Here is a 57,224-nt window from a genome sequence, read left to right as displayed (position 1 = left end):
CGACCTTCGTTTTGCCGGCTCTCTTCGTTGAAGCTTTCATCGACCTTTTCGTTGACTAACCACTTAGACCAGAGCGGGCGCCTCTCCCGGCCGTCTCCGAAGCCCATGGCTCGCCATTCCTCGCGAGGCAGCCTCTCTTCCATAAGATCGAGGAGGCGCGACCGTTCTTGGTATCCAAGTCGCCCTCTTCTTCGTGCTCGTTTTTGCCCTGCGCAGGAGCCTGGGAAAGCTCTTCTCGGTTGCAGCTGGTATAATCGGGAAACGAGTCGCGGGTCGCCGCTGACGCAGGCTGCGGCCATGGCGATTCGGATAGAAGACAGGTCGGGCCATTTGGTGAGGGAAGTCGATTGCTACGGTAGATGAGATGAGGGCTGGCGAGGATTCTGCATCCGCCCGCACGGACCTCTCAGAGGCACTGCGCGAGTCGGAGGCGATGCGGCTCAGCATGGCGAAGGCCCTGAGCGAGTCCGTCGCATATACCGAGATGATGCATAAGACGTCCGAGGCGGTTTGCGCTAGTATGGCGCCGGCCCTCGTGACTTTTGTTGACAGCATCAAGTCCATTACGGCGGGCGTCCGCCTCGACTCCATTCGTGCGGTCCTCGATTCCATCAACTCCAGCGGCTGGCTCTCTTCCTATCGAGCTTCCGAGGTCATGAAGGTTGTTTCCGCCCAGCAAGAACTTCTTGCGGCATGTACGGCCTCGCTCCAGACCCCCGCCATTCGGGACATGGCGGACCGCTTTGCGTCTAAAGACTACTTCGGCGTCTACGAGAGCCTTGCCAGCAGCCTTTCTGGGCTGACCGTCAGGGGTCCCGACATCGCCCTCCTTGGCAATGTCGGCGGGCTTGTCGATTCCCTCGGAGATTTCGGCTACGGCGGCTCGATACCGCGTGGTACCAAGACCTTCGTGAAGAACCTCAGCAAGGTCTCGCTCGAGCGGCTCTCCGTTAGCGAGGATGTCTCGGTCGACATCAGGGGAAAGAGGCTGCTTGCGGCGGACGCCGAGACGGACCCCGGGCCCTGCAATTGCGTCGGCGATGATTCCGGCGTGGTGTCCGCGAGCGTTCGCTCGTTCAACGTCCTGACCTCGTCCCTGTCCTTCCTTGAGGGGCTGACCGAGGTTGACATGATGAAGCTTCAGCAGCTTTGCTCGGATGACCCCGCCTTCGCAAGGGATTGCAAGGCCGGTAGGCTTATCTGGGAGACGGTTCGGGACTGGAGGGATGCGATTTCGTTCGACAGGCCGGTCTATTACCACGCTCGGCTGAAACCCGCAGGGACGGCCTCGTACCTTAAGGACGACATGGTCAAAGCGCCCCGCCTACTTGTGAAAGCGGGAAGGTTTAACGGCCCGCAGAAGGCTTACTACTACTTCTCCGACACAGAGCACGGCGCGATGCAGGAGATTGGGAAGCACGGTTCGGGGGACGAGGCCCAGGTCGCCGAGATAGAGGGCAGGCGCGACGTCCGCCTCATCGACCTTTCCGGCGTGGGCCGCGGGACAAACTACTTCCTGAAGTACCTTCGGTTCCCATTCACCAACACCGACCAGGTCATCCCGCCGGAGTACCTCGTGCCGAACTTCGTCGCCCAATGCTGCCGTCATGCCGGCATCGACGGAATCAAATACTACGGCAGCAAGACGTACAGCAACTACGTGGTTTGGGACGACGGCTTGTTCCGCATCGTCTCCATGCACGTGACTCCCATCGAATGAGGCTGGCATTACAGCTGGATTCGATGTGGTCGGCTTCTTCGATGAGCTCATGTGCGCGCTTGGGGAGATTGCAAGCTACGTCGGCGTGGTCGACCATGGGCGCTAGCCCTCTCTACGGGTAAATGAGCCGATTCTAGCGAACGCATTTTACAATGTGGGGGGACGCCCGATCGGCGGCCCAGACGGGCTTGCTTGCATCGTATCCGACACCGGGGAAATGCATCAACGAGATATCGAATAGCTCATTTCTGACTGTAATGGGAAGATTCGTCGTGTTCGGTTTTCCTTCGTTAAAGGAAGGGCTGTGGAACGGCGTGCGTCGATCCGACTCTTTATAATTGAGTCGATAGAGGGAGGGTGCCGCAGTGAAAGCCTTAGTTTCCATACATCCGAGATTCGCGCGACTCATTCTGTCGGGAGAGAAGAAATGCGAGTACAGGAGAAGGCTGCCGACAAAACCGATATCGGGTATCGTCATCTACGCAACATCTCCCGTTTCGAGGATCATCGGCGAGGCGGGGGTGGAGTCCATGCCCTTTTTGGAAAAGGGGGAGCTCTGGCGGCAGACGTCTTCGTTCGGAGGGATTTCCAAATTCGAGTTCGAGAGTTATTTCTACGGCATGGAGATGGCCGGCGCGTTGCTGTTATCCCATCCGGTTGCGTATGACCATCCATTTCCAATAGAAAAGGTGGGTCTCGTTAGGCCGCCGCAGTCGTTTTGCTATCTGAGTGAGGAAGATGAATAGCTTCGCTTTTTGGTGCCGACCTAACGAGGGCGGCGGAAAAGATCGCGTCGACGGCCAGGGTATCGAGGCGATGGTCAACATAAATCTCTGGATTGCGGATAGCCTGGAGCACGGGAAATCGAGTACAACGGCATTCGATTTCGGCCTGATGCTATCGCCCGCCTGCTCCGATGGTCAGGACGACGGGAAAGCGGGCGATACCGCTCAAGGCGACGAGAAATCCGAAGACCTGAAGGGAGACGTTTCGATTCTCGATTCTATCAAGGGAATATCCCTTTACTGCCCCTTCAAAATAGATAAGAGCTGCTTTTCTGATTTGATGCCGAAGCTGAACAAAGAGACCCTGGGCGCGATATTCAACGATCGGTGCCGCGTTTCCGAAGTCGATTTTACCTCACGCTATGTCGAGGTGAATCTTGCGAACGATGAAAGCAGGGGTCCGTTTCTCCTTTTGTCGTGCGACGTGCTGAAGTTCGAAGAGTGCGACAGCGGCGCGGCAACCGTCATCAATATAGATTTCCCCCATATTGCGAGAGAGGTTGGCGGCGAGTCCCGCAGGGTTTACGTGAGATTTCGCTTATACATCGATCAAAATAGCGGTTTGGCCAAACGGAACGACTCTCGTGACAGGTTGTTTACCAGTGCGTTCAGCCGGGAGGAGGCGATCGATCTCAGGATCAACGACTACCGGACGCTGAGCGATGAGATGAGGGAGAAGGTCGACGGCGTGGACCCGGACGCCTATCCTCTTAAATCCGTCACCGTGCACACCCTCCTCATGGCGCGGACGAGCGTTGCCGTTGAGTCCTTCGAGGACCTTCATGAAAAACGTCTGCTGGAAGGGGATAGCGTGTGGGGAGGCTACCTGCCAGAGGGGCTCTCAGCCTCTGACGTGGTGGCATGGCATTGGAAGAAAAAGATCAACAGGCCAGGGGACGGTTACAAGATGTACCTCAAGCTGAGCTATTCGGTGTGCAATTGGGGTACGATCGCCCTGTATTTACTCTTCCTGACTGCGTTTTCCGTGTTTACCAACGTACTTGCGACCGTGCTCTGCGATTTGACTTGGCTTGGGGCAATCGGAGCTTCTGGCGCCAGCCTCGCGGCGTGCGCCGTTCTCCTCGTTGTGTTCGGTGTGTTCAGAGTTCGGAAACCGCATGGCCGACGTTTTCGGCCCTGACGCAATGGTATTCTATATCTGAAGAGAGAGGAGGGGTCGTCATGGAAAGACTGAAAATCGTTTCCGTCGAGAACAAAACCGAGGTAGGGCGGCTGCACGCAATTTGCCGCGGCAGCTTCAAGCGGTATTATCCGGGGTTTGATGGATGGTATCGTGCGAAGGTCCTCCCGGGCATCGGATCCTCCAGATGGGTGCTGAAGGCCATCTCGGGAGACAGAATGGCCGGCATCTGTATCGTCAAAGACGACGGCGCGGAAAAGAAGATTTGCTCGCTGCGCGTGGACGCCAACCACCGCGGACGGGGAGTAGGGACTGCGCTGATCGCGGCCTCCATCGAGCTCCTTGATGATGAGAGGCCTCTTATAACGGTTCCCCAGGAGGTAATGCCGTCCCTATCTCCCCTGCTTGAGAAATTTGGGTTTGAGGCGATGGCGGAGTATCGGAACCTTTACCGGGAGGGTGCAAGCGAGTTTTTCTATAACGGTACCCTTGCGTCCAGTACCGGCATTGCCGAAACGTTTGATGTGAGGTCGTCTCTTGATCTGGTGTTTCGGTAGTTCCGTCGAATGACAAAACCTAGAAAGATGCAGGCCGTTCATTTCGGGTTACTGCAGGACAGGGGTCCAGAATTTCTGGACCCCTGTCCTGTTTTGGGTTGACCGTGCGATAAGGGGCGCCTTGGCCTTCGCTACACCTGCTGGGAGCAGCGCTTCTGGGTGCCGCACGCCGCTGCTCGGTATCGCATGCATTGTCGTGGCGGTTGTTCTTGCTTTGAGCTAAGCGGGCAACCGATTAAAAGCGGGTTTCATGTTTCCCAAAGCAGGGGTGCACCGGCTAACGCCGGCGCGCCCCTGCTATTGAACGGACAGTTTTAGTTACCAAATATATGACAGCCATAGCGTGCCCCACCTCGTTCGTAGCCTTTACTCGACGGTGCAGAAGCGCGTGCACGAGATCCTGGCATAACGCGCGAGCAGCCGCAACAAGCGCTGCCATTGGGCATGACCACGCTGCTGACCGCGCCCCTTTGTCTAGTCCTGCTGCCCTTCGTTCTGATGGGTCTCTTCGTTGAAGCATTCATCGGCCTTTTCGTTGATTAGCCACTTTAACCAGACAGGGCACTTCCCCCAACTGTCTCCGAAGCCCCTTGTATATCAACTTCATCCGAACACCTCCCACATTCATCCGTACATGTACGGATGAATGTGGGAATCCGATGCCCTGAGGGCCGAATCAGCCGGCCCCGGGAGATTGGAGGACTCCACGTCTGAACCTCCCGCATCCCGTGCGGGCAAGATAAATGCCCGCAACGATTGCCGCTGCGAGCATTCTCCAGGCCGGTCACAAACCGGCAGGCTCCGACTATTTGACGTCACCGTGTAAGTGTAATACAGTAATACATGACTGTAGGACACCATTAAGGAGGTAGACAATGGCAACCATCTCTATCCGAGTCAGTGATGACCTCAAGGCCAAACTCGAGGGATTGGCCCACGAATCGGGTGGCACCATCTCAGGAGTGGTCACCGAAGCCCTCGAATCAATTGTGGGCAGCCCCCGCACTGATTACCCCGAGGAGATGGCCCCGCTGACCATAGCGCCGGTCAACCGCCTCATCCTCCGCGACCAGGAGCTCATCCTTGCCGCCCTCTCGGAGTATGAGGAGGATGCCGCTTACCACAAGCGCAATGCACAGATATTCGAGAAGGGCTACGTGCGCGAGTACCCGGAGGCATTCGCCGTGCTTCGACCGGAGATTCCCAACTCCCGCTGCGAGGAGCTGTACGACATCCTCGACATGTTCGGCGTCCTCAGGGCCTCATACGAGGACCTGCCTGAAGATGAGAAGGCCGAGGTGGACGAGCGCGACATCTCGCCTCAAGGCTTCGACTACAACGACATGGAGGAGGGGCGTCTCGCCGGCTACGTGAAGCACCTCCTTGCGGACAAGCGCTATGAGGAGCTCGCGGAGCCTCTAAGGAAGTATTCGGATGGCGGGAACTCGCATGGTCCCCGCCTCGAGATGTACCGCCGCATGCTTCACTGCTTCAGGCCCCTCTGGCGCAAGCATATGCTCGGCGACCGCTTCCTCGGCCTCGCCGAGATCGAGAAGGTCATCGCTGCGCAGCGCTACGACTCTGGCTACTAAGAGGGAGCAGCCGATGTCTGAAGACATCGGACGAATTCTGTAGTACATCAACGAATACATCAAGGGCTGGAGTGTCCACGGGACGGCCGGGAGCTGCCGAGGGCCTACGGCGTGGAGGACGTGCCGCTCGGCGAGCTCGACCTGACGCCGGGGCTGATAGGGCGCGCGCGCATAGAGGGGCGATGCCCCGCTGTCCTAGCCTGAAGGGGAAAACGGAATAGGCGGGGCGACCGTCCGGCTGAGTCTGGGAAGAGGTGCCGGGCGGAGGGCGGAGCATGGCCACCGGACCCATCGAAAAGCATCTCCACCGTTCCTTCAACTGGGAAAATGCCGCCCCCGAGTCCCGGGAGGGGACTCGGGGGGGGTTCGGCTGGCTACGGAAACGGCCTATCCGATCAATGTGTTCGGCTGAGATCGGAAATCAACCCGTCTCCGAAGCCCATGGCTCGCCATTCCTCGCGAGGCAGCCTCTCTTCCATGAGATCGAGGAGGCGCGACCTCCATGAGGTGGCCGGCGCGATGGTTTCGAGCATGTAGCCGAGTACAGTGAGCGTGCCGAACATCTTGTGGTTGCCGACCTCGTGGGGCTCGTGCCAGGCGGTGTCATCCCTTGGGATCATGGGTTTGGCGCCGAGCGTCTTGTTCCAGAGGCGGCTATGGTGGGCACAGCAGTTCCTCACAGTGTTGAGCGCCACGAGCCAGGATTCGGCCACCTTGGCGCTAACTCCGAGCGTGCCTGCTGTTATCCCACGCGCTCGAGCTTGCCGACGAGTTCTTCTCGGTCTGCCATGAGGCCGCGCGAGATCAGCAGGTCCGCCTGCTCGTCGTAGGTGAGGAATGGCTTCTCGTACTTCATCTCGGCTCCTAGAATTTGAAAAAAGACCCGCCAGTGTGCATGCTAAGCAGGGGCCGGGCGGGTTTACTGGCTTCATCTTAACGTGTCCCCTCGGCATTGGCTATTGAAATACTAGAACGCGTGCCCCAGCTTGTCCGTTAACCAATTGCTCTTGGCTCGGCGACATCGGCATGGCGCTCAAAGGCACCTCAGATCGCTGCCAAAATGCCTATATTTCGGAAGCGCGAGGAAAAATTAGCAATCCCTGAGCACAACCCGATTTTTGTCAACAATACCACGGTTAGAGACTTTGCCAATCTCCCTCGCGTATGGCATCTTCAGATTTTGCCGCATACTACCGGATACAGCCCCTCTCTAATCACCGGCCTGTGGAACGGGCGCATGGCGATTGCCATCCTTTCAATCGGTAAGTAAAATTGAGACATGATTACGCTTGTCGACATATCCGCTGCTGTTTCTCGTGTGCTGTCTCGTTACGACGTCCGCGAGGCATACCTATTTGGCTCCTTCGCCCGTGGCGAGCAAACGCCAGATAGCGATATTGATTTGCGTCTTGTCTGCGGTGAAACAATGACGTTCGGCACGCTATACGAACTCTCCCTTGAGCTCGAAGAAGAGCTCGGGCGAGATGTTGAGATTGTCACCAACCCTCCCGAGCATATGCGCCCTGCATTTCGCAAGAGCATTGAAAAGGATGAGGTGCGTCTCTATGAAGCGGCTAAACGGGACGAGGAGCTCATCGGGGTCATTCTTTCCGATTGCGAAACTCTGGCTAGACGAATCGATTATTTTGATGCCACGGAAAACTCTTTCGTTAGCGATCGGAGCGAGGAAGGTGAGCTTGCTTACGACGCGATCATGAGCCCCGTCTACAGAATCGCCGAGGATGCACTCCATCTTTCCGATGAGATCCAATCGGCTTTTCCGGAGTATCCTTGGAACGATATTGGGGGTTTTCGAAATTTCGTAGCACATGGATACGTAGCACATGGATATCGAGAAGTCGATCGATCCCTTGCATGGAAAGTTATCGTCGATGATATTCCTGAGCTAGAGAAAGCGTTGCGTATCTTCAGACAGCGCCAGAGCTGATGCAGCCTTGGCTGACGCGGCTCCTTTGGTATCCCAAGCGCTGGTGGTCGACGGCTGCACGATCGACGCCCGTACCGAGGGGCCAACCTTATCACGCCGGCGATGGCCTAACTCGCCAAAAAACCTCGATGCAATTGCGTTGCGCGTACCGGCGACGTGTCGCCCGTATAGAATCAAAGCATCCGCCCGCCAGCTATCAATTGGATTGGACGCCACATGGAGATCCCCAACACCCTGTGCAGCAATGTCTACGACTTTGCGTTTTGCCCCGAGCCCTGTTACGACCGCCTGGTAGACCTCGCCGATCCCGAGGACTGGGGTCCCAACAACCGTATCCTTAAGAATTACCTGTCGTTCTCGTTTAGCCGCGCGGTGTTTCTGACCGAACGCGACGTGAACCAGACCGCGCCGTCCAACCTGCCGTTGGTGTTCGACGGCGACCGCTGCCTGTTCAACACCGGCCTGTACACGCGCCGCTACGAGACCATCTACGGCCTGTTTGAGCCCAACACCAGGCCCGACGCGCGGCGGCGCTGGTTTTTGAAGGGCTTCTTTAAGGAAAGCGACCCCATGCTGGTCTCGTTTGAGTACCTGCCGTGCCGTGTGCGCTTTACCGAGGACCCCTCCGAGCTGGTCTTTGACTACCGTCTGCCGATCCGCTCCAACATCGACCACATCCTGGGCGACGAGGAAAACCTCACGCGCATCCCCGCCAGCCTGATGGGGGAGGGCAACTCGCTGCTGCTGCGCCGCGCCTTTGAGGGCGCCGTCGTCGAGGCCGCCCGCCGCGCCGCCGCCAACTACACGCTCGCCGTGCCGCAGTTCTACGGTGGCCGGATTCAACTGCTTCTGCCGCTGTGCCTAACCGGCGACAAGCCCGAGCTGGCGCTGACCATCCAACGCGAGGACGGCTTCTACGCCGCGCGCACCTGTCTCACGCTCGAGATGGCCTACAACAATGCGCGACTCATCTGCCGCCCCGAGACCTCGTGGATCAAGCGATAAAGGCGCGTTGAGCTGCTGGTTTGCTGTTTATTTGGACTGCGCCAGAGCGGCCAACGCCCACTAATTTAAAATCGTGGGCAAAAAGTACTTGGTAAACCACGCGCGGCTATGATAGTATCTCTTTTGCCGAAAGGCGACGGGCGATTGGCTCAGGGGTAGAGCATATCCTTCACACGGATGGGGTCACAAGTTCGAATCTTGTATCGCCCACCATCTAAAGCGCAGGTCAGAGGTGTTAAGCCTCTGGCCTTTTTCTTTTTGACACCAAAGATGGCATCAAAACTGACATCACAATCGAATCCATGTTGTCCGAGACGCCGTTTTTTGAACGCGCTTCACGTGCGCGCTTCATTTACTGACGTTATCTTCCGTTTTTTTGGTCAGCGTTTGGTTTACTTCCGGTACTTACCCGCTGGCCGTCGTCCTGGCCGTAAAGCTCCCCGCGGGCACATGCCGCCGCCTTCCCGTTCGGCCACCGGGACGTCGCGAAAACTTTTTCAAAAATTGTCCTTGCATCGCCGTCCGAGTTCCCGTATAGTACTTCTTCGCACGGGGGCGTAGCTCAGCTGGGAGAGCGCTTGACTGGCAGTCAAGAGGTCAGGGGTTCGATCCCCCTCGTCTCCACCCGAGCATTGAATGAGGCTCCAACGCAAGTTGGGGCCTTTTTTCATATTGGCACACAAGGTCAAAGGCGGCACCATGATCCTCCTGGTCGACAAGATCGTGCGTTGAACGACCGTCGCGTGCATGGTAGTATTTCTCCTCGTGGTGCAAAACTAATGCAAATGGATAGCCGACATTACTATCACAGCCACTAACTACAAGGGCTCTTGGCGCAACGGTTAGCGCAGGGGACTCATAATCCCTGGGTTCTGGGTTCGAATCCCGGAGGGCCCACCAGAATTTCCAGAAGGCCAGGCACTATGTCTGGCCTTCTTTCTTTTATTCTTTCTTTTATATAGCTTACATATCGGTCGATAGAAGGCCGTCCTGCCAGCTTCCGGGCGCCCCGGGTCGGCTGCCGGGACGCCGCGGCGGAAAGTTTTTCCAAAATTGTCCTTGCATCGTGGTCCGAGTTCCCGTATAGTACTTCTTCGCACGGGGGCGTAGCTCAGCAGGGAGAGCGCTTGACTGGCAGTCAAGAGGTCAGGGGTTCGATCCCCCTCGTCTCCACCCGAGCATTGAATGAGGCTCCAACGCAAGTTGGGGCCTTTTTTCATATTGGCACACAAGGTCAAAGGCGGCACCATGATCCTCCTGGTCGACAAGATCGAAAAAAGCTTCGGCGCACGCGTCCTCTTTAGCGGCGCGTCCTTCCAGATCAACCCCGGCGAGCGCTTCGCGCTCGTGGGACCCAACGGCGCCGGCAAAACCACCATGCTCAAAATCATCATGGGCATCGACAGCCCAGACGCCGGCCAGGTCCAGTACGCCAAGGACTGCCAGGTGGGCTACCTAGAGCAGGAAACCAACCTGGAGCAAAAGGACACCACCATTCTCGCCGAGGTCATGGCCGCTGCCAAGGAAATCCGCCGCATGGGCGAGCGCGCCAACGAGCTGCAGGCCCAGATCACCGAGCTCTCCGAACAGGGGAAGGACGTCGACGCACTCCTTAACGAGTATGGCCAGGTCCAGGACCGCTTTGAGCACCTGGGCGGCTACGAGCTCGAGAGCAACGCCCGTAAGATCCTATCCGGTCTGGGCTTTAAGGTCACCGACTTTGAGCGCCCGTGCTCCGAGTTCTCGGGCGGCTGGCAGATGCGCATCGCGCTCGCCAAGCTCTTCCTGCGCCACCCCGACCTGCTGCTTCTGGACGAGCCCACCAACCACTTGGACCTCGAGAGCGTCCAGTGGCTGCGCGGCTTTATTGCCAACTACGACGGCGCCGTCCTCATCGTCAGCCACGACCGCGCCTTCATGGACGCCTGCGTCGACCACGTCGCCGCGCTCGAGAACCGCCGCGTGACCACCTACACCGGCAACTACAGCAGCTACCTCAAGCAGCGCGAGGACAACCTGGAGCAGATGCGCGCCAAGCGCGCCGCCCAGGAGCGCGACATCGCCCACATGCAGGTCTTCGTCGACAAGTTCCGCTACAAGCCCACCAAGGCCGCCCAGGCCCAGGAGCGCATCCGCAAGATCGAGCAGATCAAAAAGGAGCTCGTCATCCTGCCCGAGGGCCACAAGCACATCGACTTTAAGTTCCCCGACCCGCCGCGCTCCGGCGACATGGTCGTGGGCCTCGAGGGCGTCTCCAAGTCATACGGCGATAAGCACATTTACAGCGACATCGACCTCAAGCTCTACCGCGGCGAGCACGTGGCGCTCGTCGGCCCCAACGGCGCCGGCAAGTCCACGCTCATGAAGATCCTCGCCGGCCTGGAGCCACCCACCACCGGCACCCGCGAACTGGGCACCAACGTGGGCGTGGCCTACTACGCCCAGCACGCACTCGAGGGCATGACCGAGTCCAACACAGTCCTGCAAGAGATCGACACCGTCACGCCCAAGTGGACCGTGCCGCAGCAGCGCAGCCTGCTGGGCGCCTTCCTGTTTAGCGACAACGATTCCATCGAGAAACAGGTTCGCGTCCTCTCCGGCGGCGAAAAGGCGCGTCTGGCGCTCGCCAAGATGCTCGTGGCCCCCGAGGCGCTCCTGTGCCTGGACGAGCCCACCAACCACCTGGACATCGACTCGGTGGACATGCTCGAGAACGCCCTGCAAAACTTCCCCGGCACCATCGTGCTAATCAGCCACGACGAGCACCTGGTGCGCGCCGTGGCCAACCGCGTGATCGACATCCGCGACGGCAAGGTCACGGTCTATGACGGCGACTACGACTACTACCTCTACAAGCGCGAGGACCTCGCAGCCCGCGCCGCCGCCGAGGCGGCAGGGGAGAGTGCACCGGCCGCGACCAAGTCCGCCAAGGTCACCGCGGCCCAGCCCGACACCCCCGCCACCGCTTCCAAGCCTGCCGAGGGCAAAAAGACCAAGGAGCAAAAGCGCGCCGAGGCCCAGGCCCGTGCCGCACTCAACAAAAAGCTCAAGGGCGTGCGCAACCAGCTCAAGAAGATCGAGGCAGAGCTGGACAAAAAGCGTGCCCGCTATGACGAGCTTATGGAATTGATGGCGAGCGAAGAGCTTTATGCCGATCAGGATAAGTTCAACGCCGCGCTGGGGGAATATAACGGCCTTAAGCAAGAGCTGCCCAAGCTCGAAGACGAATGGCTGGAGCTTTCCACCCAGATCGAAGAGGAGACCGCGCGTGAACTCTCGTAAGGCCGCTGCCGTGGCGATGAGCATCATCGCCATCGCTTGTCGCATCTGCGGCATCTTTATGAGCGCGATGACCGTGCTGCTGTGCTTTAGCGGCCTCACCGCCAAGCTGCAGATCGTGGGCTTTGTCGTTGAGCTTTCTCGCGCACTGCCGAGCGCCATTGCCGGCTATGGCGTCATCACCTCACCTTTTGGCGGCGTGTTCCGCTTGGATTACGCCATCGTGGCCGTCATCCTGTTTGTGGCCGACTACTTGCTCACGCGCGCCTCGCGCCGCGTCCGCTAGGGGATCGACATGTCCGGCAGCTACCTCATGAACCTACTCGCCAGCGCGGTCGCCGTCATCGTAGGCATCGTTATCCACGAGAGCGCGCACGCAGCCGCGGCCTGGGCGCTTGGCGACAAGACGGCCCGCTCCCGTGGCCGCGTCTCGCTCAACCCGCTCAACCATATCGACCCGTTTGGCACCATCATCCTGCCTCTGCTCATGCTTGCCGCCGGCGGCCCGGTGTTCGCCTTCGCCAAGCCAGTGCCCGTCTACCTCAACAACCTCAAGCACCCCAAGCGCGACGAGGTCCTGGTGAGCGCGGCCGGCCCCGCATCGAATATCGCGCTTGCGTGCCTGGCCGCAGCCCTCATGCACGCAGCGTACGGCAATCTCTACGCCAGCATGTCCTTTGCCGTGGCGTCCCAAATCATGAACTTCGGCGCCACCTTTATCGTGGTCAACTTATCGCTCGCGTTCTTTAACCTCATCCCGATTCCGCCGCTCGATGGCTCATCGATCATCGTGCCCTTCCTCAAGGGCAAGGCACTCGCAAACTACTACCGCCTGCAGCAATACGCCATGCCCATCCTCATCCTGGTGCTGTACCTGCTGCCCATGTGGACCGGCATCGACGTGATCGGCCGCTATTTCGACGTTACCGTGTATCCGCTGGCTGAGCGGCTGCTCAACTTCGCAATCGCCGGCATCTAGGGTAAACTTACAGGTCGACCGTGCAAAACGGTCGTAACATGCACCCAAACCGCGCCGTGAAGGCGCCGTCAAAGGAGGTCGAAGATGTCGTATCGCGTGTCGACGCAGGTCTACAGCGGACCGTTCGACCTGCTGCTGCAGCTGGTAACCCGCCAAAAAGTAGATATCGGCGCCATCTCAATCAGCGAGGTGGCCGAGCAGTACCTAGCAGAGGTCGAGCGCATTGAGGCGCTGGATCTGGACGTGGCGAGCGACTTTTTGCTGGTTGCGGCAACCCTTTTGGACATCAAGGCCGCCTCGCTGGTACCCCAGGAGGCCCCCAGCAAATCCGTCGACGATGACGAGGACGACGAAGACCTCGAGGAACTCAGCGCGCTCGACGGCGATGCCCTGCGCGAGGTCCTGATTCAGCGCCTGATCGCCTACAAGCAGTTTAAGGGCGCGGCGGCGGCCCTTGGCGCGCGCATGCAGGCCGAGAGCCGCATGCATCCGCGCGTGGCCGGCCCCGACCCCGAGTTCCTGGGCCTTATGCCCGACTATCTGGCTGGCATCACGCTGCGCGGCCTCGCCGTCATCTGCGCCGACCTGGACGGCAAGCGCCAGACCTTCCTGCTGGAGGCCGAGCACGTGGCGCCGCATCGCGTGCCGCTCGACCTGACGGTGGCATCGGTCGACCGCTTTACCATGGCGCACCAAACCTGCACCTTCCGCGAGCTGTTGGACGGCGACGCCACCACCGAGCAGCTCGTCGTCACCTTCCTGGCCATGCTCGAGCTCGCCAAGCGCGGATCGCTCACGCTGAGCCAGGACGAGATCTTTGGATCCATTCAAATCAACCGCGTCGAGGGCGCCGAGGCATACGTACCCGGCGAGGGCCCCGAGCTCACCGAATAGGAGCGGCAACCATGTCAACCCTTTCCACGCTAGAGGCAAACAGCCTCAAAGGCGCCCTCGAGGCACTGCTGCTGGTGTCGAGCGACCCCGTCAGCGCACCCGCGCTGGCAGGTGCGCTGGATATCGCCCCGGGCGAGTGCGCGTCGCTTTTGGCCGAGCTCAAGGTTGAGTACGAGGAGGCCAACCGCGGCTTTCAGCTGCGCGAGGTCGCCGGCGGCTGGCGTCTGTTTACTCATCCCGCCTACCACGACGTGGTCGAGGCCTACGTGCTGAGCTGGGACACGCAAAAGCTGTCGCAGGCGGCGCTCGAGACCCTGGCCGTGATCGCCTACCATCAGCCCGTCACGCGAGAGGTGGTCAAGGGCATCCGCGGCGTCAACTCCGACGGCGTCATCGCGTCGCTCGTTGACAAGGGTCTGGTGCGCGAGCTCGGCCGCGACCCCCAGCGCGGACAGGCAATCATCTACGGCACGACCAACGCCTTTTTGGAGAAGTTCGGTCTGCGCTCCACCCGTGACCTGCCCGATCTGGAGCAGTTTGCCCCCGACGAGCAGTCGCGCCAGTTTATCCGCGAGCGCCTGAGCGGCCGCAGCATTCAGTCTACGCTCGAGGAGCAGGCTGAGGACCTGGACGAAGAGCGCGAACTGATCGATACCGATATTGAGGACACCGATGGCGAGGAGCTTCTGCCCACAGGTGTTACCTCGGAGGATATGCATGACGAAAACTAACGAAGCAGGGGAGACGCGCACTTCACGTGCCGCGGGCGCCACAACGCCCGCGGGCGACGCCCAGCCCGTCTACCCGCACACCATGCGCCTGCAGCGCTTTTTGGCGCGCGCGGGCGTGGCGAGCCGCCGCGGATCGGAAGACCTGATGACTGCCGGCCGCGTGACCGTCAACGGCCAGATCGCGACCGAGCTGGGCACCAAGGTCGATGTGGACCGCGACCATATCGAGGTCGACGGCATGCCCGTCAAGCTCAACCAGGGCGCCGTGTACCTGATGCTTTACAAGCCGACCGGCTACCTCACCACCATGAGCGACCCGCAGGAGCGTCCCTGTGTGGCGGACCTGGTTCCCCGCGACCGCTTTCCGGGCCTGTTCCCGGTGGGCCGCCTGGACCGCGACACAACGGGCCTTTTGCTCTTTACCACCGACGGCGACCTATCGCAGGACCTGCTGCACCCCAGCAAGCACGTCTACAAGACCTACCAGGCGCTCGTTGACGGAGACTTGTCCGACCGCGACTTGGAGCCACTCCGTCGTGGCATTGAGCTCGACGACGGCCTGTGTCAGCCGGCAATCTGCCGCGTCATCAACGCGCGCGAGGCCGAGGCCGTAGCTCCGCAAGGTGTCAAGCCCGGTACCACCGCCGTTGAGGTCATCATCCGCGAGGGCCGCAAGAACCAGGTCAAGCGCATGCTGAGCAAGATCCACCACCCCGTGATCCGCCTGCACCGCTGTAACTTTGCCGGTCTGGAGCTCAAGGACGTGGCTAAGGGCTCGTGGCGCGAGCTCACCGACCGCGAGGTGCAGATTCTCAAGGCCGGCGGCATCCCGCCCAAGCAGGCCAGCTCCAAGCGGGGCGCCGCGCCGGCGACCAACACAGCGAGCCGCACGCGTCACCACGGCAGCCACGGTTCCGCGCCCAAGCGCAACACCTACCGCGAGCGCTACACGGGCTAGTCAGTCCGCCACGCCCCAACGCCTGCGTCCCATACCAGTACGTCAACCACCGAAAGGAAGCATTGCATGATCGTCGCCATCGACGGCCCCGCCGGGTCCGGCAAGTCCACCATCGCCAAAGAGATCGCCCGCCAGCTGGGCTTTAACAAGCTCGACACGGGCGCCATGTATCGCGCCGTCACCTTCGCCGCGCTCGACCGCGGCATCGACCTGGATGACGAGGCGGCCATCGACGCCCTCGCCGAGCAGATCGAGATTCGCTTTACCAACGGCACCGGCGAGGACACGCGTCTGACCATCGACGGTAAGGACGCCTCGGCCGCCATCCGCACCCCGCAGGTTGACGCCAACGTGTCCAAGGTCTCGGCCTACCCGGGTGTGCGCGCCGCCATGCTTATCCATCAGCGCCGCGCCGCCGAGGACCGCGACATTGTCGCCGAGGGTCGCGACATCGGCACCGTCGTGTTTCCCAACGCGCAGGTCAAGGTGTTCCTGACCGCCGACCCGCGTGAGCGCGCCCGCCGCCGCGTGCTGCAGCGCCACCAAAACGACGCCCAGCCGCTTACCACCGAGCAGCTCGAGGCCGAGGTCGACGAGACCCTCGACGCCCTCAAGCAGCGCGATAAGCTCGACAGCAGCCGCGAGGTCGCGCCGCTCATTCCCGCCGAGGACGCCGTGCACGTCGACTCCACCGCCCACACCATCGACGAGGTCGTCTCGATCATCGAGGACCTCATCAACCAAAGGAGGTAGCCCATGCGCCTGTTTAAGCAGACGCCCGAGGATTACTACAACGCCCCCTACGCCGAATTCCCGGCGCTCATCCGCGGCACCGTCGCCGTGGTCATGGGCATCCTGTGGGTCTTCTCCAAGCTCATGTGGCGCTGGAAGGTCGAGGACAGCGACCTGCTGTTTGAGCGCCAGGAAGGCCGCGGCAGTGTGGTCATCTGCAACCACACCTCAATGGCCGAGTTGCTGGCCGTTGAGACGGCGTTGTTCTTCGGCGACCGCCGTGTGCGCCCTATCTTTAAATCTGAGTTCGCCAAGAGCAAGATCGTGCGCTGGGCCTTTAGCCGCGTGGGCGGTATTCCCGTCGAGCGCGGCACCGCCGACATGAAGTGTCTGCGTGCCGCCCAGCATGCGCTGCAGCGCGGTGAGGACGTTCTGATCTTCCCCGAGGGCACACGCATCCGCTCGCGCGAGATCAAGCCCGAGGTCCACGGCGGCTTTGCGCTCATCGCCCAGATGGGCAAGGCACCCGTCAACCCGCTCGCCATCTGTGGTTGGTCCGACATTACGCCTAAGGGCAAAAAGCTCATGCGCCCCAAAAAGTGCTGGATCCGTGCCGGCAAGGCCATCTCGCTATCCGACGCACCGGCCGAGCTTAAACGCAAGGAGCGCCTGGCATGGTTTGAGTCCGAAGCCATGAATCGTGTCTACGCCATGCGCGATGACTTGTGCGCCGAGCATCCTGGCAGGTTCTAGCCATGGGCGAGGAAGTTATAAACACCGCCGAGGCTGTGCTCGGCAAGGCAGACGCCCCCATCATCGAAATCGCCGCCCACGCCGGCACCTGCTACGGCGTGCAGCGTGCGCTCGATATGGCCCTGGCGGCAGCCCCACAGGCGGGGGAGAACGCTCAGGTCCACACCCTGGGTCCGCTCATCCATAACCCCATCGTGGTGCGCGAGCTTGCCGAGGCGGGCGTCGGTCTGGCCGAGACCCTGGACGACGCCGCATCGGGCACCGTGATCATCCGCGCGCACGGCGTGGTGCCGCAGGTCATTGACGTCGCTCGTGAGCGCGGCCTTACCGTGGTCGACGCCACCTGCCCCTACGTGAAGAAGGTCCATGTGGCGGCCGAGCGCCTGGTGCGCGAGGGCTACCGCGTGATCGTCGTGGGCGAACCGGGCCACCCCGAGGTCGAGGGCATTCTGGGCCACGCCGGGGATGACGCTCTAGTCGTGAGCTGCGCCGCCGATGCGGACGCGCTGCCGCTCAAGGGCAAGGTGGGCCTGGTTGTGCAGACCACCCAAACTGCGCAGAACCTGGCCGAGGTTGTGGCCTCCATCACCCCGCGCGTGCAGGAACTGCGCGTGATCAACACCATCTGCGCCGCCACGAGCGAACGGCAGCAGGCAGCCGCAACCCTCGCCAACCGCTGTGATTGCATGGTCGTCGTGGGCGGCAAGAATTCGGGCAACACGCGCCGCCTGGCGCAGATTTGTGCTGACGTCTGCGAGCACACGCATCACATTGAGGAAGCTTCCGAGCTTGAGGCCGCATGGTTTGCCAACGCGCGCCACATTGGCATCACCGCCGGAGCCTCCACCCCGCAAGAACACATCGAACGCGCCGTTGCGCGCATCAAGGAGCTTTGCCGCTAATCATGGACCAGACCGTACCCGCATACGCCACCGAAGTGGCCGATTACGGGCGCAGCCGCGACCCCGAGCCGGGTGAGGGCGCGCTCGTAAAGAACGTGCGTCCCGAATCGCCCGCATGGGATGTGGGTATCGAGCCGGGCATGCGCGTGCTCACGGTCAACGGCGAGCAACTCACCGACATGATCGTCTGGCTTTGGGAAGCAGACGACGATACCGTCGAGCTGGAGGTTCTCGACCCGCGCGACGGCACTGTCACCCCCGTGGAGCTCGACCGTTTTCCCGGCGAGGATTGGGGTCTTGAGTTCGACGGCCCCATCTTTGACGGCATGCGTACCTGCGTAAACGCCTGCGTGTTCTGCTTTATGACGATGCTGCCCAAGGGCGGCCGCTCCACGCTCTACATTCGCGACGACGACTATCGCCTGAGCTTTTTACAGGGTAACTTTGTCACGCTCACGAACCTTTCCGACGAGGACGTGCAAAACGTTATCAATCGCAACATGAGTCCGATGAACGTGTCGGTCCATGCCGTGAGCCCCGACGTCCGCCGCCGCATGATGGGCCGCAACGCCCAGCGCGGCATGGACGTGCTCGAGGCCATCATGGCCGCCGGCATCGAGATTCATGCGCAGATTGTGCTGTGCCCCGGCATGAACGACGGCGAGGAGCTGGAAAAGACCTTACGCTTTTGCGAGGAGCACGAGCAGATCACCAGCCTGGGCATTGTGCCGCTCGGTTTTACCAAGCACCAGAACCGCTTTAGCTGGTCCTACAGCGACAAGCCCGAGCTGGCGCGCGAGACCATTGCCATGATTCGGCCCTTCCAGGACCGCGCGTACGAGCGCTTTGGCCGCCACACCTTCCAGATGAGCGACGAGTTCTACCTGGACGCCGGCATCGATCCGCCCGAGGCAGACTTTTACGACGGCTACCCGCAGTACTACGACGGCATCGGCATGATCCGCTCGTATCTGGACGAGACAGACGATGTCCTTGCCGCCGACGCTGAGCGCCTTGCCCGCGTTCGCAAGGCTATGACCGCCCGCAACCAGCGCCTAGTATGTCTTTCGGGCGCCAGCGCTCGCGATACCGTGGCGCGCTTCGTGGAGTCTCCACAGGGCCTTTCCGGCACCGTCACGGCCATCAAGAACCGCTACTTTGGCGGTAACGTGGACGTGACCGGCCTCATCGTCGCGAGCGATATCCTGGAGCAGCTGCCGCAAGACCTGTCGGGGGTTATGCTCTTTGTGCCTAAGCTCATGTTCAACGCTGACGGCATGACGCTTGACGAGTATCATCGTGACGATTTACTCGCAAGCCTTACCAGTCGCGGCGCCGAGGTTCATGTGGTGTCGACCATGCCGCATGAGCTGCTCGATACCCTGGAGCACATCCTTGGCATTGTGCCTGCCGACTCTACTAATTCCGCTGACCCTATCCATTAAAGGAGAGCAGATGAAACCTATCGTCGCCGTCGTTGGACGCCCCAACGTGGGCAAGTCCACGCTCGTTAACCGCCTGGCCCAGACCTCGGACGCTATCGTCCACGAGTCACGCGGCGTCACGCGCGACCGCTCGTATCACACGGCCGATTGGAACGGCCGCGAGTTCACCATCGTCGACACGGGCGGCATCGAGCCGCTCAAAAGCGACGACGTCTTCGCCACGTCCATCCGCGATCAGGCGCTCGCCGCCGCCGAGGAAGCCGCCGTCATCCTGTTTGTGGTCGACGGCCGCACCGGCGTCACCGAGGAGGACGAGTCGGTCGCCCGCATGCTCAAGCGCTGCGACAAGCCGGTCTTTCTGCTGGTAAACAAGCTCGATAATCCCGATCGCGAGAACGACAACATCTGGGAGTTCTATTCGCTCGGCATCGGTGAGCCCACGCCGCTGTCGGCCCTGCACGGCCACGGCACGGGCGACCTACTCGATGACATCGTGGCCCTGCTCCCCGAGGAAGAGGACGAGGTCGCCGACGAGTTCCCCGATGCACTGAATGTGGCCATCATCGGCCGCCCCAACGCCGGTAAGTCATCGCTGTTCAACCGCATCCTGGGTGCCGACCGCTCCATCGTGTCCAATATCGCCGGCACCACGCGCGACGCCATCGATACCGTCGTCGAGCGCAACGGCAAGCATTACCGCATGGTCGACACCGCGGGCATTCGCAAGAAGAGCACCGTATACGAGAACATCGAGTACTACTCCATGGTCCGCGGCCTGCGCGCCATCGATCGCGCCGACGTGGCGCTGCTTGTCGTCGACGCCTCCGTGGGCGTTACCGAGCAGGACCAGAAGGTCATGGGCCTCGCCATCGAACGCGGCTGCGCCATCGTCGTGCTGCTCAACAAGTGGGACCTGCTCGACGACGACCGTAAGCGCGAGGCCTGCATGGAGACCATCGACCGCCGTCTGGGCGTCATGGCTCCCTGGGCCCAGTACCTGCGCATCTCTGCCCTGACCGGCCGCAGCGTCGAGAAGATCTGGGCGATGGTCGATGCCGCCGAAAAGACGCGTTCGCAAAAGATCAGCACCTCGCGCCTCAACACGTTCCTCACCGACCTGCGCGAGTTTGGCCACACCGTGGTAGACGGCAAGCGCCGCCTGCGCATGCACTACGTGACCCAGACGGGCGTCAACCCGCCGACGTTCACGTTCTTCGTCAATCACAGCGACCTGGTCAACGACACCTACCAGCGCTACGTGGAGAACCGCATGCGCTCGACCTTCGACTTCGCCGGCACGCCCATTCGACTCTTCTTTAGGAAGAAGGAGCAAAAGGATGCATAATCCGATTCTTCTGACTGCCATCTGCGCCGTGGTCTCGTTCTTTATCGGAGCGATTCCGTTTGGTCTGATTCTGGGCCGTGTGTTCAACCACACCGACATCCGCAAGGCAGGCTCAGGCAACATCGGCACTACCAACGCATTGCGCGTGGCCGGCCCCAAGGTGGCCGCGCTCACGCTGCTGCTCGACTGCCTTAAGGGCGCCATCTGCGTCCTTATCGCGCGTCCGCTCATCGCGAGCGTGGGCTATGGCTTCCCTGTGAGCATCATGGCTCCCGGTGCCGCCGGCGACTGGATGCTCGGCGTCATTTGCCTGGCTGCCGTGTGGGGACACATCTTCTCGCCCTACCTTAACTTCCACGGCGGTAAGGGTATCGCCGTAGGCCTGGGTGTGATCCTTGCCTGGTACTGGCCCATTGGCCTGTCGCTGCTGGGCATGTTTATCGTGGCCGTCGCCATTACCAAGTTTGTGTCGGTGGGCTCGCTTGTCGCGGCCATCGGCCTTCCCATCGCTGCCTGCGCGGTCTTTCCGTACAGCAGCCTGGGCCTCAAGTTCTGCATGGCGATAATCGGCATCACCGTGGTGTGGGCCCATCGTGCGAACATCAAAAAGCTCATGACCGGTAAGGAGTCCAAGCTCTCGTTTACCAAGCGCGTCACCGAGCCCGACGATAAGTAGGAGAGAGTCATGAATGTTGCGCTGATTGGCTCCGGCTCCTGGGGAACCGCCGTCGCCGGCCTTGCCGCCGCGCGAGCCGAGCGCGTGACCATGTGGGCCCACAGCGAGCAGACGGCCGCCGGCATCAATGGCGAGCACCGCAACCCCCGCTACCTTGTGGACTACAAGCTGCCCGGCAACGTCGTCGCCACCACGGACCTGGTGCAGGCACTCGACGGCGCCGAGGCCATCATCTTCGCCGTTCCTTCGACGCACCTTCGCAGCGTGTGCCACCAGGCCGCGCCCTTTATCGCCGCCGATACCCCGGTGCTCTGCCTCACCAAGGGCATTGAGCCCGAGTCCGGCCTGCTCATGAGCGAGGTCATCGCCAGCGAGATTGGCAACGAGACGCGCGTGGCGGCGCTCTCGGGCCCCAACCATGCCGAGGAGATCTGCCGCGGCGGACTTTCTGCCGCCGTCATCGCCAGCAAAGACGCGCAGGTAGGGGAGACCTTTAAGAACCTGCTCCTATCCACGGCCTTCCGCATCTACCTGTCGCAGGACATGACCGGCGTCGAGGTTTGCGGCGCCATGAAAAATGTCATCGCGATCGTATGCGGAATCTCCGCCGGCACCGGTGCGGGCGACAACACGCTCGCCCTCATCATGACGCGCGGCCTGGCAGAGATCAGCCGTCTGGTGCACGCCCGCGGCGGTCAAGCTATGACCTGCATGGGACTTGCCGGCATGGGCGACCTCATTGCCACCTGCACCTCGGAGCATTCGCGCAACCGCACCTTTGGCTACGAGTTTGCCCACGGCGTGTCGCTCGACGAGTATCAGACGCGCACGCATATGGTTGTTGAGGGCGCCGTCGCGGCCCGCAGCGTGAGCGAGCTTGCCCGTTCACTGGGCGTAGACATTCCGCTCACCTTTGCCGTGGAGCAAACGCTCTACAACGGTGTTACTTTGGATAGGGCGCTCGAGATTCTTACCGACCGCGTACCCTCCCAAGAGTTCTACGGACTCACCGACTAGCGCAGAAAGGCTTCTACCATGGGTTCCATTAAAATCGCTCCGTCCATCCTTTCGGCCGATATGGCCAACCTCAAGGGCGACCTCGACAAGATCGCCGGCGCCGACTATGTGCACTTCGACGTTATGGACGGTCACTTTACCGGCAACCTCACTTTTGGCGTTGACATCCTTAAGGCCGTCAAGCGCTCCACCGATGTACCGGTCGACGCGCACCTGATGGTGTCGAACCCCGATGAGACGGTCGATTGGTACGCCGACGCCGGTGCCGATATGATCACCGTGCACTACGAGGCTTCCACGCACCTGCACCGCACGCTCACCCATCTGCAACAGCGCGGCGTTAAGGCCGGCGTGGTGCTCAACCCCGCCACCCCCGTGTGCGTGCTCGAGAGCATCATCGACGTCGTCGATATGGTGCTGCTCATGAGCGTGAACCCAGGCTTTGGCGGCCAGAGCTTTATCCCGGGCACCATCGCTAAGCTCCACGAGCTCAAGGCCATGTGCGAGCGTCACGGCGTTTCGCCCCTCATCGAAGTCGACGGTGGCATTTCTTCCAAGAACATTGCCGAGGTCGTCAAGGCCGGCGCAAATGTCCTGGTGGCCGGTTCTGCCGTATTTAAGTCCGAAGATCCCGCTGCCGAGGTTGCGCTGCTGCAGAAGCTGGGCAACGAGGCTGCACAGGAGGCATAAACCCTTATGACCGCAGGTCAAAACCGCATACCCGTGAATCTTGACTACGCCGCCTCGACGCCCATGCGCGCCGAGGCGCGCCTTGCGCAGCGTGAGTACGACGATAGCGAGCTAGCGGGCGTCAACCCCAACTCGCTGCACTCGCTCGGCCGCAAGGCTGCCGCGCGTCTGGAGGTTGCACGTCGCGAGATCGCCCGCAGCTTTGGCGCGCGCGTTCGCCCGTCTGAGATTGTTCTGACCAACGGCGGCACCGAAGCCAACCAGCTGGCGCTACTCGGTCTTGCCGAGGGTGCACGTCAGCGCGACCGTAAGCGTAACCGCGTGATCGTATCTGCCATCGAGCACGATTCGATTCTGGACAACCTGCCGCTGCTGCGTGCCGCAGGCTTTAGCGTCGACCTGGTGCAGCCCTGCCGCATGGGCTACATTGAGCCCGCCACGCTTGTCGAGCTACTAGGCGACGACGTGGCGCTCGTGAGCATCATGGTTGCCAACAACGAGACCGGCGTGGTGCAGCCCATCCGCGAGCTGGCCGCCGCCGCACATGCTGCCGGCGCCCTGTTTCATACCGATGCCATCCAAGGCTACTTGCATATTCCGCTCGATGTCACCGAGCTGGGCGTCGATGCTATGACCGTTGCCGCGCACAAGATCGGCGGTCCTGTGGCATCTGGCGCGCTCTACGTTAAGACCCGCACCCCACTGCGACCCCGCATCTTTGGCGGCGGACAGGAGGCCGGTCGTCGTGCCGGCACGCAGGACCTGCGTACACAGCTGGCTTTTGCCGCTGCCGCCCGCACGTTGGCGCCCCGCGTGGCCCAGGAGCGTACAACGCTGCAGGCCTTATCCGACAAGCTCTACGCCACGCTTACGGCCCATCCGCGCATTCACGCCACCATGGGCGACTACGCGCAAGCCGACCGTCTGCCCGGCATGGTATCGATCTACATTGACGGCATGGACTCCGAGGAGCTCATCATCAAGCTCGACGCCGCCGGCTTTGAGGTGTCGGCAGGCTCGGCATGCTCGAGCGGCAGCATGGACCCGAGCCATGTTCTCAGCGCCATGGGCATTGGTCGCGAGCAGGCATTGGGCGCTCTGCGTATCTCGTTTGATGACCGTGTGAACCCTGTCGACCTGGACGAGTTTGCCCAGACGCTGCTCTCGATCGTGGGTGCCGCATGATCGTCGCCGAGCTTGAACGTGGGCTGCTGGCGCGCTACCCCAAGGCGGACGCCGAGGGCTGGGATCACGTAGGACTCTCCGTTGGCGATCCGGCCGCGGAGATCACCGGCGTTGCCTGCGCGCTCGATGCGACCGAAGCTAATGTTCGCCGCGCCCAAGAAGGCGGCGCCAACGTGCTGCTGACGCATCATCCCATATACATCAAGGCGCCCGAGGCGTTTTGTCCGTCGGATTCCGCACGCCCCCAATGCAGCGCGGCGCTCTACGAGGCAGCGCGTTGCGGCGTGAGCATTATCTCGCTCCACACCAACCTGGACCGCTCGCACGAAGCCCGCGTCTGCCTGAGTGAGCTGCTGGGTACCGTACCCGTGAGCTCACTGGAGCACGTGGACGACCCCGAGCCGACCGGCCTGGGCGCGCTTGCAACGCTCAACGACCCGTGCACGCTGCGCGATCTTGCCACCCGTGCTGCCACAGCCTTCGGCAGCGACCCGCGTGTGTGGGGCGAAGTTGATCGCCCGTGCCGCACCGTCGCCATTTTGGGCGGCTCCCTGGGCGACTTTGGAGAGCTCGCCATCGCCGCCGGTGCGGATGTTGTCGTGACGGGCGAGGCAGGCTATCACGTGGCGCAGGACCTTGCCTTGCGTGGGCTACCGGTGATCTTGCTCGGCCACGACCGCTCCGAGGAGCCGTTCGTTGATATATTGATGAACTCTGCAGTTGACGCCGGGGTCGACCCCCGTCATGCGATTAAAATACTGAACCCTTGCCAATGGTGGACTGTGACAAAAGGAGAGAACTTATGAGCGCCGGCGCTACGCTACTCAAGCTGCAACAGATCGATTTGGAGCTCGCCCGCAACAAGAGCGAACTTGCCAATATGCCGGAGCTCAAGGAGCTCGCTTCCAAGCGTAAGACCTACGTTAAGCTCAAAGCCGAGATGACCAAGCTCTACGCCCAGCGCAAGGACCTGGACATTGAGCTCGACGATCTCAACACCACCGAGATTCAGACCAACAACGCCATTGAGGCTGCCAAGAAGCGCCACGTCGACGGTTCCGACTACCGTGAGGTTCAGGACCTGGAGAATGAACTCGCAACCCTGGCCAAGCGTCTGGACAAGATTGAGCACACCCGCAAGGACGTCGTTGTCGCCCATAAGGAGGCGCTCGACCGCGAGGCCCGCGCACAGGCAATTATCGCCAAGTTCGAGGAGGGCGTGAAGGCCGATACCAAGGCCGCCCGCGCTAAGGCTGCCGACCTGCAGGCTCAGATTGACGCCGCCACTAAGGAACGCACCGCGCTTGCCGCCACGCTGCCGGCCGACGTGCTCACCGACTACGAGCGTCTGCTCAAGCAGTTCCGCGGCCTGGCCGTCGAGACCATCCAGGGCAACATCCCCACAGTCTGCCACACCGCGCTGCAGGCATCGTCCATGAGCGACCTCAACCACGACGGTAGGTCAATTACGCACTGCCCGTACTGCCACCGCCTCCTGGTACTCCCGAGCAAGGAAGCTTAAACGATGACGGCATCCAACAATTCAATGCAACTTGAGGGAAAAACGATCCTGCTGGGCATTACCGGCGGGATCGCCGCCTATAAGTCGTGCAATATCGTGCGCCTGCTGCAAAAGCGCGGCGCGCGCGTCAAGGTCGTTATGAGCGAGCATGCCACGGAGTTCGTGGGGCCGCTTACCTTCCGCGCGCTCACCAACGAGCCCGTTGCCGTGGGCCTATTCGACGATCCCTCCGACCCCATCCACCACATTTCGCTGGCGCAGGAGCCCGATCTGGTGGTCGTGGCGCCCGCGACGGCCAATATCATCGCCAAGATGGCAAACGGTATCGCCGATGACCTCATCTCCACCACGCTGCTTGCGACGCCGCGACCCATCGTGATCGCACCCGCTATGAACAACGGCATGTGGAAGGCGCCGGCGACGCAGGCCAACATGGCCACGCTGCGCGAGCATGGTGTCCATGTGGTGGGACCCGGCAGCGGCTACCTTGCCTGCGGCGACGTGGACACGGGACGCATGAACGAGCCCGAGGACATCGTCGAGGCCATCTGCGAGGTGCTGAACCCCGTCCCGCAATACCTTGCGGGCAAGCGAATCGTGATCACCGCCGGCCCCACGCACGAGCCGATCGACCCCGTACGCTTCATCGGAAACCGGTCGTCGGGCAAGATGGGCATCGCCCTGGCGGGGGAGGCCGCTCGCCGCGGTGCTGCGGTCACGCTTGTGCTGGGGCCGACATCGCTCGATGTTCCCCACGGCGTGGAGTGCGTGCGCGTGCAGACCGCCGAAGAGATGCTGCAGGCAGCGCTGAGCGCCTTTCAGACGGCTGATGCGGCCATTTGTGCGGCCGCTGTCGCCGACTACACCCCCGCGACCCCTGCCGACCATAAGCTCAAAAAGGCCAACGTGCGCCTGGATCGCATCGAACTGGTCGAGACGGTCGATATTTTGGCCGAGCTCTCGCGCCAAAAGGGAGAGCGGTGCGTGATCGGCTTTGCGGCCGAGACCGATAACGTCGTGGAGTACGCGCAGCGCAAGCTTGCGCGCAAGGGTTGCGATGCCATTATCGCCAACGATGTCTCGCGCGCCGATTCGGGCTTTGGAACCGATACCAACAAGGCCTGGATCGTGAGCAAAGCGGGCACGCAAGAACTTCCCGTGCTAACAAAACCCCAGCTCGCAGATACAATTTTGGACTTGCTTCAAAATATTTAAAAAAGTTCTTGCACAAGGGCAAAGTTTCGGGTTAATATACTCCCTGTTGCGAGCGAGAGCACAGCAACAAACAAAGGCTTCGGGACGTGGCGCAGCTTGGTAGCGCACTTGACTGGGGGTCAAGGGGTCGCTGGTTCGAATCCAGTCGTCCCGACCAGAAGTTTGCAGGTCAGGCACCTAGTGCCTGACCTTTTTTGTTTTAATCACCATGATTATTTTGCTTAAAGCAACAACGTTCCCGCTCGATGTAATCACCGAATCAAAACGTGTACATCAGCCACCAAAATCGACATTTTTCGACATGTTTGGAGGCTGATGTACACGAATGCGAAATCCCCGCCGCCTAAAAGCGCCCTCCACATGTCTGGACTCTCTATGCTTACGCTGGATAGACATCGCCGGAACGGGTATAGTATCGAAAGTTTTGTCGTTAACCAGCGGGGGAGTCCTGTGGGCATCAAAAAGAAGATCAAAAAGGAGCTTATCGGCACTTCCGATTACCCGTCGAATAAGATCTTTACGATCTCCAATTTCATCACCTTTACGCGCCTGATCCTCACCCTGGTATTTCTGTACCTGTTTGTGACGGACAACAACCGCGTCATCGCCATCGTTATCTACGCCGTTGCCGCCTCCACCGACTGGATGGACGGTCAGATCGCTCGCATGACTAAGACGGTCTCATGGCTCGGCAAGGTCATGGATCCCATTTGCGACCGTGCGCTGCTGTTCACCGGCGTCTTGGGGCTGGTGGTCCGCGGAGAGCTGCCCATCTGGGTCTGCGTGCTCATTATTGGCCGCGACATCTATCTGGGCATCGGCACGCTTATCGTGCGCCATTATCACCGTCGCCCCATCGATGTTGTCTTCCCCGGAAAGATTGCCACAGCGCTGCTCATGACCGGCTTCTCGCTCATGCTGCTCGGGTTCCCCGTTATTGACGGCCTGCATCTTTTACCTTCAGCCCTTACGGCCTTCCCGGGCCTCAACGGAAGCTCGATGCCCCTCGGCATCTTCTTTGTGTACGGCGGCGTGATCTTCTCCATGCTCACCGCTGTCATCTACTCCATTAAGGGCGGAGCGGCCATTAAACAGGCTCTCACGCATCCCGAGGACGAGGACATCGACTTTCTGAACCCTGAAATCGAAGACTGATTCGTTGGGGTATGATTACGTACGGTTCATTATTTGCGGCACGTCCGCGATAAGTTAGGGGTTGTCATGGACAACATGGTTAACAATATGCCTCAGAATGATAAGACTGCTGACGCTACCTGCGTATTCCGCGTGCCTTCAAGCGACGTCACCGTTCCCGACCTCATGGCCAACGTGCGCATCACCGCCCCCGTTCTGTCCATCGTCAAGGGTCCGCAGACTGGTGCCGCTTTTGAGCTCGAGGATGACGTGACCACCATTGGCCGCGATCCCGCGAACGGCATCTTCCTCAATGACATGACCGTTTCGCGCAGCCACGCGCGCATTATTCGCGAGGGCCTCGGCGCTCGCATCGAGGACTTGGGCTCGCTCAATGGCACCTGGGTCGACGGTGCCATCGTCAATGCAGCCCCGCTGCACGACGGTTCTTCCGTCCAGATCGGTACGTTTACGCTCATCTACCACGAGAGCACGCCGGAGCGCATCGAAACCGGTGAGTAGGGCATGGCCGAACGCAACTATCTGAGTATCGGCCAAGTCGTCAACCTACTTCGAGGCGCATACCCCGATCTTTCGAACTCAAAAATTAGATTTCTAGAGGATGAGGGGCTCATTACCCCTCATCGTACGCCTAAGGGATACCGTCAGTACTCCAAGGAGGACGTTGATCGCTTGGAGGTCATTCTGCACCTGCAGAAGACCCGCTATATGCCACTCAACGTGATTAAGCAGCGCTTGGAAAACGCCACGGACCTGTCAACGCTCGCTTACGAGGTGGGCTTGCTGTCCGATGTTCCGCTCAAGACGGAGCCCAAGGAGACTAAGCAAAAGCTGCATCCTATCGAGACCATTCCCGATATGCTGGGCGTCGAGATTTCGTTTATCCGCTCGCTCGCCGAGAACGACCTCATTCGCATCATCAAGAGTCCGCAAAATCGTGAGCTCGTCGATGGTCGCGATTTCCCGATCATCCGCTACTGCTCCGAGCTGTCACGCTTCCATATCGAGCCGCGCAACCTGCGTCAGTACGTGTCTTCCGCCAACCGCGAGTCCTCGATGTTTGAGCAGGTGCTCGTGAGCATGCTCGGCATGGACACCTCCGATGACGAGCGCGACGCCAAGCTCGAGCGTGCGTTTAAGAAGCTTCACGACCTGACGGAGGGCGTGCACACCGCGCTGCTCAAGAACCGCGTTTTTGAGTCGCTCAACGCCGTGGTCGAGGACGCCGACATCGATGCACTCGATGAGGAAATCACTCGCTCCGAGTCAACCAAGGCCAAAAACGAAGAGATAGGCGCGCCGGCTTCGCACGAGGATTCCCTCGTAAAGCCGCTCAAGGTCGTCACCCCTTCGCAATCCGGCACCGCCACCGCGGGCAAATAACAGCTGCCGCTTATCCGGCAACCCATTGAAAGGTCATGCAATGTACGACTTCGAATCTCAAATCGTCGACATCCCCGACTATCCCGAGCCCGGAGTCATCTTTAAAGACATCACGCCGCTCTTTGGCAATCCCGAGGCGCTCAAAGCCATGACCGATGCCCTCGCCGAGCACTTTGCCGGCATGGGAATCACCAAGGTCGTGGGTCCCGAGGCTCGCGGCTTTATGGTTGGCGTACCGGTGGCTGTAGCCCTTGGCGCCGGCTTTGTTCCCGCACGTAAACCTGGCAAGCTACCGCGCGAGACCGTAAGTCAGAGCTACGAGCTCGAGTACGGCACCGATTCAATTGAGATCCATGCCGACGCTATCAGCTCTAAAGATACCGTGTTGATTCTGGACGACTTGGTCGCGACGGGCGGAACCGTCGAGGCAACAGGTAAACTGGTGCGAGATATGGGCGCAAAGCTTGTCGGTTACGGTTGTATCCTTGAGCTTGCGTTTCTCAACCCGCGCGAGAAGCTCACACCGTCTAATGACGATGTGGAGCTCTTTAGCCTGGTGACGGTGGACTAGCCGTTACCCTTAGTTACTGGAAAGGAAGCTACATGCGCACAGCAAACACGCACAAAAACATGGCACGCTGCGCTGCTACGGCAACCCTCGCTTGTGTTTTGGGCTTGGGCCTCGCGGCTCCTGCCTACGCCGATACCGCATCCGACCTTGCCGCTGCTCGTACGAAGCTCGAGCAGATCGGTACCCAAACTCAGCAGATTTACGATGAGCTCGCCACGCAGACGCAGGCGCTCGATCAGACTGCTGGCGAGATCACGCAAAAGCAGCAGGAGATCGCCGATGGTCAGGCCAAGCTCTCGACCTATGTCGCCGGCGAGTACAAAACCGGCGGTCTGAGCCTGCTTCAGGTTCTGACGGGCGTCGATGACCTGAGCGATATGCTCAACCGTCTGTTCTACTACGGCAAAGTTTCCGATAAGCAGGCTCAGACCATTCAAGAGGTCAAGGAGCTCAAACAGCAGCTCACCGATAAGCAGGCCGAGCAGGAAAAGAACGTCGCCACCACGCAAAAGAAGGTCGACGAGCTTAACGCCCAGCAGGCTGAAGCACAGAACGTCGTAAACTCTCTGGATTCACAGCTGCAGGCTGAGCTTGCCGCTGAGGCCGAGGCCAACGCCGCGCTGCAGGCCGGCATCAACGCCAGTACCGCCGAGAAGGCCACGGTGAGCAACGAGACTGCCGGTGCGACCGAGAACACCAACAACGGTGGCCAGACCAGCAATAACAACAACCAGGGCGGCAACACTCCGGCTCCTACGCCGGCACCTGCTCCGACACCGCAGCCCTCCACGCCTGCCCCGGCTCCGACGCCTTCTGCTCCGAGCCAGTCCGTCGATGGCGGTTCTGTTGTCTCGCGTGCATACAGCAAGCTTGGTTGCGCCTATTCCTGGGGCGGAATTGGCCCGAACAGTTTCGACTGCTCTGGTTTTGTTAGCTATTGCCTCACTGGTCGCTATTGCCGCCTGGGCACCACGGGCACCTTTATGGGCTGGACGCGTGTGTCCGATCCGCAGCCCGGTGACGTTGTGGTCAACTCGTACCACACCGGCATTTACATCGGTGGTGGTCAGATGATTCATGCTTCCGACTACAACACGGGTGTTATCATCAGCTCCGTTGCCGCCGGCATGAACAACAACTACATTTTCGTGCGCTACTAAGTATTCAGATAAAGCAAACGGATATGGACCTCGTGGCTTTGAGTCATGGGGTCCATTCTTTTGCCTTTAGTGCAGTCCGCTATCTAGTTTTGAATACTAGATAGCGGCCCAATCGGTCTGCAAGATGGCTATAATTGAATGGGAACGATTAGAAAGGACCCTCTATGAGCTGGGCACTTATCTCCGATTCAAGCTGCAACCTCCGCGATTGGCAACCGATCGCACCCCATACCACCTTTGCATTTGCTCCCCTCAAAATTCGAGTGGGGGAGCGTGAATTCGTCGATGACCTTTCGCTCGATGTTCATGAGCTCAACTGCGCTGTTCAGGCGGAGACGAATGCCTCTTCGAGCGCTTGTCCCAGCGTGGGGGAGTGGGCCGAGCTCTTCAAATTGGCAGACAAGACCATCTGCATGCCGATCTCTGAGGGCGTGTCGGGCAGCTACAACGCGGCAGCCACGGCTCGCGATATGGTTCTTGCCGAGGAGCCCGACCGACAGATTCATCTAGTCAATTCACGCGCAGCTGGCGGCAAAATGGACCTCATTTTCTTGCTGTTCGACCGCTATCTTGCAAGCAATCCGAATGTCTCATTCGAGGATGCTTGCGCATACTTCGATAGCCTTGAACAGAACAGCAAAATCCTCTTCAGTTTGTGCAATTACGAAAACCTCGCCAAAGCCGGACGTATCCCTAAGGCAGCCGGCGTCATTGCCAACAAGCTCAATATCCGCATTTTGGGCACGGCGAGTGAGGCCGGTAAAATCGAACTCGTCGGGCACACGCGTGGCGAAAAGAAGATGCTCAACAAGATCATCGACACTATGGAAGCCGAGGGCTTTACGGGCGGTGAGGTCATCATCGATCACGTTGAGAACGAAGCTGGAGCCCAGGCGCTTACTGATCGCATAGTCGAACATTGGCCCTGCTCCAAGACCATCATCATGCCCTGCAACGGCCTGGATTCCTATTACGCCGAGATGCACGGCCTGATCATCGGCTACGGCATGGGCGTAGCTTCGGGCAAATAAAGTCCAACCAAGCAAAAAAGCGGGCGGGACAAAGCGACAGATGGCTCTTTGTCCCGCCCGTTTTATACGTCGGCTAGCTATTAAACCCGTTGAACTTGAGATAGCTCATCAAGTAAGCCTTCGAAACAAAGGATGAAACCGCGCTGCGCACAAGCAGCGACTCACGCGTTACCTGATGCGCCGTATCGGGAACCGGCGTCTGCTCGACGGAAAACGCCGAACGAATCGATGCCTCGAGCTGATCGACCACATAATCAAAGGCCGTCGGGGCATCGTAGCTCAAACGCTGAATGTTAAAGAGTGCCTGCACCGCAGCAATAGGTAGCACCTGCTTAAAGATGCAGATAGCGATCAGGCGGGCAATCTGCTCGCGGCCATATTGCTTTTTGACCGGAGCAGGCACCAGGCCGACCTTCACGTAGTTATTGATCATCGATGGCGTAATGACAGGCTGCTCAACGCAAATGGACAGCGGCTCCATCCACAGCGCAACATACTCAATAACCTGGTCGCGGTAGAGCGTCACATTGGGCAACTGGTTATAGCGCAGCAGACTCAACGTATTAAGTTTGCGCACGATATCGGACTGAATAAATGCATCGGGCAGCACAGTGGGCTGAATATCCTCAGGCTTAATGCTGACCGATGTATCGGACATCGGGATAACGCGTTTGGCGTGGTTCATAAGGATCCTCCGTTCATTAGCTATATTGTATTCTAGGTTATCTAGTTTTGCATACCATATAGCCGGCAAGTAAAAGTGGTTGGACAGCACATTGATGCACCGTCCAACCACTTTGTTTTAAAGATAGCAACCTTACATAAGATATATTATCGTACTTATCCGCGGAGAAACGCGTATGCGCTCGTTGCTGCTATGGCTCCGTCAGAAACGGCGGTCACAACCTGACGTAAGCGCTTGGAACGGATATCGCCAGCAGCAAATAGACCTGGCGTGCGGGTCGCCATGGATTCATCAGTCAAAATGCCGCCATCAGGCGCCAGATCGACAAGATGCTCAACAAGCTCGGTATGGGGTTGCGTCCCGGTAAAGACAAAGATGCCAAACGAGCCAGGCTCAAAGGTCTCAGCATGCGTCTTACCGCTTGCATTGTCCTTGAACGTAATTGTCGTGGGCATCGCTTCACCAGAAAGCTCAACAATACTAGTTTGGTACCTAACTGTAATATTGTCCTTTTTGAGTACTTTCTGAACAACACCATCAGGCGCACGGAACTGGTCGCGGCGCAGCACGATGGTCACACTGCTGGCAATGTCTGACAGGAACAGTGCCTCTTCGCATGCCGAATTGCCACCACCGATTACAAAGACCTGTTTGCCACGGAAGAACATGCCGTCACATGTTGCGCAATATGAAACGCCACGACCGCGATAGGTATCCTCGCCAGCGAAACCTGCCGGACGCGGCGTGGCACCCATGCAAGCGATAACGCTCGAGGCAAGCGTATCGCCCATATCGTGATGCACCGTAAACAGCGCTGCATCGGCATCGTAATCGATACCCGTAACCATGCTCCATGTAACCTGCGCTCCCAGCCCCTCTGCATGTTGCTGAAAACGCTCGCCGAGTTCGGCGCCACTCAAGAGCGGAATGCCCGGATAGTTCTCGACCTCATTGGTCGTGGCGATCTGTCCACCCGACATGCCCTGCTCAATCACGGTCGTCGTCAGGTTGGCACGCGCAGCGTAAATGGCGGCAGCATAGCCCGCGGGGCCTCCACCGATAATCGCAACATCAATCGGCTGATCGGTAGTCATGAAGAATCCTCTCGTCGAAACGTTGTCGTTCTTTGCGCTCATACCCAAATTTACGTGAACATGACACTCATGCACTACAATGATAAATCGCGTAACAAAGCTGAAGGGGAGTTATCGATGGATCAAACGCAGACGAGCAATAGCGCTCCCCTGCCCATGCAAGCCACTCCCCAACCGGAGCAAATGACCGTTTTACCTGCACAAAAACCCCTGGTAACCATTGTGCACGCATCAGTTGGATCGGGCCACAAAGCCGCCGCCAACGCGATTGCACAAGCATTTGACCTTATCCGCGGCACCAAGGGAATCCCTGAGGATATTGAAATTGAAGTGCTCGATATCCTTGATTTTGGACGTATTAAATTCGACGGCAATAAGACCGCGGCTTCTTTTACGGGAGCCACACGCCCCATTTACGACCTGACCTGGCGATATACGCTTACGGGGCATCTTCTCTGGGGTGGCGGCACGGCATGGTCGCGAATTATGTTCCCCGCCTTCAACGAATATATTCGTCGCCGCAGGCCTATAGCCGTGGTCGCAACGCACATCACAGCAGCCAATGTTGCCGTGGGTGCCCGCGTTATTACGGGTATCGATTATCCGGTCATCTGCGTACCAACAGACTATGAAGTCGAAGGCTTTTGGCCCCACAAGGACACCGACCTGTTCTGCGTGGCCAACGAGTTTATGGCCGAAACGCTGCGCCCCCGCAAAGTTCCCGAGTCAAAGATCCGCATAACGGGCATCCCCATCCGAGCCGGTTTCGATTCAAATTACGATCGCGAGGAAGAGCTGAGCAAGTTCAATCTCCCCATAGACAAAACCGTCGTATTGGTGATGGCCGGCGCCAGTTTGCCCCAACCATACGTGCGTTTCCGTGCCGCGATGGACCACACGCTCCCCTTCTTACGCAGCTTTGAGGACATGCACTTTGTCTTTTTACCGGGCAAGGATAAGGAATACGCCGCCCGACTCAAGACGCTCTTCGACGCCATGAAGCTCGACAACGTCACGGTTCTGGACTACGTGGACGACATGGCGGCCCTCATGCACGGCTGCGACCTGGCAATCCTCAAATCAGGCGGACTCACGGTCACCGAGTGCCTGTGCGCTCATCTGCCGATGATCCTGCTGGGCAAATCATACGGTCAGGAAAAGGCCAACACCACGATGCTCACCGGCATGGGCGCCAGCATGCATGTCACCACCGCACGAGAACTCATCGTAACCCTTCGTCACTTACACGACCATCCCGAATCACTCAAAGCCCTACTCATCAACGGCGAAGTACTACGCCGCCCCCACGCTGCCGAAGACATAGCCATCGCAACCATGGAGCTAGTAGGCAAGCCCCAAAAGCGCAAACGAGCCTTCTGCCGCTTCTATTGGGGCGGAAAACCCGCGCATATCCGCTAGTCGAATGTCCGCCGCTCTGTCGGAGCCGCCCTTATATCATTCCATGCTCAAACATTCTCACTTCGCTGCGAAACTGCGCGTGGAACGATATAAGGGCGGCTCCGGCAGAGCGGCTGCGTTTACTTACTAGCAGCTACTTCAGAATCCCCTCCATTAGAACCTGCAAAGGTAAAACAGGAAAATAAAAATACAGTAAGCCGATGCGACAAAGGGACAGCCCCTTTGTCGCATCGGCTTACTAGAAAAGTAAATATTGTTTCAAGCGAGTAGCCGCCCGCCCGGGGCTTACCTATATCGTTCCACGCGCAGTTTCGCAGCGAGCGAAGCGACGCGAGAATGTTTGAGCATGGAATGATATAGGTAAGCCCCGGGCGGGAGGGATACGAGCGCCCTAGGCGACGCCGCTGGAGCCGAAGCCTCCGTTGCCTCGGTCGGTTTCGTCTAGTTCTTCTACTTCTATGAGGTTGACCGTGGGGACTTCTTGGATGACGAGTTGGGCTATGCGGTCGCCTTTGTTGATTTGGATGTTGTTGGAGGGATCCAGGTTGATGAGGATAACCTTGAGTTCTCCTCGGTAGTGGGCGTCGATGAGGCCCGGCGTATTGACTATAGACAGGCCCTGCTTGATGGCCAAACCGCTTCGGGGCTGGACGAAGCCGGCGTAGCCATCGGGCAGGGCGATGGCCAGCCCAGTAGAGACCAGACGGCGTTCGAAGGGCTTCAGAATGCAGTCCTCGTTGGAGCGCAAATCCAAGCCGGCATCGGTGGGATGGGCGTATTTGGGAAGCTCGACGGTGGGGTCGAGACGCTTTATGTTGACGGTAATGTTGGACATGGAATCACCTTAGCTTGTCGAGCTCTTGCAGAAACTCATCGACGTCTTTGAAATCGCGGTAGACCGAGGCAAAGCGGATGTACGCCACCTTGTCGATCTTGGCCAAGCGCTTGAGTACCATGTCACCCAACTCATGGGACGTAACGGCCGTCAGCGTGCGAGAGCGCAGCTCGACCTCGATGTCATCGATAATCTCATTGAGCTTCTTAGTGTCGATATCGCGCTTGATAGTGGCGCGCATCAAGCCGACGAGCAGCTTATTGCGATCGAACCGCTGCTTGGTTCCGTCCGACTTAATGACCTCGATTGGGTCTTCGCATCGTTCGAACGTTGTAAAGCGATAGCTACACGAGCAACATTCGCGGCGACGCTTAATGGTGTTATTTGACTCCTGCATACGGGAATCAACGACGCGGGTATGTGCCTTGCCGCATTTGGGACAGCGCATGGTACCTCCTCTTAAACGATAACAAGGGTACCATGCGCAGCGCGATAATGATTACGAACGAGCAGGAACCTTAAGATGCGCACCGGCGGCGAGCGAACCATGCTCCAGATGATTGACGTTACGGATCATGTCGGAAGTCTCTTGCGTGGAAAGGCCTTCGATTGGATATTCCTCGGCAAGCGACCAAAGAGAATCACCAGACTGAACGCGAATGGTCTCATAGGTAACGTTGGAAACGGACTCGGCATACGCGGCGTGACGAGCGCTAAAGACCGACGTAGCGAGGACAAAGAAGAGCGTAAGCGCAACGGCAACGGCGACAATCGTCGGAACCTTCAGGGCAACGCGGCCCGGCGCGGCTACAGCCTGCTGATTGCGAGCAGGCTTTACGGTCAAAGGCTGAAAGCCGGAGCGGCCACCCTGAACAACCGTAAAAGTGTATTCTGCAGACGTCTCGAGCTTAAGGGCGAGGTTTCCCTGGACCATATTCGTTGCGTTCATCATGTTCTCCTCTCGCGTGTTTTGCTGAGAACAGTTTTATCAAGCCGCGCGGACAAAAATGTCTAGCGCGAGAACGAATGTTCGGTTATTATTATCTTCGAACAGTTGTTCCTGTCAAGCAAAATTCGAACATTTGTTTGACATGGGTAGAGAGGATGCCCTGATGGCTCGCAAAATTACCAAGCGTCAGCAGCAAATTTACGACTTCATCAAGGAATATCAGCAGGAGAAGGGTTATCCGCCCAGCGTGCGCGAGATGGCTTCTGCCGTGGGCCTTTCCTCCCCCAGCACCGTGCACGCCCATCTATCTGCCCTGGAGGCGCGCGGGCTACTCAAGCGCGATGCCACCAAACCGCGCGCTCTGGAACTCTTTAACGAGGACGGTTCCTCTGTCTCAATTTCTAAATCTGACGAGACCACCGCACCTCGCGGAACGGTCTCACTACCGCTCGTTGGTCGCGTCGCGGCTGGGATTCCCATTCTGGCCGAGCAGAATATCGAAGACACATTTACTATCCCGACCGAAATCGCCACTGATCAGGGTTCCTTTATCCTTGAGGTGCATGGGAGCTCAATGATCAATGTCGGTATCTTCAATGGCGATTACATCATCGTCCGTGAACAAAAGAGTGCCATGAACGGCGAAATTGTCGTGGCTATGATTGATGGTTCAGCGACCGTCAAGACGTTCTACAAGGAGCAGGGACGCGTACGCCTGCAGCCTGAGAATGACACCATGGAGCCTATCTATGCAACGAATCCCGTTATCTTGGGCAAAGTCGTCGGCTTGATGCGCCGGTTCTCGTAATGCAAAAACGCATCACCATCTTTGATACCGTCCGCGGGTTTACGATGATTTCAATGGCAGGTTTTCACGCTTGCTACGATCTCGCCTACCTGTACGGTTGGGATATGCCCTGGTTTACACAGACCGTCTTTCAAGACATCTGGCGTGCCAGCATCAGCTGGGTATTCTTGTTTATCGCGGGTTGGATGTGCACGCTCTCACGCAACAATATCAAACGTGCCGCCAAATACGCCTTAGCAGCACTCGTCGTCTGGTTGGCAACAACACTTGTCTCAGTAGACGATTCGGTTAATTTTGGCATCATCTACTGCATGGCCGCATGTACCGACATCGTGGCGTTGACCGATCCCGTCCTTAAGAAGATATCGGCGAGATGGGGCATGTCCCTATGCCTTGTGTTGTTCGCCCTCACCTGGAGTATCCCCAAAACGATCTATCCTGTCCCCTACCTGGCGTGGCTGGGATTTCCGAGCCCTGGGTTTGTTTCAGGTGATTACTACCCCATCATCCCGTTTTTCTTTATGTATCTTGCAGGATACTTCGCCGCACACATAGCGCAGGGAATCGATAAGACCGTCCCAAGCTGGGCCTACGCCAATCCCATCCCGGCGCTCGCCAGCCTTGGACGTCACGCACTCCCCTTTTATCTACTGCATCAGCCCACTATTCTGGGCTTTTTGGAGCTCGTCTACTCGGTGCGATAACGCTTGAGCCGCGGCGCGATACGAGCCGGCAGCTTCGCAACAATACGAACGCCGCCCTCAAGATATTCCTCGTGCAAAAGGGTTCCCTGTTCATGCACCAGCGTGATGAGGGCGCCCTCGCGATACGGGATATCAGCGGAGAGCAACACATCGGTGGCAGCCGCCTCACGAGCAATACGGTCGACGAGATCGTCGAGTCCCTCGCCCGTCTGGGCCGAGAACAGCACGGCCTCGGGATAGCGACGACGGAAACTCAATCGATCAACGCTATAGAGAAGATCGATTTTATTGAACACCGTAAGCGTCAAACGCTCGCCGGCACCGATCTCGTCAAGAACGCGATCGACTGCCTCGAGCTGGCGCTCGTAGTCCTCGTCAGAGGCATCCACAACTTTAAGGATCAGATCGGCACCAAGAACCTCAGACAGCGTGGACTTAAAGGCATCAACGAGACCATGCGGTAGCTTTTGAATAAAGCCAACGGTATCGGTAATCGTCATGCCGCGACCGCCGGGCAGGCGATACGAACGCGTCGTCGGGTCGAGCGTAGCAAACAGCTTGTCCTGCGAAAGTACCGTAGAGCCGGTCAGGCGATTAAGCAACGTCGATTTACCGGCATTGGTATAACCGGCTAACGCGACGCGAAACGCCGGTGACTCAATGCGGCTCTTGGACTGGACATCGCGACGCTGTTCAACCTGCTTGAGCTCACGACGAAGCGCAGCGATCTTATTACGAATGAGGCGACGGTCGACCTCGAGCTGACTTTCGCCCTGACCAAAGCGTGAACCGATGCCGCCGCGCGTCTGCTCCTTGGCAAGATGGCTCCACATACCGCGCAGACGAGGCAACAGATATTGAAGCTGCGCCAGCTGTACCTGTAGGCGTCCCTCACGCGTCTGAGCATGCAGGCCAAAGATATCCAGGATCAGTGCTGTACGATCGATAATCTTTACCGGCTCGCCCACGGCTTTCTCCAAATAGGATTGCTGCGAGGGCGATAAATCGTCGTCGAAGATAACAACATCGACATCCATACGATGCACGAGCCCGCAAAGCTCCTCAACCTTACCGGAACCGATAAACGATTTTGGATACGGCTTAACCAGACGCTGTGACAAACGCGCCACGCACTGGGCGCCAGCCGTATGGGCCAGGCGCTCAAGCTCGTCAAGCGAACGATCGAGCGGCCAGGCGTTATCGCGCCACTCAACTCCGACAAGAACGGCACGTTCGGGCTCAGGCGCCGTGGGAACGAGGGGAAACCGAGCCATTAGGCAGCCTCAATACGATGCAGGATGTCCTCAACGACCTCATCGATCGTAAACTCGTCCATATCAAACCACACGATACGGTCATCGCGCTTAAACCACGAAAGCTGACGTTTGGCATAGCGACGCGAACGCATCTTGATGAGTTCGCGAGCCTCATCCATAGAAATCACGCCATTGAAAGCATCAATGATCTCTTTATAGCCAATTGCCTGCATCGAAGTCAGGGCATCTCCCAGCCCCTGGTCCATAAGACCGCGAACCTCATCAACAAGACCCTGTTCAAACATCAGATCGACACGCAGGTTAATGCGCTCGTAGAGCACCTCGCGATTACGCGTCAGACCAAACCATAGAGCATGATAATGCTCGCGCGGAACACTAAACTGACTTTTTTGCTGTGCATAGGAGATACCATCATCATGCATCTCGAGCGCACGAATCACACGGCGCACGTTATGGGGATGAATAACAGCAGCAGATTCTGGGTCGCGCTCGGCAAGCAGGGCATGCAGTCCCTCCTCGCCAATACGCTCGGCAAGCTCCTGATAGCCCGAACGGCGATCGTCCTCAAGTTCACCCGAGGGAAAGTCCATCTCATCGAGGGCGGCCTTGAGATACAGCCCCGTACCCCCGCAAAACACCGGCAGGCGGCCCTCGCCAAGCAAGCGCTCAACATGCGCGCGAGCGTCAGCCTGATAAAGCGCAGCAGAATATGCCACACCCGGCTCTACAATGTCGACGAGACGCAGCGGCGCCGTACACCCATCGGGCGCCATCTTTGCGGTACCGATATCCATGCCGCGATAGATTTGCATCGCATCGCACGACAGCACTTCGGACGAAAGACGAGCTGCCAAACGATCGGCAACATCGCTCTTACCAACCGCCGTCGGACCGACGATCGCAACGGCGGAAAGACCTGCCCCGGGAGCAACCATTAGCGCGGCTCGCCCACAACGGAGCCAGACAAATACCAGGTCTTGGCAACGTCAACGTCAACATCAACGATCTTGCCAACAAGCTGGTCGATGCTGTAACCCTCGGGGATAGGCGCATGCACGGTCTGATTCTTGGGACTCTTGCCCAGTAGCACCGCGTCATTCTTTTTGCTCGTTCCCTCAATGAGCGCCGGAACCACAGTATGAAGCTCACCCTGGTTATACTCGTGTGCCGTGGTCTCGATAACCTTAACCAGGCGGTTGAAACGCTCGAGAATAACCTCATGCGGCGTAGGATCATCAATCTCGGCGGCCGGGGTACCGGCGCGCTTGGAATAGATGAAGGTATAGGCCTGAGCATAGCGGACCGTCTCGGCAAGTGAGAGCGTCTGCTCAAAGTCATCTTCAGTCTCGCCCGGGAAGCCAACGATAATGTCGGTCGAGAGCGCGATGTCGGGCATGCGGTTGCGAATGCGATCGACCAGGCCCAGATAGTCCTCGCGTGTATAACGGCGATTCATCTCTTTGAGGATCCGCGTCGAACCTGACTGGACGGCCAGGTGCAGCTGCGGCATAACGGCAGGCGTCTCGGCCATGGCGTCGATGGTCTCGGGCAGCAGGTCCTTGGGATGCGAAGACGTAAAGAAGATGCGCTCCACGCCCGTATCGCCCACGGCGCGCAGCAAGTCGGCAAAGCGCGGCTTACCAAACAAATCGCGGCCATATGAGTTAACGTTTTGGCCCAGCAGCGTAATCTCACGCACGCCCTGGCGCACCAAACCGGTCACCTCGTCGACAATCTCCTCGAAGGGGCGGCTCTTTTCGCGACCGCGCACGTACGGCACGATGCAGTAGGTGCAGAAGTTATTGCAGCCCGTCATGATGGGCACCCAGGCGTGATACTGCGTCTCACGGTGCCACGGCATACTCATGGCATCCGTATCCTCATGCTCATTGGTGCGGATATGACGCTTGCCGTCCAGGAACGCCTCGGCAATGAGCTCGGCCACATGTGCGATGGAATGCGTGCCAAAGATGACATTGACGTTATCGACGTTGGTGAGCAGACCCTCGCCATCGCGCTGCGCGATGCAACCACCAACGGCAACCACGCGCTTGCCCGAAGGCGAAGGCGGCAGGCTTTTGCAGGAATTACACTGACCGTATAGGCGAGTATCGGCGGCCTCGCGCACACAGCACGTCATGAACACAACGATATCGGCATGCTCGGGATCGAGCGCCATGAGGCAGCCATACGAATCAAGCAGGCCACTCACACGCTCGGAGTCGTGCTGATTCATCTGGCAGCCAAATGTGCGGATAAAATAGGTTTTACCGGCAAGAATATCGCGTACGGAACGCTGGTCCATGTGCATAAGTCCTAACGATGGGGAGCGAAACGAGGCAAGCAGAAGCTATGCCACAGGCTTAACGTCATCCATGACGACGTTATCCATAGCAGCTCGATTGATCTGGTGAACGTAGATAGAAAGGCGGATGGCCGTGCGCGACTCCCCGTTAATGAGGATGTCGGAGAACACAGGCGCGCAGGAAATATCAAAACCGGTTGGAATCAAAAAACCGCGCGCGATAGCAACAGCCTTAATGGCCTGGTTGACAGCACCGGCACCGACACACTGGATGTTGACGGGTACACCATCCTTGACCATGCCGGCGATGGCGCCGGCAACGGACGCGGGCGATGATTTGCTTGATACCTTCAGGCAATCCATGAAGAAACTCCTGTGTTTAAAAGTACGTTTTAACTGCAATAACTGTATCGTACCGAGTGGACTCGGTAAAGGCACTATTCCTCTTTGGCAAGATCGAAGGTCACAGTGATTCGATCACGCGAAACACGAATCTTTGGGTCGCCGCAAAGGTTGAGATAGTACCGGGCGGCAAGGTCATTAAAGTCGCGCTCCACAGCACGCGAAAACTGTGCCATGTCATCCTTGGCAATACGTAGCCCGCGACGATCCTTCGCGAGATCGACAGGAGCCGGCGCATGCGAGGACGAATCACGCTCGCGCAGCAGACGCGCGGTCACACCGCGAACGGGCTTAATCTGCCCTGCCAAAATGCGATGGGCCGTGCGCTCGGACATCTCAAGACCCAAACCCGAACAGATACGGATAAAGTCCTCGGCATCAGAGGCAAGGCCTAAACGGTCGACAACCGGAAGCTCGCTCTCGTCATCAATGAACAGGAGACGCGACGTATCGAGCCGACTTGACGCCTGAGCATAAAGGGTCGCGGCAATCTCAGACGGAGAACCAAGATAGACATCGCAACCACGCAACTCCTCGAGCGCAAACTCACAGGCAGCGCGAATAATATTATGCGGACCGCGAGCACAGACATAACGTCCGTCCTCATCCTTGACGGCCTGGGGCCAGCTGGACTGATCGGCACGCTCGCTGAGGCGGTCGGCCGCAACGCTCACCTTAAAGGCTGAGCCAAGATCGACACCAGACGTGACCACGCGAGCCTCGTCGGTGTTCTGCTTGATCGAAAACAATGCCATGCCACGACCGTGAACGCCCCAACGGTCCATCTTCATGCTCTCGAGCTTTGAGGTAACGCGAGCATCGAAGATTCGCTCTTGCATATCCTGCGGAACACCCGAGCCGTTATCCAGAAAGAAAAGCGTGCGGACGCCATCTTCCTTGGTCGTGGCGAGATAGACCTTGTCGGCGCCGGCATCGCGAGCATTACGGAGCATTTCGATGACGATATCCTCGACATGCTGAATGTCGTGCTTTGCCTGGCGCCGCTCGGCCTCCGAAACGCGGAGGCGGACATACCCCTCGCCAAGGTTCTCCTCGACGCGAAGGTTGCCCTCCCCCGACATCGACGCGATAAATGAGATGAGCTCGTTCGCGTCGCTCATATTATTTAGCGATATCGACAGCGCGGCTCTCGCGAATCACGACGACGCGCACCTGACCGGGATACTCCATCTCTTCCTCGATCTGATGGGCGATATCGTGAGCCAGAACCGTGGACTGGGCATCGGAGATCTTTTCCGGCTGAACCATGACGTGGACCTCGCGACCGGCCTGCATGGCATAGGTACGCTCGACGCCGTCATGAGAGTTGGCGATCTCCTCGAGCTTCTCAAGACGCTTGATGTAGTTCTCGGCAGACTCGCGACGGGCACCGGGGCGAGAGGCAGAGACAGCATCGGCGGCCTGCACCAGGACATCGAGCACCGTGTTGGGGTCGACATCGGCATGGTGAGCCTCGATAGCGTGGACGATAACGGGCTTCTCGCCATAACGGCGGGCAAGCTCGGCGCCGATGACGGCATGCGGGCCCTCGACGTCGTGGTCGATTGCCTTGCCCAGGTCATGAAGCAGGCCGGCGCGCTTGGCGGTCACAACGTCCAGGCCAAGCTCGGAAGCCATCACGCCGCAGAGATCAGAGACCTCGAGGGAGTGCTGAAGCACGTTCTGACCAAACGAAGTACGGTAGCGCAGGGCACCAAGGGTCTTGACGATCTCGGGGTGCAGGTCGTGAATGCCGGTATCGAAGGCAGCCTGCTCGCCAGCCTCGCGCACGCGCTGCTGAACCAGGTCGGCAGCCTTGTGATACATCTCCTCGATGCGGGCGGGGTGAATGCGGCCGTCGGCGATGAGGTTCTCGAGGGCAACACGGGCGGTCTCACGACGGACCGGGTCGAAGCTCGAAAGAACGACGGTCTCGGGCGTGTCGTCAATCACGAGGTTGACGCCGGAAACCTGCTCGAAGGTCCGGATGTTGCGACCCTCGCGACCGATGATACGGCCCTTGAGGTCATCAGAGGGAATGTGCACGGAGGTAACGGTGACCTCGGCTGTGTGGTCGGCAGCGCAGCGCTGAATCGCCAGGGACAGAATCTCCTGGGCGGTCTTGTGGCACTCGGCGCGAACCTGCTGCTCGGACTCGCGAATGATCGTGGCGGCCTCGTGGGTGACCTCGCCGCGAACCTTATCGAGGAGCTCCTTGTGGGCATCCTCGCGGGTCAGGTCGGCGATACGCTCGAGCTCGGAGGTCTGCTTGGCGCAGAGCTCCTCAAGCTCGCGGGAGCGTTTCTCGACCTGACCGGCCTGGCTGGACAGCTGGTGCTCACGCTTGTCGAGAGCGTCGTTTCGGCGATCGAGGGACTCCTCGCGCTGCATCACACGGTTCTCGAGCGTACGAATCTCGCTCTTACGCTGCTTGTCCTCGGCCTCGGCGGCCTGCTTGTTCTTGATGATCTCCTCTTTAGCCTCGAGCAGAGCCTCTTTTTTGAGGGTCTCGGCCTGACGCTTAGCATCACCGATCAGGGACTCAGCCTGTGCGTGTGCCGACTGGATCTTTTCGTCGGCCTCGTGAAGACTACCCTGCTTGGCGGTGCGCATGTAGGCAATGGCGGCGATGGCACCCAAAACGATGCCAACGAGCGCTGCGATGATAGGCATGCTCACTCCTTTTTATGGATTCGTTACACAACAAAGCGAACCGTCCTTACGAACGGCTCGCGACATTTGAGTAATATGGGCGCAGCTTATGCGGGTCGGATACAGATAAACATATAAACAAACTCATCACAGATGAGCACATATCACAAAGCAAATGACAGTGTTTATCGTACGTTGAACCACAACAACTGTCAAATAAATGGCCCCGGCACGGCGGCTAAAACGCGGTGAACGGCAGGGTCACAAAACGCATACGCCTAAACCGCACATTCCTCGCGTTCGGCATCGAGACGTGCCTTAACGGCATCGGCGGCAATGTGATACGAGAAGCCCTTGCCCATCAAAAACCGAACCAGTTTTTCGAATCCGCGCGTCTCTGGAACACGCCGCTTGGCGAGCAGGGCTGACGCACGCGCCAAATCGTCTTCGACGGCAAAATAATCCTCGGGATAACCGGGAATGTCATCGAGCACGACATGACGGCGCTTGAGCTCGGTCTCGATTTTGCGCTGTCCCCAACCGCGCCGCTTGCGCTCCTCGATAAAGTACGAGCAAAAGCGGTTCTCGTCTAAAAAGTGATACTCTGTGGCGCGCTCGACGGCGAAATCGATCGCGGGCTGGTGAAAGCCGTAGCGAGCCAGCTTGTCACGGACCTCACCCGTCGCATGGTCGCGGCGCGATAGCATCTCGGTCACCATGGTAAGTGCACATTTACCCTCGATGAGCTGCACCGCCTCACGAAAGTTGTCCCAATCACAGGGAAGATCGGGGCGGTTTTTGACATACAGCCGCGCGACCCGCACGGGAATCCAAATGGACCGCTCAAAACCGCCCTCAAGCTCACAATCGATATGTGCGCAAGGCTTTTTGGACGCATACCCGCTCGAGAACGAGGAAGCCGCCTTCTTATCGGGAAAGAAGGCCGTGGCCTCGGTCACCGTATACGACATGAGCGTAACCGCTACTCGTCGTCATCATCGAGCATGGCGGAACCATCGATGGCGTAAAGCTCGTCAAACTCCTCAGGCGCAGGCTGATCGGTCAGCTCGACCTCGGACGGAGCATCGTCATCAAACTCAAGTCCGCAGGCAAGGCGGACCTTATGCTCAATCTCGTCGGCGCAATCGGGGTGTTCGCGCAGGAAAGCCTTGGCGGCCTCTCGACCGTTGCCAAGCTTGTCCTCGCCATAGGCAAACCAGGAGCCCATCTTCTTGCAGATGCCGCACTCGACAGCCATGTCCAGAATTGAGCCCTCCTTAGAGATGCCCGTACCGTACATGATGTCGAACTCAGCAGAACGGAACGGAGCTGCCACCTTGTTCTTAACGACCTTGGCGCGCACGCGGTTACCGATAACCTCGTCCTTAAGCTTAATGCTGTCGATACGGCGAATGTCGATACGCACCGAAGAGAAGAACTTAAGGGCGCGGCCGCCCGTCGTAGTCTCGGGGTTGCCGAACATGACGCCGATCTTCTCACGCAGCTGGTTAATGAAGATGCACGTCGTGTTGGACTTGGACAGCGAGCCGGCGAGCTTGCGGAGCGCCTGACTCATTAGGCGAGCCTGAAGACCGACCGTAGTATCGCCGATTTCTCCCTCGATCTCGGCACGCGGGGTCAGCGCGGCGACGGAGTCGACGACGATGGCATCGATGGCGCCGGAACGCACGAGCATGTCAACAATCTCAAGCGCCTGCTCGCCCGTATCGGGCTGGGAAATGAGCACCTCGTCGATATCCACGCCGATGCGCGCGGCATACGTGGGATCAAGCGCGTGCTCGGCATCGATAAATGCCACAACGCCACCCATTGCCTGGGCCTCGGCCAGGATCTCGAGCGAAAGCGTCGTCTTACCGGAGGACTCAGGACCGTAAATCTCGACGATACGGCCGCGCGGCACGCCGCCGATACCCAGCGCGGCATCGAGGGCCAGGGCGCCCGTGGGAATGGCCTCGACCTCGAGCTCGGGACCACCGTCGCCGTACCTCATGATGGAACCCTGGCCGAATTTCTTCTCGATCTCGGCCTTGGTGGTGGCGATCATCTCATCGCGCTCTTTACCCGTCGTGCGAGCATGAACGGTACGTACGGGACCTGAATTCTTGGCCATGAATAGCCCTCCTCTTAACAACCTGCATCGATAATAAACGAACGGCTGTTCGTGGTCAACCGTTCAGGCCAATCATATGCAGGCGGTCTTTCCAAAACCCAACCAAACGCCGACCAAACACTGACCAAATGCTTGACCACAAAGGACCAAATATGAACAAGGCAGGCAAAAATACATCTACAACCAGCACAAACGCCAAATGAGCCTAAGGTCCCTATCTCCACAATTAAGGGGCTCGGAGGCCCCTTAAAACACGTCTATTCCATAGAGTTGAGCACAAGGGCAATGCGACCCAATGCCTCCGTGACCGCATGGGCACGAACACACGAACGGTCGCCCTCATAGTGGCAGCGCACAGAGTCCACGACCGGCACGCCCCCATCGGCGGAACGATGCGCCCAGCCAATATAGAAAGTGCCCGCCGGATCGTCCTCAGTGCCACCGCCGGGGCCGGCATAACCCGTTGCGCTCACTGCAATATCGCTCTGGTACAGCTCCAGCGAACCCACCGCCATCTCGCGCGCGGTCTGATGCGACACCGCGGTATAGCGGTCGAGCGTCTCCTGCTCAACACCAAGAACACGATGCTTAATCTCATCGCAATAGGTCACCGCACCGCCACGCAGCACCGCCGAGGCGCCCGGGATATCGGCAATCGTCGAGGCGATCATACCCGCCGTCAGCGACTCAGCCGTCGAAACCGTCACGCCCCGAGCGCTCGCGCGCTCGACAATATCACGCGCCAGCTCCTCGTTATGTGCGGAAATCTGCTCAAAAGAGTCCGTCATACCCACTAGGACCTAGACCGAAAAGACGATCTTGCGGCAGTTCCAGAAGTACTGGGCGCCCGAGATAACGGTCAGGACAACGGCAACGGCGTACAGGAAGCGCGACACCGAGTAGATGCCGAGCGTCAGCGCCACCGGGCCAAGGTGCAAGCCGGCCATAGCAAAAACGCACAGGTAACCGCAAATGGAGACCATCGTGGTTGCCGTCTTGTACTTGCCGAGCTTATCGGCCGCAACGACCACACCGGCCGCACTCGCGACCATGCGAAGGGCGCTCACCAGCAGCTCGCGGAACAGGATAATGAACACGGACCACACGGTCACCATACCAAAATCCAAGAACAGCAGCAGGGCCGAGAACACGAGCAGCTTATCGGCGATGGGGTCCAAGAATTTACCGAAGTCGGTGATCTCGTTGCGCGAACGCGCCAGATAACCGTCGACCTTATCGGTGCACGACAGGATCACATACAGAATGAAGGCAGCGGCGGCGAGCGGGCCGTCGAAGGTGCTCCAATCCGTACCGGCAACACTCGTGTGAGAAAGCGCCGACACGATCATGAACACCGGGATAAAGACGATGCGAACGCACGTCACGATGTTGGCGGGCGTCCAGACACTCGTCAGTTCCTTATTGCTCTCGTTAGCCACGACGCTCTCCTACTCCACAACATGACCGATAAGCTCATAGCAGAAGCTATCGGTAAACTCGACGGTCAGAATATCGCCCACGGACGCCTCGCTGGCGTCCAGATGCACCGCGCCATCGGAATCGGGCGCCTGGAACCAGGCATGGCCGATCAGCTCGGCGCCATCCTCGGTCTCTTCGATACCGTCGACGATCACCTGGGCGCGCTCGCCCACATGTGCGGCGGTGGCGGCAAAACCGAGCGACTCGGCCAGGTCCATGGCCTCCTGGGCGCGCTCGAGCTTGACCTCTTCGTCGACCTGGCCCTCCATCTTAGCGGCCAGGCTGCCCTCCTCCTGCGAGTAGGCAAAGACGCTCGTGTAGTCAAAGCCGACGGTGTCCATAAAGTCGATAAGGTCGCGGAACTCGTCGTCGGTCTCGGTCGGGAAGCCGACCATGGCCGTGGAACGGATCACGATGCCGGGGATACGCTCACGCAGATCGCGGAACAGGTCCTCGAGCTCCTGGCGCGAACCAGAACGGCGCATAGCCTTAAGGATGCGCGCGTCGCAGTGCTGCACGGGGATATCGATATAGGGCAGCACCTCGGGCGTATCGCGAATCGTCTCGATGAGTTCGTCAGTCATGCCCTCGGGCTGCAGATAGAGCACGCGGACCCAGACGTTGTGCGGGCGCACGGCCTCGGCGACGGCACGCAGCAGCTGCGCCAGATTGCGCGGCGAGCCATCGGCGACGTCCTCGTCGGCAAAGTCGGTACCCCAGATGCCCGTGTCCTGGCCGATCAGCACGATCTCGCGCACACCGCCGGAAACCAGGTCGCGCACCTCGGAGATGATGCTCTCGGCATTGCGCGAATGATAGCGGCCGCGGATGTAGGGAATCATGCAGAAGCTGCAGAAGCGGTTGCAGCCATCGGAAATCTTGACGTAAGCGACAGCACCCTCGACGGTACGTTTGACCTGCGGGATATAGGCTGCAATCTCACGCTCGACACCCAGCACGCCATCGATGACCGCCACGATGCCATCTTCCTCGTCGGCCTTCACAAAGGCAGCGACCTCGGGCAGCTCGTCAGGCAGGTCATCGCCATAGCGCGACGGCACGCAGCCGCACATGACGATGGGACAAGAACGAACGCCGTCCTGAACCTCGTTGGCGAGCTCGAGCGTGGTCTCGATGCTCTCGGACGTTGCGGAGGCGAGGAACGAGCAAGTATTGACGATGGCGATATCGGCATCCTGCGGGTCGAATGCCTCCTCGTAGCCCGCGGCGGTCAAAAGAGAACGCATGCGGTCGGTGTCAACCTCGTTCTTAGCGCACCCGAGGGTGATGTAGAGCACGGAGCCCAACGGTGTATCCATGTTGGAGAGCGGTCCTTTCGATTGATATTAGCGGTAGTTGGTGAACTGCAGCGGCTGGCCGTAGTCCTGGTCGCGCAGGAACTGAATCACGGTCTGCAACGCGTCCTTCGAAGCAGAGGAAACACGCAGTTTGTCGGCCTCGATGGTCACCTTGACCTTGAGCTTTTGATCCTTGATGTCCTTGTTGATCTTCTTGGCGGTCGCCTGGTCGATACCCTCGACGATATGGCCGAGCACGCGCACGGTGCCACCCGATGCCGCCTGCGGAGCATCCCACGAGACAGCCTTGAGGTCGATGCCGCGCTTGATGAGCTTGGAGCTCAGCACGTCAACAATCTGTTTGGAGACAAAGTCGGCCGGGGCGTTGATCGTAAAGAGCTTGTCGCCCTTCGAAAGCTCGATCGTGGCGCCGGAATCCTTAAGGTCATAGCGCTGGGAAATCTCGCGCGTGGTCTGCTGGAAGGCGTTGTCGACCTCTTGCATGTTGACCTCGGACACGACGTCGAAGCTGGAATCTTTAGCCATGATGTTTCCTTTCGCGTACGAGCGGCCTAGTAGCTATCGTACGAATTGTCGGTAGAATCGGTGGGTGTCTGACCGTCAGTTGCGGTATCGGCGCCATCCGTGGACTGGGCATCGGTACCGTCGGTGGCATCGGTACCATCAGAACTTTCACCATTCTCGGAATCAGACGTCTCCTTCTTGGGAACGGTGATCGTCACACGCGCCACGCCCGAGGTCTTGGTATCGTAACGAACCTTTTCACCGTTCTTGGTAACGGTGACATCGGAAGGCTTGGACGTGGTGATCTCGATCGAAGACTCGGGCGTGTACTCCTGCTCAAAGGGGCCAGTCGCCTGGGCGCCATAGACCGACTTGCCGTCAACCTTGACCTCAATCCACGCGGTCTTTCCCTTGGCAACGGAGACTTTGACCTTCGTGACCTCGTTCTCTTCCTTCTTGGCCGTCGTCTTGGTAGCGTCCGAATCAGTCGACTCATCCGTCGCCTCATCGGTGTCATCGTCCTCGTCGACCGTTTCGGTCTTCTTAGAAGACTTCTTGGTCGTCATCTTGGTAGCAGTGGGCGTCTCGGGCGTGTTCTCGGGCGCCGAAGATGCGCAGCCACGTAGAAGCACCACGATGAGCACAATCAACAGCAGCACAACGGCACCGATGCCGGCGTAGACGATACGCGGATCGAGCCCGTTGTTTTGAGGAGTACGTGATCCGCCGCGTCCACGACCGGAACTGCTGCGGCCGCTTCCCTGAGGCATACGACCGCGATTGCTATCGGAACGGCCGCGATAGCCGCCCTGGCCCTGAAGGCTGCGCTGACCCGAGCGGGGCGCAAGTTCACCGCGGCCTTGATAGCCACGCTGGACCGAACGCGGAGCCGAAGAGCGCTGGCCATACGGCTGTGATTGAGAGCGAAGACGCGGCGTCACCTGCGTGGTATCGGCATCCGAATAGCCACCGCGAGAGCGTCCCATAGAGGCACCACGGTAACCGCGATCGGAATAGCCGCCGTCGCCGTAGCCGGCACGAGGGTCACGCGCCACGCCGCGGGCAGCGGGAAGTGCACGGTCCTCGGGCATCGGCGTACTGCGAAACCGGTCACGCTGTGAGCGAATCTCCTCGCCCGAACCCGTCTCAGTAATATAACCGGCCTGCTGAGGACGCTGTCCATAGCGGGTTGAACGACCGCCCTGAACCATCAGGAAGCGCCCGTTATCGACCGAGGAACGCGAATTGACGTAGCCGGCGGCGTCCTGAAAACGACCGCCCTGCTGCGACGTCTCGCGTTCGTATGCCATCAGGTCGTCAAAGTAGGCATTGACGACCTCGCGCGGATTGAGGCCCAAAAAGCGAGCATAGCTCGAAATCATGCCCTGCGCATAGCCGCGCGGCGGCATCGAAGCAAAGTTACCGGTCTCGAAAAACTCGATGATCTGCGGCCTGATTTTGATGGTGTTGGCGACCTGCTGAATGGAAAGGCCCATCCGGCGACGCTGCTCGAGCAGCATGTCACCAAAGCGTGCAGCCATCAGAATCCTCCAAACTCACGATCTTCACGTGCCATCTCGGCGTCGACAGATTCCAGCGCGGCAAGCCCCTCCTCGTCCAACAGGACCTCACGCGGCTTGGAACCGTCGGGCGGGCCGACGACACCCTTTTCTTCCAGCATGTCCATAATACGCCCGGCACGCGCATAGCCAACCTTCAGACGACGTTGCAGGCCAGATGTGGAGCCAAGCTGCGATTCCACCACAATATGGGCGGCTTCCCAAATGAGCGGATCATCGTCTTGCGGCTCGGCTACTCCGGTGCGGACAATACCGGCGCCACCCGCCATGGACATGGAAGCGGGCGCCACGGCAGACAGAATCTCCTCGTGGTAGTCGGGCTCGCTCTGCGACTTGACGAACTCGACAATCTCGTTGATTTCGTCATCCGAGACAAAGCAGCCCTGGATACGGCGAGGCTTGCCCCAGTCGACCTTGGAGAACAGCATGTCGCCCAAACCGGTGAGCTTTTCGGCACCCATCTGGTCAATAATGACGCGCGAGTCGATGCCCGTGGCGACGTTAAAGGCGATGCGGTTGGTGATGTTGGCCTTGATGAGGCCCGTCACCACGTTGGAGCTGGGGCGCTGCGTAGCCACGATAAGGTGTATACCGGCGGCACGGCCCAGCTGGGCGATACGAACGATCGAGGCCTCGACATCCTTGCCGGCGACCATCATCAGGTCCGAAAGCTCGTCGATGATAATGACCAGATAGGGCATCTTTTGGGGCGGGTTGTCGTAATGCTCAAACTCGCCGGCGGCCTGCTTTTCGTTGTAGGTCGAGATCTTACGCACGTTGAGACGCTCGAAGACCTTCAGGCGACGCTCCATCTCGGACACGGCCCATTGCAGAGCGCTCGCGGCCTGCTTGGGCTCGGTCACCACGGGCACATAGAGATGCGGCAAACCGTTATAGCCCGCAAGCTCGACGCGCTTGGGGTCGACCATGATCAGGCGAACGTCCTCGGGAAGGGCTCGCATGAGCAGGGTCGTGATGATGGAATTGATCATCACCGACTTACCAGAACCGGTCGTGCCGGCGATCAGCAGGTGGGGCATCTTGGCGAGGTCAGCGACGACCGGCGTGCCCTCGGCATCTCGACCGATGGCCAGCTCGAGCGGACCGCCCTTCACATAGGGAAGCACGTCGCCCAGGTTGACGTTCTGGCGCTTGCGATTGGGAATCTCGATACCCACAAGCGAGGTACCGGGGATCGGGGCAAAGATGCGCACCGACTGAGCAGCGAGCGAAAGCGCGATATCGTCCTCGAGGCTCGAAATCTTGCTCACGCGCTCGCCCTCGCCAGGTTGCAGCTTAAAGGTCGTCACCGTGGGGCCGGCGATCCAGCCGACCACGCGGGCACTGCGGCCAAACTCAAGCAAGGTGGATTGCAGTGACTCGGCAGTCTGTTCCAGCTCCTTGTCAGATGACGCGGAGGACGCCGACTGCGGGTTGGCGTGCAGGATCTCGAGCGGCGGAAGCTTGAGGCCGTCCTCTTCTTCGCCCTCGTTATCCGCGGGGGCATTGACCGCTCCCCCATCGCTAGGAGTAGGCGCCTCGGCAGCGCCCGCGACAGCCGTATCGGCAACCTTGGGATGCTTCAAGAAGTCGGGAATCTGAGGTGTTGCCGAGACAGGACTCACGGCAAACGGCGGCTCGGACTCGTCGATCTTATCGGGGTCGTCTTCCATCGAAAGCTGGCCGGTTACCTGTTCGCGCTTAGCATGGCGACGCGGCAGCAAAGTTGTCTTTGCGGTCTCAATCGGAGCCTCGTCGTCCTCGTCATCGCCCTCGGTAAGCTCAATCTCGCTATCGGACCAAGACGGGTCGGGCTCGCTTGTATTCAACTTGGGCGTGGCCTTGCCCTTCTTGACATGACGGCGCGGCAGCAGCGTCGTCTTAGCGCGCTCGGCCTCCACGGCATCGGATACGTCGACAAACGGATCCTCGTCCTCGTCGTCATCGTCCAAAACCGGGTCCACATCGTTGCCCATGACCGTGGTCACGGCAGCATCGGAGCCCTTTTGACGAAGAATGCTCAGGTGCGGACGGGCAACGCCGGGCACCGACAGGGCTTCGTCGTCACCCCACGGGCTCGCGTTAACATCGGCACGACGGCGCTCGGCAAAATCGGCCGCGCGGTCGCGAGCAGAGCGCAGCACGCCACCCACCGAAAAGCCGATGATGACAAAACCAACGACGGCCAGACCCAACAGGACCACCATCGCGATAGGCTTACCCAGGGCATTCTGCAGCGCACTCGCAATAAACGCACCGATGTAGCCACCCGAGGCGGACAGATTTTGCGGCGTGAACATAAGGTCACACGAGTCGCTCGTACCCGGCACCATCAGCGAAAGAATGGAGACAACGGTGATAAAGACCACGGCTCCGCCCGCGACCGAGCGCACGTTGAGCGGCGAGTCCTCGCCTAAAAAGAGCGTGGCGGCAAACAGCAAAATGACGATCGGCAGCACGTAGGCGCCCAGACCAAAGCCCAAGTGGTAGAAACCGGCAACCGCAGCCGTAACGGGCGCAGTCGCCGGCGAAATCACGGCAATAAAGGACGCAATCGCCAAAACGGCAATGACCACGCCGGCGATATCGCGGTTGGCCGAGGGCTCGACCAAGGGCTCGAAATCATCGAACTCGGACTCGTGGCCCTTATTGGCACGCAGATGGGAACCGGCACCCTTAGCAGATGCCGGTTGGTTATTGGCCTTATTGCCTTTGGCGTTTTGTGCAGATCCGCGCGCCAAACTAAACCTCCATGACGACCGGGATGATCATCGGACGGGTGCGAGTACGGCTCCAGATAAAGTTAGAGAGCGAATCGCGCACGGCCTTGCGAATGGCATCGGAACCGCTGCTCGTAAAGCTGAACTTGCCCTTCTCGATCGTCTTCATAATGGACGCGGAGGCATCCTCGGAGAACTGGTCGTCGATGGCAAACGAGACGCCGCGGCCCGAGAACTCGATGGCCTCGATCTTCTTGTGCTTGAGCGAGACGATGGCAACAGCGGTAACCATACCGTCGTTGGCGAGCTTCTGACGATCACGCAGGACGATGGGGTCGGTATCGCCGATGCGCAGGCCGTCGACGTAAACGACGCCGGACTCGACGGGCGTACCGCGCTTAACGATACCGCCGCGCATCTCGAGCGTGTCGCCGTTGTCGAGGATAAAGATATGATCGTCCTTGAGACCCATCTTGCGGGCCAGCTGGGCATGGGCGCGCAGATGCACGGCTTCACCGTGAACCGGCATAAAGTACGTGGGCTTGGCCATGGCCATCAGGAGCTTGAGCTCCTCCTGGCTACCGTGACCGGAAACGTGAACGAGGGCGCGGTTCTTATCCCACACGTCGCAGCCGAGCTTGGCCAGGCTGTTGACGACCTGCTGGACGGCTTTCTCATTGCCGGGAACAGGAGTTGCCGAGAGGATAACGGTATCGCCCTCGTGGATGGAGAGCGTCTTGTGCTCGCCATTGGCCATGCGGGACAGGGCCGACAGCGGCTCGCCCTGCGAACCGGTGCACATGACAACAATCTTGTCGTCAGGCAGGTTATCAATGTCAAAGGCATCGATGATATCGGCGTCGTCGATGTTGAGGTAGCCAAGCTCGCGCGCCACGCGGGTGTTAGTGAGCATGGAGCGACCGGTCACAACGACCTTACGGCCGCACTTGCGGGCGGCATCGCAGATCTGCTGCAAACGATGGATGTGGCTCGAGAACGACGCAACGAACACGCGACCCGGCGCGTTCTTGATGGCGTGCAGCAGGTTGGGACCAACCTCGGCCTCGGACTTGGTAAAGCCGGGAACCGTGGCGTTGGTGGAGTCAGAAAGCAGCAGGTCGATACCCTGCTTGGCAAAGCGGCTGATAGCGGCATAGTCGGGCGTGACGCCGTCGATGGGCGTCTGGTCGAGCTTAAAGTCGCCGGTGTGCATAACGGTACCCTGGTTGGTGCGGATGAACACGCCCAGAGCGCCGGGAATGGAGTGCGTCATCGAGAAGAAGTCGAGCGAGATGCCGCCGAGGTTGACATGGCTGCCGCCCTTGACCTCGCGGAACTTGGGTGCGCGGATGCGGAACTCAGAAAGCTTGCCCTCGATAAAGCCAAGCGTCAGCTTGCTCGAAAAGATGGGCACCTTATTGTTGAGGTCCTGCAGCAGGTACGGAAGCGAACCGGTGTGGTCCTCGTGGCCGTGGGTGACGACGATACCGCGGAGCTTTTCCTCGTTCTCCAAAACATAGGTGTAGTCGGGAAGCACCAGGTCGATACCGGGCTGGGAGTCATCCGGGAACATGAGGCCGGCGTCGACGAGCACCATGTCGTCGCCGCACTCGAAGACCGTCATGTTCTTGCCGATGCCGTCAAGGCCGCCGAGCGGGATGATCTTCAAGGGAGATGATTTTTTAGCTGCCATAGGTGAGTGTTGTTTCCTTTCTTCGAAACGGGTCTGAAACAACCGACGGGGCGCTTCTGGCAAACCGACCGTCGGGAACGTACAAACATGCATCATAGAGTCGACGCAGTAACCACAGTATGATACCCATTTGCCCACCAACAGACCACCCATGCATCAAAGCCCCATCTGAACTGGTCCATCCCGCCGGTCTGGGGCCATCGGGGGCCGGGGCGGGTTAAGTTTGCTGCTCTACAGTCCTGCGCAAGACGGAAAGCACATTAAGTGCTTTCCTTTGCGTGCGGAACTCGCGACAAA

General features: G+C 59.3%; 56 protein-coding genes and 5 tRNA genes (1 of these 61 running past the window's edge). 40 read left to right on the top strand and 21 right to left on the bottom strand.

Annotated features, from left to right (window positions below; all coding sequences use genetic code 11):
- From ABHR76_RS01490 to ABHR76_RS01465, 6 genes are all read left to right on the top strand, one after another.
- The coding region annotated (locus tag ABHR76_RS01490; RefSeq protein WP_346976609.1) for a hypothetical protein crosses the window boundary (this coding region is incomplete at its 5' end): on the top strand, positions 1–59 show 59 of its 234 nt. Its footprint begins 175 nt before the window's first position.
- A 305-nt stretch (positions 60–364) separates the two neighbouring features.
- Positions 365–1,720: an RES family NAD+ phosphorylase gene (locus tag ABHR76_RS01485; RefSeq protein ID WP_346976608.1), complete on the top strand. Its 1,356-nt coding sequence runs from the start codon at positions 365–367 to the stop codon at positions 1,718–1,720.
- Positions 1,721–2,085: 365 nt separating this feature from the next.
- The gene (locus ABHR76_RS01480; RefSeq protein ID WP_117794300.1) at positions 2,086–2,466 is read left to right on the top strand and encodes an ASCH domain-containing protein; all 381 of its coding nucleotides are present in this window, start codon (positions 2,086–2,088) and stop codon (positions 2,464–2,466) included.
- Positions 2,459–3,646, top strand: coding sequence for a hypothetical protein (locus tag ABHR76_RS01475; RefSeq protein ID WP_346976607.1), 1,188 nt, complete (start codon positions 2,459–2,461; stop codon positions 3,644–3,646). Before ABHR76_RS01480 ends, ABHR76_RS01475 begins: the two co-directional genes overlap by 8 nt.
- Before the next feature lie 41 nt (positions 3,647–3,687).
- The gene (locus tag ABHR76_RS01470; RefSeq protein WP_158564859.1) at positions 3,688–4,203 is read left to right on the top strand and encodes a GNAT family N-acetyltransferase; all 516 of its coding nucleotides are present in this window, start codon (positions 3,688–3,690) and stop codon (positions 4,201–4,203) included.
- An 875-nt stretch (positions 4,204–5,078) separates the two neighbouring features.
- Entirely contained in the window at positions 5,079–5,795 is a 717-nt protein-coding gene (locus tag ABHR76_RS01465) for a YfbU family protein (protein WP_215694544.1), read from the top strand.
- Positions 5,796–6,190: 395 nt separating this feature from the next.
- On the opposite strand, the gene ABHR76_RS01460 is transcribed toward ABHR76_RS01465, so the two are convergent.
- Entirely contained in the window at positions 6,191–6,541 is a 351-nt protein-coding gene (locus tag ABHR76_RS01460; protein WP_346976611.1) for an Abi family protein, read from the bottom strand.
- Between the two features lie 533 nt (positions 6,542–7,074).
- On the opposite strand from ABHR76_RS01460, the gene ABHR76_RS01455 reads away from it, so the two are divergent.
- From ABHR76_RS01455 to ABHR76_RS01305, 31 genes are all read left to right on the top strand, one after another.
- A complete protein-coding gene (locus ABHR76_RS01455; RefSeq protein WP_346976606.1) occupies positions 7,075–7,743 on the top strand; it encodes a nucleotidyltransferase domain-containing protein in 669 nt (222 codons plus the stop codon).
- A 216-nt stretch (positions 7,744–7,959) separates the two neighbouring features.
- Entirely contained in the window at positions 7,960–8,748 is a 789-nt protein-coding gene (locus ABHR76_RS01450) for a DUF3825 domain-containing protein (RefSeq protein WP_346976605.1), read from the top strand.
- Between the two features lie 138 nt (positions 8,749–8,886).
- A tRNA-Val gene (locus tag ABHR76_RS01445) sits at positions 8,887–8,961 on the top strand.
- 338 nt (positions 8,962–9,299) lie between these two features.
- Positions 9,300–9,372 (top strand) — tRNA-Ala (locus ABHR76_RS01440).
- Between the two features lie 200 nt (positions 9,373–9,572).
- Positions 9,573–9,648: transfer RNA gene (locus tag ABHR76_RS01435), tRNA-Ile, on the top strand.
- A gap of 200 nt (positions 9,649–9,848) precedes the next feature.
- Positions 9,849–9,921 (top strand) — tRNA-Ala (locus ABHR76_RS01430).
- 75 nt (positions 9,922–9,996) lie between these two features.
- Positions 9,997–12,030, top strand: coding sequence for an ABC-F family ATP-binding cassette domain-containing protein (locus ABHR76_RS01425; RefSeq protein ID WP_346976604.1), 2,034 nt, complete (start codon positions 9,997–9,999; stop codon positions 12,028–12,030).
- Positions 12,017–12,313, top strand: coding sequence for a hypothetical protein (locus ABHR76_RS01420; RefSeq protein WP_164473297.1), 297 nt, complete (start codon positions 12,017–12,019; stop codon positions 12,311–12,313). The genes ABHR76_RS01425 and ABHR76_RS01420 overlap by 14 nt, the downstream gene beginning before the upstream one ends.
- 9 nt (positions 12,314–12,322) lie before the next feature.
- Positions 12,323–13,006 (top strand): site-2 protease family protein, encoded by a 684-nt coding sequence (locus tag ABHR76_RS01415; protein ID WP_346976602.1) that lies wholly within the window; start codon positions 12,323–12,325, stop codon positions 13,004–13,006.
- Between the two features lie 84 nt (positions 13,007–13,090).
- The gene (locus ABHR76_RS01410; protein ID WP_346976601.1) at positions 13,091–13,900 is read left to right on the top strand and encodes a segregation and condensation protein A; all 810 of its coding nucleotides are present in this window, start codon (positions 13,091–13,093) and stop codon (positions 13,898–13,900) included.
- Between the two features lie 11 nt (positions 13,901–13,911).
- Positions 13,912–14,631, top strand: a complete 720-nt coding sequence (gene scpB / locus ABHR76_RS01405) for an SMC-Scp complex subunit ScpB (protein WP_346976600.1) — start codon at positions 13,912–13,914, stop codon at positions 14,629–14,631.
- Complete coding sequence (locus ABHR76_RS01400) at positions 14,618–15,589, top strand: pseudouridine synthase (protein WP_346976599.1); 972 nt, start codon at positions 14,618–14,620, stop codon at positions 15,587–15,589. The genes scpB and ABHR76_RS01400 overlap by 14 nt, the downstream gene beginning before the upstream one ends.
- Positions 15,590–15,655: 66 nt before the next feature.
- Entirely contained in the window at positions 15,656–16,342 is a 687-nt protein-coding gene (gene cmk, locus ABHR76_RS01395; protein WP_195241017.1) for a (d)CMP kinase, read from the top strand.
- 3 nt (positions 16,343–16,345) lie between these two features.
- Positions 16,346–17,074, top strand: a complete 729-nt coding sequence (locus ABHR76_RS01390) for a lysophospholipid acyltransferase family protein (protein WP_346976598.1) — start codon at positions 16,346–16,348, stop codon at positions 17,072–17,074.
- Positions 17,075–17,076: 2 nt separating this feature from the next.
- Positions 17,077–17,976 (top strand): 4-hydroxy-3-methylbut-2-enyl diphosphate reductase, encoded by a 900-nt coding sequence (locus ABHR76_RS01385; RefSeq protein WP_195544576.1) that lies wholly within the window; start codon positions 17,077–17,079, stop codon positions 17,974–17,976.
- A 2-nt stretch (positions 17,977–17,978) separates the two neighbouring features.
- The gene (locus ABHR76_RS01380; RefSeq protein ID WP_346976596.1) at positions 17,979–19,421 is read left to right on the top strand and encodes a DUF512 domain-containing protein; all 1,443 of its coding nucleotides are present in this window, start codon (positions 17,979–17,981) and stop codon (positions 19,419–19,421) included.
- Between the two features lie 10 nt (positions 19,422–19,431).
- Complete coding sequence (der, locus tag ABHR76_RS01375; protein WP_195544578.1) at positions 19,432–20,766, top strand: ribosome biogenesis GTPase Der; 1,335 nt, start codon at positions 19,432–19,434, stop codon at positions 20,764–20,766.
- The gene (gene plsY, locus ABHR76_RS01370; RefSeq protein WP_346976595.1) at positions 20,759–21,442 is read left to right on the top strand and encodes a glycerol-3-phosphate 1-O-acyltransferase PlsY; all 684 of its coding nucleotides are present in this window, start codon (positions 20,759–20,761) and stop codon (positions 21,440–21,442) included. The genes der and plsY overlap by 8 nt, the downstream gene beginning before the upstream one ends.
- Positions 21,443–21,451: 9 nt before the next feature.
- Positions 21,452–22,459 (top strand): NAD(P)H-dependent glycerol-3-phosphate dehydrogenase, encoded by a 1,008-nt coding sequence (locus ABHR76_RS01365; protein WP_148346662.1) that lies wholly within the window; start codon positions 21,452–21,454, stop codon positions 22,457–22,459.
- An 18-nt stretch (positions 22,460–22,477) separates the two neighbouring features.
- Entirely contained in the window at positions 22,478–23,149 is a 672-nt protein-coding gene (gene rpe / locus ABHR76_RS01360; RefSeq protein WP_195445808.1) for a ribulose-phosphate 3-epimerase, read from the top strand.
- A 6-nt stretch (positions 23,150–23,155) separates the two neighbouring features.
- Positions 23,156–24,334: a cysteine desulfurase family protein gene (locus tag ABHR76_RS01355; RefSeq protein WP_148346660.1), complete on the top strand. Its 1,179-nt coding sequence runs from the start codon at positions 23,156–23,158 to the stop codon at positions 24,332–24,334.
- On the top strand, positions 24,331–25,140 hold the full coding sequence (locus ABHR76_RS01350) for a Nif3-like dinuclear metal center hexameric protein (protein ID WP_346976592.1): 810 nt from the start codon (positions 24,331–24,333) through the stop codon (positions 25,138–25,140). Before ABHR76_RS01355 ends, ABHR76_RS01350 begins: the two co-directional genes overlap by 4 nt.
- Positions 25,137–25,856: a zinc ribbon domain-containing protein gene (locus tag ABHR76_RS01345; protein WP_148346658.1), complete on the top strand. Its 720-nt coding sequence runs from the start codon at positions 25,137–25,139 to the stop codon at positions 25,854–25,856. The genes ABHR76_RS01350 and ABHR76_RS01345 overlap by 4 nt, the downstream gene beginning before the upstream one ends.
- Positions 25,857–25,859: 3 nt before the next feature.
- Entirely contained in the window at positions 25,860–27,071 is a 1,212-nt protein-coding gene (gene coaBC / locus ABHR76_RS01340; protein ID WP_346976591.1) for a bifunctional phosphopantothenoylcysteine decarboxylase/phosphopantothenate--cysteine ligase CoaBC, read from the top strand.
- A gap of 80 nt (positions 27,072–27,151) precedes the next feature.
- Positions 27,152–27,228 (top strand) — tRNA-Pro (locus ABHR76_RS01335).
- A gap of 293 nt (positions 27,229–27,521) precedes the next feature.
- Complete coding sequence (locus ABHR76_RS01330) at positions 27,522–28,226, top strand: CDP-alcohol phosphatidyltransferase family protein (RefSeq protein ID WP_138374202.1); 705 nt, start codon at positions 27,522–27,524, stop codon at positions 28,224–28,226.
- Between the two features lie 66 nt (positions 28,227–28,292).
- Positions 28,293–28,727 (top strand): FHA domain-containing protein, encoded by a 435-nt coding sequence (locus ABHR76_RS01325; RefSeq protein WP_006236002.1) that lies wholly within the window; start codon positions 28,293–28,295, stop codon positions 28,725–28,727.
- Between the two features lie 3 nt (positions 28,728–28,730).
- Positions 28,731–29,609, top strand: coding sequence for a transcriptional regulator FtsR (ftsR, locus tag ABHR76_RS01320; RefSeq protein ID WP_138112611.1), 879 nt, complete (start codon positions 28,731–28,733; stop codon positions 29,607–29,609).
- Positions 29,610–29,649: 40 nt separating this feature from the next.
- Complete coding sequence (locus tag ABHR76_RS01315) at positions 29,650–30,180, top strand: adenine phosphoribosyltransferase (RefSeq protein ID WP_118227237.1); 531 nt, start codon at positions 29,650–29,652, stop codon at positions 30,178–30,180.
- Between the two features lie 32 nt (positions 30,181–30,212).
- Positions 30,213–31,340 carry a coiled-coil domain-containing protein gene (locus ABHR76_RS01310; RefSeq protein ID WP_138374201.1) on the top strand — a complete coding sequence of 376 codons (1,128 nt, stop codon included), beginning with the start codon at positions 30,213–30,215 and terminating at the stop codon, positions 31,338–31,340.
- 164 nt (positions 31,341–31,504) lie between these two features.
- Complete coding sequence (locus ABHR76_RS01305) at positions 31,505–32,371, top strand: DegV family protein (protein ID WP_138112615.1); 867 nt, start codon at positions 31,505–31,507, stop codon at positions 32,369–32,371.
- 73 nt (positions 32,372–32,444) lie between these two features.
- On the opposite strand, the gene ABHR76_RS01300 is transcribed toward ABHR76_RS01305, so the two are convergent.
- Positions 32,445–33,056, bottom strand: coding sequence for a DUF1836 domain-containing protein (locus tag ABHR76_RS01300; RefSeq protein WP_195625232.1), 612 nt, complete (start codon positions 33,054–33,056; stop codon positions 32,445–32,447).
- Positions 33,057–33,211: 155 nt separating this feature from the next.
- A complete protein-coding gene (locus ABHR76_RS01295) occupies positions 33,212–34,150 on the bottom strand; it encodes an NAD(P)/FAD-dependent oxidoreductase (RefSeq protein ID WP_035138479.1) in 939 nt (312 codons plus the stop codon).
- Positions 34,151–34,219: 69 nt separating this feature from the next.
- Here ABHR76_RS01295 and ABHR76_RS01290 point away from each other — a divergent pair, with 69 nt between their 5' ends.
- Complete coding sequence (locus tag ABHR76_RS01290; RefSeq protein ID WP_346976589.1) at positions 34,220–35,569, top strand: MGDG synthase family glycosyltransferase; 1,350 nt, start codon at positions 34,220–34,222, stop codon at positions 35,567–35,569.
- A gap of 391 nt (positions 35,570–35,960) precedes the next feature.
- Here ABHR76_RS01290 and dut read toward each other — a convergent pair whose 3' ends face one another.
- From dut to ABHR76_RS01275, 3 genes are read right to left on the bottom strand one after another with little or no spacing between them, the layout of a single operon-like run.
- Positions 35,961–36,404 (bottom strand): dUTP diphosphatase, encoded by a 444-nt coding sequence (gene dut, locus ABHR76_RS01285; RefSeq protein ID WP_138112619.1) that lies wholly within the window; start codon positions 36,402–36,404, stop codon positions 35,961–35,963.
- Between the two features lie 4 nt (positions 36,405–36,408).
- Positions 36,409–36,852, bottom strand: a complete 444-nt coding sequence (nrdR, locus tag ABHR76_RS01280) for a transcriptional regulator NrdR (protein ID WP_346976588.1) — start codon at positions 36,850–36,852, stop codon at positions 36,409–36,411.
- 51 nt (positions 36,853–36,903) lie between these two features.
- A complete protein-coding gene (locus tag ABHR76_RS01275) occupies positions 36,904–37,353 on the bottom strand; it encodes a LysM peptidoglycan-binding domain-containing protein (RefSeq protein WP_346965321.1) in 450 nt (149 codons plus the stop codon).
- Between the two features lie 163 nt (positions 37,354–37,516).
- Here ABHR76_RS01275 and lexA point away from each other — a divergent pair, with 163 nt between their 5' ends.
- Both lexA and ABHR76_RS01265 read left to right on the top strand, forming a co-directional pair.
- The gene (gene lexA, locus ABHR76_RS01270; RefSeq protein ID WP_138374200.1) at positions 37,517–38,161 is read left to right on the top strand and encodes a transcriptional repressor LexA; all 645 of its coding nucleotides are present in this window, start codon (positions 37,517–37,519) and stop codon (positions 38,159–38,161) included.
- Complete coding sequence (locus ABHR76_RS01265) at positions 38,161–38,865, top strand: heparan-alpha-glucosaminide N-acetyltransferase (protein ID WP_346976587.1); 705 nt, start codon at positions 38,161–38,163, stop codon at positions 38,863–38,865. Before lexA ends, ABHR76_RS01265 begins: the two co-directional genes overlap by 1 nt.
- On the opposite strand, the gene hflX is transcribed toward ABHR76_RS01265, so the two are convergent.
- From hflX to ABHR76_RS01190, 15 genes are all read right to left on the bottom strand, one after another.
- Positions 38,850–40,139 carry a GTPase HflX gene (gene hflX, locus ABHR76_RS01260; protein WP_346976586.1) on the bottom strand — a complete coding sequence of 430 codons (1,290 nt, stop codon included), beginning with the start codon at positions 40,137–40,139 and terminating at the stop codon, positions 38,850–38,852. The genes ABHR76_RS01265 and hflX overlap by 16 nt on opposite strands.
- Entirely contained in the window at positions 40,139–41,077 is a 939-nt protein-coding gene (gene miaA, locus ABHR76_RS01255) for a tRNA (adenosine(37)-N6)-dimethylallyltransferase MiaA (RefSeq protein ID WP_346976585.1), read from the bottom strand. Before miaA ends, hflX begins: the two co-directional genes overlap by 1 nt.
- Positions 41,077–42,447 (bottom strand): tRNA (N6-isopentenyl adenosine(37)-C2)-methylthiotransferase MiaB, encoded by a 1,371-nt coding sequence (gene miaB, locus ABHR76_RS01250; protein ID WP_346976584.1) that lies wholly within the window; start codon positions 42,445–42,447, stop codon positions 41,077–41,079. The genes miaA and miaB overlap by 1 nt, the downstream gene beginning before the upstream one ends.
- A gap of 45 nt (positions 42,448–42,492) precedes the next feature.
- Positions 42,493–42,810, bottom strand: a complete 318-nt coding sequence (locus tag ABHR76_RS01245) for a stage V sporulation protein S (RefSeq protein WP_006235982.1) — start codon at positions 42,808–42,810, stop codon at positions 42,493–42,495.
- A gap of 74 nt (positions 42,811–42,884) precedes the next feature.
- Positions 42,885–43,970, bottom strand: a complete 1,086-nt coding sequence (locus ABHR76_RS01240; RefSeq protein WP_346976583.1) for an ATP-binding protein — start codon at positions 43,968–43,970, stop codon at positions 42,885–42,887.
- A 1-nt stretch (position 43,971) separates the two neighbouring features.
- Positions 43,972–45,522 carry a ribonuclease Y gene (rny, locus tag ABHR76_RS01235; RefSeq protein ID WP_346976582.1) on the bottom strand — a complete coding sequence of 517 codons (1,551 nt, stop codon included), beginning with the start codon at positions 45,520–45,522 and terminating at the stop codon, positions 43,972–43,974.
- 257 nt (positions 45,523–45,779) lie between these two features.
- Positions 45,780–46,472, bottom strand: coding sequence for a regulatory protein RecX (locus tag ABHR76_RS01230; RefSeq protein ID WP_346976581.1), 693 nt, complete (start codon positions 46,470–46,472; stop codon positions 45,780–45,782).
- 11 nt (positions 46,473–46,483) lie between these two features.
- A complete protein-coding gene (gene recA / locus ABHR76_RS01225; protein ID WP_022094695.1) occupies positions 46,484–47,632 on the bottom strand; it encodes a recombinase RecA in 1,149 nt (382 codons plus the stop codon).
- Between the two features lie 257 nt (positions 47,633–47,889).
- Positions 47,890–48,420, bottom strand: coding sequence for a CinA family protein (locus ABHR76_RS01220; RefSeq protein WP_055309901.1), 531 nt, complete (start codon positions 48,418–48,420; stop codon positions 47,890–47,892).
- A gap of 12 nt (positions 48,421–48,432) precedes the next feature.
- A complete protein-coding gene (gene pgsA / locus ABHR76_RS01215; RefSeq protein ID WP_229028279.1) occupies positions 48,433–48,981 on the bottom strand; it encodes a CDP-diacylglycerol--glycerol-3-phosphate 3-phosphatidyltransferase in 549 nt (182 codons plus the stop codon).
- Between the two features lie 99 nt (positions 48,982–49,080).
- Positions 49,081–50,430, bottom strand: coding sequence for a 30S ribosomal protein S12 methylthiotransferase RimO (rimO, locus tag ABHR76_RS01210; protein WP_138112638.1), 1,350 nt, complete (start codon positions 50,428–50,430; stop codon positions 49,081–49,083).
- A 27-nt stretch (positions 50,431–50,457) separates the two neighbouring features.
- A complete protein-coding gene (locus tag ABHR76_RS01205) occupies positions 50,458–50,955 on the bottom strand; it encodes a YajQ family cyclic di-GMP-binding protein (RefSeq protein WP_006235971.1) in 498 nt (165 codons plus the stop codon).
- 26 nt (positions 50,956–50,981) lie between these two features.
- Positions 50,982–52,475, bottom strand: coding sequence for a helix-turn-helix domain-containing protein (locus ABHR76_RS01200; RefSeq protein WP_346976578.1), 1,494 nt, complete (start codon positions 52,473–52,475; stop codon positions 50,982–50,984).
- Positions 52,475–55,255, bottom strand: coding sequence for an FtsK/SpoIIIE family DNA translocase (locus ABHR76_RS01195; protein ID WP_346976576.1), 2,781 nt, complete (start codon positions 55,253–55,255; stop codon positions 52,475–52,477). Before ABHR76_RS01195 ends, ABHR76_RS01200 begins: the two co-directional genes overlap by 1 nt.
- 1 nt (position 55,256) lies before the next feature.
- Positions 55,257–56,927, bottom strand: a complete 1,671-nt coding sequence (locus ABHR76_RS01190; protein WP_022094702.1) for a ribonuclease J — start codon at positions 56,925–56,927, stop codon at positions 55,257–55,259.
- Between the last annotated feature and the right edge of the window lie 297 nt (positions 56,928–57,224).

Source organism: Collinsella aerofaciens (assembly GCF_039752985.1).
In the GTDB taxonomy this organism is placed as follows: Bacteria; Actinomycetota; Coriobacteriia; order Coriobacteriales; family Coriobacteriaceae; genus Collinsella; species Collinsella aerofaciens_BT.
The sequence above is the reverse complement of the archived record's forward strand: the minus strand, read 5'-3'. Positions and strand labels throughout refer to the sequence as shown.

Excerpts from the sequence above, each read along its gene's own strand:
- ABHR76_RS01190 (WP_022094702.1), bottom strand. The coding sequence starts at position 56,927 with ATGGCAGCTAAAAAATCATCTCCCTTGAAGATCATCCCGCTCGGCGGC.
- der (WP_195544578.1), top strand. The coding sequence starts at position 19,432 with ATGAAACCTATCGTCGCCGTCGTTGGACGCCCCAACGTGGGCAAGTCC.
- ABHR76_RS01300 (WP_195625232.1), bottom strand. The coding sequence starts at position 33,056 with ATGAACCACGCCAAACGCGTTATCCCGATGTCCGATACATCGGTCAGC.
- ABHR76_RS01400 (WP_346976599.1), top strand. The coding sequence starts at position 14,618 with ATGACGAAAACTAACGAAGCAGGGGAGACGCGCACTTCACGTGCCGCG.
- ABHR76_RS01205 (WP_006235971.1), bottom strand. The coding sequence starts at position 50,955 with ATGGCTAAAGATTCCAGCTTCGACGTCGTGTCCGAGGTCAACATGCAA.
- ABHR76_RS01295 (WP_035138479.1), bottom strand. The coding sequence starts at position 34,150 with ATGACTACCGATCAGCCGATTGATGTTGCGATTATCGGTGGAGGCCCC.
- ABHR76_RS01325 (WP_006236002.1), top strand. The coding sequence starts at position 28,293 with ATGGACAACATGGTTAACAATATGCCTCAGAATGATAAGACTGCTGAC.
- ABHR76_RS01315 (WP_118227237.1), top strand. The coding sequence starts at position 29,650 with ATGTACGACTTCGAATCTCAAATCGTCGACATCCCCGACTATCCCGAG.
- plsY (WP_346976595.1), top strand. The coding sequence starts at position 20,759 with ATGCATAATCCGATTCTTCTGACTGCCATCTGCGCCGTGGTCTCGTTC.
- ABHR76_RS01220 (WP_055309901.1), bottom strand. The coding sequence starts at position 48,420 with ATGACGGACTCTTTTGAGCAGATTTCCGCACATAACGAGGAGCTGGCG.
- ABHR76_RS01265 (WP_346976587.1), top strand. The coding sequence starts at position 38,161 with ATGCAAAAACGCATCACCATCTTTGATACCGTCCGCGGGTTTACGATG.
- recA (WP_022094695.1), bottom strand. The coding sequence starts at position 47,632 with ATGGCCAAGAATTCAGGTCCCGTACGTACCGTTCATGCTCGCACGACG.
- ABHR76_RS01350 (WP_346976592.1), top strand. The coding sequence starts at position 24,331 with ATGATCGTCGCCGAGCTTGAACGTGGGCTGCTGGCGCGCTACCCCAAG.
- ftsR (WP_138112611.1), top strand. The coding sequence starts at position 28,731 with ATGGCCGAACGCAACTATCTGAGTATCGGCCAAGTCGTCAACCTACTT.
- rny (WP_346976582.1), bottom strand. The coding sequence starts at position 45,522 with ATGCCTATCATCGCAGCGCTCGTTGGCATCGTTTTGGGTGCCATCGCC.
- scpB (WP_346976600.1), top strand. The coding sequence starts at position 13,912 with ATGTCAACCCTTTCCACGCTAGAGGCAAACAGCCTCAAAGGCGCCCTC.
- nrdR (WP_346976588.1), bottom strand. The coding sequence starts at position 36,852 with ATGCGCTGTCCCAAATGCGGCAAGGCACATACCCGCGTCGTTGATTCC.
- ABHR76_RS01385 (WP_195544576.1), top strand. The coding sequence starts at position 17,077 with ATGGGCGAGGAAGTTATAAACACCGCCGAGGCTGTGCTCGGCAAGGCA.
- ABHR76_RS01415 (WP_346976602.1), top strand. The coding sequence starts at position 12,323 with ATGTCCGGCAGCTACCTCATGAACCTACTCGCCAGCGCGGTCGCCGTC.
- ABHR76_RS01275 (WP_346965321.1), bottom strand. The coding sequence starts at position 37,353 with ATGAACGCAACGAATATGGTCCAGGGAAACCTCGCCCTTAAGCTCGAG.
- ABHR76_RS01410 (WP_346976601.1), top strand. The coding sequence starts at position 13,091 with ATGTCGTATCGCGTGTCGACGCAGGTCTACAGCGGACCGTTCGACCTG.
- ABHR76_RS01425 (WP_346976604.1), top strand. The coding sequence starts at position 9,997 with ATGATCCTCCTGGTCGACAAGATCGAAAAAAGCTTCGGCGCACGCGTC.
- ABHR76_RS01365 (WP_148346662.1), top strand. The coding sequence starts at position 21,452 with ATGAATGTTGCGCTGATTGGCTCCGGCTCCTGGGGAACCGCCGTCGCC.
- miaA (WP_346976585.1), bottom strand. The coding sequence starts at position 41,077 with ATGGTTGCTCCCGGGGCAGGTCTTTCCGCCGTTGCGATCGTCGGTCCG.
- cmk (WP_195241017.1), top strand. The coding sequence starts at position 15,656 with ATGATCGTCGCCATCGACGGCCCCGCCGGGTCCGGCAAGTCCACCATC.
- ABHR76_RS01200 (WP_346976578.1), bottom strand. The coding sequence starts at position 52,475 with ATGGCTGCACGCTTTGGTGACATGCTGCTCGAGCAGCGTCGCCGGATG.
- ABHR76_RS01310 (WP_138374201.1), top strand. The coding sequence starts at position 30,213 with ATGCGCACAGCAAACACGCACAAAAACATGGCACGCTGCGCTGCTACG.
- ABHR76_RS01230 (WP_346976581.1), bottom strand. The coding sequence starts at position 46,472 with ATGTCGTATACGGTGACCGAGGCCACGGCCTTCTTTCCCGATAAGAAG.
- ABHR76_RS01290 (WP_346976589.1), top strand. The coding sequence starts at position 34,220 with ATGCACTACAATGATAAATCGCGTAACAAAGCTGAAGGGGAGTTATCG.
- coaBC (WP_346976591.1), top strand. The coding sequence starts at position 25,860 with ATGACGGCATCCAACAATTCAATGCAACTTGAGGGAAAAACGATCCTG.
- ABHR76_RS01475 (WP_346976607.1), top strand. The coding sequence starts at position 2,459 with ATGAATAGCTTCGCTTTTTGGTGCCGACCTAACGAGGGCGGCGGAAAA.
- ABHR76_RS01245 (WP_006235982.1), bottom strand. The coding sequence starts at position 42,810 with ATGGATTGCCTGAAGGTATCAAGCAAATCATCGCCCGCGTCCGTTGCC.
- ABHR76_RS01240 (WP_346976583.1), bottom strand. The coding sequence starts at position 43,970 with ATGAGCGACGCGAACGAGCTCATCTCATTTATCGCGTCGATGTCGGGG.
- pgsA (WP_229028279.1), bottom strand. The coding sequence starts at position 48,981 with ATGATCGTGTCGGCGCTTTCTCACACGAGTGTTGCCGGTACGGATTGG.
- ABHR76_RS01380 (WP_346976596.1), top strand. The coding sequence starts at position 17,979 with ATGGACCAGACCGTACCCGCATACGCCACCGAAGTGGCCGATTACGGG.
- ABHR76_RS01485 (WP_346976608.1), top strand. The coding sequence starts at position 365 with ATGAGGGCTGGCGAGGATTCTGCATCCGCCCGCACGGACCTCTCAGAG.
- rimO (WP_138112638.1), bottom strand. The coding sequence starts at position 50,430 with ATGGATACACCGTTGGGCTCCGTGCTCTACATCACCCTCGGGTGCGCT.
- ABHR76_RS01305 (WP_138112615.1), top strand. The coding sequence starts at position 31,505 with ATGAGCTGGGCACTTATCTCCGATTCAAGCTGCAACCTCCGCGATTGG.
- ABHR76_RS01465 (WP_215694544.1), top strand. The coding sequence starts at position 5,079 with ATGGCAACCATCTCTATCCGAGTCAGTGATGACCTCAAGGCCAAACTC.
- miaB (WP_346976584.1), bottom strand. The coding sequence starts at position 42,447 with ATGGACCAGCGTTCCGTACGCGATATTCTTGCCGGTAAAACCTATTTT.
- ABHR76_RS01390 (WP_346976598.1), top strand. The coding sequence starts at position 16,346 with ATGCGCCTGTTTAAGCAGACGCCCGAGGATTACTACAACGCCCCCTAC.
- ABHR76_RS01450 (WP_346976605.1), top strand. The coding sequence starts at position 7,960 with ATGGAGATCCCCAACACCCTGTGCAGCAATGTCTACGACTTTGCGTTT.
- ABHR76_RS01470 (WP_158564859.1), top strand. The coding sequence starts at position 3,688 with ATGGAAAGACTGAAAATCGTTTCCGTCGAGAACAAAACCGAGGTAGGG.
- hflX (WP_346976586.1), bottom strand. The coding sequence starts at position 40,139 with ATGGCTCGGTTTCCCCTCGTTCCCACGGCGCCTGAGCCCGAACGTGCC.
- lexA (WP_138374200.1), top strand. The coding sequence starts at position 37,517 with ATGGCTCGCAAAATTACCAAGCGTCAGCAGCAAATTTACGACTTCATC.
- ABHR76_RS01345 (WP_148346658.1), top strand. The coding sequence starts at position 25,137 with ATGAGCGCCGGCGCTACGCTACTCAAGCTGCAACAGATCGATTTGGAG.
- rpe (WP_195445808.1), top strand. The coding sequence starts at position 22,478 with ATGGGTTCCATTAAAATCGCTCCGTCCATCCTTTCGGCCGATATGGCC.
- dut (WP_138112619.1), bottom strand. The coding sequence starts at position 36,404 with ATGTCCAACATTACCGTCAACATAAAGCGTCTCGACCCCACCGTCGAG.
- ABHR76_RS01455 (WP_346976606.1), top strand. The coding sequence starts at position 7,075 with ATGATTACGCTTGTCGACATATCCGCTGCTGTTTCTCGTGTGCTGTCT.
- ABHR76_RS01355 (WP_148346660.1), top strand. The coding sequence starts at position 23,156 with ATGACCGCAGGTCAAAACCGCATACCCGTGAATCTTGACTACGCCGCC.